The following is a 56910-nucleotide window of genomic DNA, read 5'->3' on the forward strand; positions in this document are numbered from 1 at the left end:
TGCTCTTCCGATCTGGAGATCGAGGTGGGTGGGGCTACTTCCGATCAGCAGCAGCAGTACCTCACTACCGTGCTGGCCTCGCGCGACCCCTCGATTGACGTGATTCTGATTGACGTCATCCGGCCAGCCCAGTATGCGGCGGCCAAATGGGCCGATACCCTGGATAAGTATCTGCCCGCGGCCTCGCGGCAGGCCCTGTTGCGCCAGTATCTGCCGGCCTATGCCCAGGCCAACGTCATCAACGGGCAGCTCATTGCCCTGCCCAGCTTTGCCGATGCCCAGTTCCTCTACTACCGTAAAGACCTGCTGGAAAAGTACAACCTGAAGCCCCCCACCACCTGGGACGAGGTGATCCAGCAGGCCCAGACCATTCTACGTGGGGAAAACAACCCCAACCTGAACGGGGTGGGCTTCATGGGCAACATCTCCGAGGGCACCGTGTGCAGCTTCTTGCTGCCCATCTGGGCTGCGGGTGGCGACGTCAACGACAGCGCGGGCCGCTTGATTCTGACTGAAGCCCAGGCCCGCAACTCGCTGCAGTTCTGGCTGGACATGATGGACAAACACCGGGTCTCACCGCCCAACATGGCCGAGAAAGCGCAGGACACCATCCGCCAGGAGATGCAGGCTGGGCGCTGGATTTTCGGCACCCTGTTCGCCTATGCCTGGGCTCGCTTCCAAAATGATGCCGATAGCCAGGTTAAGGGCAAGATTGGTGTGGTTCCGCTGCCCAAGTTCGAGGGTGGACGTCCAGCGAGCTGCTTGGGCGGCTGGCAGTGGACCATCTCCGACTTCAGCCGCAACAAGGCCCAGGCCTACCGCCTGGTACGCTACCTCTCGAGCCCCGAGGTCTCCAAGATTCTGGCCATCGAGGCCTCCAACCTGCCGGTCTTCCCCGCGCTGTACCGCGACCCCGACGTGCTAAAAGCCAACCCATGGTTTGCCGATGCCCTACCGGTGGTACAGAGTGCCCGGGCCCGCCCGGTGAACCCGCGCTACCCCGAGGTGGCCGATGTGATGCGTAAGGCCCTCAACGCCGTGCTGGCCCGCACCAAGACCCCCGAAGTGGCCGCCAAAGAAGTGATTGACGGCTTGCGGGCGCTCTACCCAAGATAAACCTCCTGGGGGTGGTGGCTCCGGCTACCACCCCCACTTTTGCTTTGGAGCGGCGCGAGCGGTTCTGGGAAAGAGCCCAGCCATCTTCAATGCTCAGAAGGCTTTGCTGAAACGCTTTTTGCTGCCAGCTCGAGGGACAAAAATGGAGGGAGCCGCAGTTGAGTAAACGAGGTGCGGTTTTAGAGCCAGCAAACAAAGAACATTTTTCAAGTCGTTGTATGTGCAAAACCAGCTTTGTGAGTTTAGAGGGAGGAGCGTAACCATGCAGCCACGACCATACCGACGCAGTTTCGGAGATATGTCCGAGCGGGCTCTGGCACTCTGGCTGCTGGTTCCTGCTGCGCTTCTGCTGGGCTTTATTGCCCTGTATCCGGTGGCCCGGCTGATCTATACCAGCTTTTTCCAGTACCAGCTAACCCTGAGTCCGGAGGCCAGCTTCAGCGGGCTGGCCAACTATGCCCTGGCCCTGAGCGACCCACGCTTCTGGAGTGCCCTCAAAAATACCACCCTGATCGTGCTGGTTACCGTGCCTGGTGCGCTGGTGGTAGGCCTGGGCCTGGCCATGCTGGCCAACCTGCCCTTCCGCTACAAGTGGCCGGTGCGGCTGGGACTGCTCTTGCCCTGGGCGCTGCCCTTGGTGTTTGTGGGCCTGATCTTCCAGTGGTTTTTTGACAGCCAGTACGGGGTGGTCAACGACCTGATCGTGCGGCTGGGGGGTGAGCGGCAGTTCTGGCTGTTTAAGCCCGACCTGGCTTTCTGGGCCATCTGCTGGACGATTATCTGGAAGACCAGCTCCTTTGTGGCCTTGATCCTGCTGGCTGGCCTGCAAACCATCCCCAAGGAACTCTACGAGGCTGCCGCAGTGGACGGGGCTACCCGCTGGCAGGTGTTCTGGCGGGTGACCCTACCGCTCCTGGTGCCCTCAATTCTGGTGGCCCTGATTTTCCGTACCATCACGGCCTTCCAGACCTTCGATATTCCCTACGCCATGACCAAAGGCGGCCCTGGCAATGCCACCGAGACCCTGGCCATGTACGTGCGGGTTACCAGCATCGAAAACCTCAACTTTGGCTATGGCTCGGCTCTGGCGGTGCTGCTGTTCTTGCTCAGTATGGCCATCACCCTGGTTTACCTGCGCTACATCCGGGGGGCCGATGACTAGGAGGGGCCTATGAATCCCTTTAAGAACCCGCGCATCTGGTTGTGGATTGCCGCAGCCATCGTGATGATTAACGGCTTCTTTCCGTCCTTGTGGATCTTCTTTACCTCCATCAAGAGCGAAGCCGAGCTGACCCGCATTCCCATCACTTACTGGCCGGAGAATCCCACCCTGCAAAACTACGTGCAGGCCTTCCGCGAACAACCACTGGGCCGCTATTTTCTGAATAGTGTGATTGTGGCGGTGGCCTCGACCCTGTTGTGCGTGGGGGTGGCGAGCCTGGCGGCGTATGCGTTGGCCCGGCTTCAGGTGCCCCGCCGCAACCTAATTTTGTCGCTGTTGGTAGGGGTCTCGATGTTTCCGGTGGCCTCGCTGATGGTGCCGTTGTACCAGACCTTTGTGGAGCTGGGCTTGCGCAACAATTACCTGGCCCTGATTCTGCCCCATGCGGCGCTCTCCCTACCGGTGGCCACCCTGACTCTGGTCAGTTTTTTTGCCGGCATTCCCAAAGACCTCGAGTCCGCTGCTATGGTGGACGGCAGCACCCGCCTGGGGGCCTTGTGGCACGTGGTGGTGCCGCTGTCGGCGCCGGGGGTGTTTACCGCGGCCATCCTGGCTTTCGTAAACAGTTGGGACGAGTTTTTACTGGCCTCCACGCTGCTGCCCGCCAAGGCCATGCGCACCCTGCCGGTGGGCATCCAGCTCTATCAGGGGGAGTATGTGTTCCCCTGGCCCCTCATCTCGGCGGCGCTGGTGGTGGCGCTGGTGCCGGTGGCCCTGGTGATCGCGATTTTCCAGGAGCGGGTGGTGGGCGGCCTGACCCAGGGTGGGGTGAAGGGCTAGGCAGTTGCCTTCTACAAACGAATGCTAAACGCTATGACAAATCTGCGAGTTGGTTTAGTCCCCATCGTACGGCCCCTGTTTAGGGGTTCCAGGCTGGGCCTCGAGCCCGCCACCCGCCAGGCCCTGGAAGCCCTGGGCCCCAAGCTGGGCTTCGAGCTGGTCTACGTGGCCGAGCCGGTGGCCGACACCGTCCAGGCCGAGGCGGCGGCCCGCGCGGCCCAGGACGCCAGGCTGGATCTGCTGCTGGTGCAGCACGTGACCTTTGCCACCGGCGATGCCTTTTTGCCGCTCCTGGAACTGCCCATCCCGGTGGGGCTGTGGGCCCTGCCCGAGGTGTGGGACAGCGGCCCGCTGCCGCAGAACGCGATTTGCGGCCTCAACCTGGGGGTCTCACTGGCCCCAAAGCCCACCAAGTGGTTCTATGGCTCGGTAGAGGATGCCTGGTTCCAGGCTCGCCTGAAGCTCACCCTGCAGGCCCTGCGGGGTGTGAAGGTGCTGCGCGAAGGCCGGGTGCTCTGGCTGGGCGGCCACGCGCCGGGTTTTTTTGCCTTTGGGGCCCTGCCCGAGACCGGCCTCACCGTGGAGAAAGCCGAGCTGGCCGAGCTGTGGGACGCGCTGGCGGCGGTATCCGAGGCCGAGCTAGAGGCGCGGGTCGCAGAATTCCGCGAGCTTTCCGAGTACCCGCTGGAGCAGTTGCGCGAAAGCTTCCGCCTCGAGCTGGCCTTGGAGCAACTGGCCCGGCCCTACGACGGGGTGGCCCTGCGGGAGTGGCCGGAGATCCCCGACCGAACAGGGGTGATGGCCTACGCGGCCATGGCCCGCCTGGCCGATGCGGGCTACACCCTGGCCCCCGAGGGCGACGTGATGGGCCTGGCCAGCCAGCTAGCCCTGAAAGCCATCTCGGGCCGGCCGGCCATCCTGCTGGACATCTCGCACTTTTCGGCCAAAGGGGTGATGCTCTGGCACGGGGGCGAAGCACCTCTGGCCTGGGCCGCGGGCCTCACCCGGCTGGTGCCGCACTTCAACCGCCACCTGCCCGCCGTGCGTGACATGGCCCTGCGGGCGGGGCCCATCAGCGGCCTGCGCCTGCTGCCGGGCCGCAAAGCCGTGGTGCACGGGGGCGTGTTGAGCGGTGAGAAAGGCTACGACGGGGACTCCGGCTACCTCACCCGTCCCACCTGGGCCACCGAACCCCTCACCCCCCGGCAGTTTTTGGCAAGCTGGTTCAACCACCGCATCCCCCACCACCTGGCCGTAGGGATGGGCCAGCACGAGGAAGCCCTGCTGGAGATGTGCGCCTGGCTGAGCCTGGAGGTGCTGCCCGACCGGCCCGAGGAAAACCGACTGGTATGGTGAAGATCCTAACCGTGGGCTGGGCCAACCTGGACCAACGCTACTACATCGAGACCTTCCCGCCCCGCGCCAGCCGCACCGGGGTGCGGGCCTACCGCGAGGCCGTCGGGGGGCCGGCGGCGGTGGCTGCGGTGGCGGCGGCCCGGCTGGGGGCCGAGGCCCATCTGGTGAGCCGCCGCGGCGACGATGCCACGGGAGAACGCCTGCAGGAGATGCTCGAGGCCGAAGGGGTCAGGGCCCACTTCCAGCTTGGCGCGGCCACCCCGGTCTCGGCGGTGCTGGTCACGCCGGAGGGTGAGCGCTACATCTTTCCCTACCGGCCCGGGTTGCCCGACGAACTGGTTTTGAACGAAGAGCGCCTGCTCAAAGGAACCGGCGCGCTGCTGCTGGACGGGCGCTGGGCCGCAGCGGGGTATGCCCTGGGCCAGACCGCCCGTGAGCGCGGCCTCCCGGTGGTGCTGGACCTGGACCGCGACCGTGATGAGGACTGGATGCTCACCCAGGTGGCTACGCATGTGGTGGCCTCGGAGGAGCTGGCCGTGCAGAAAGGCGGTGTGGACGTGCTGCTAGCCCAACTGCAAGCCCTGGGGGTGTTTGCCGCGGTAACCCTGGGGGCCCAGGGGGTGGCCTATGCGGGCGGACACCTGCCGGCCCACCCGGTACATGTGCGCGATACCACCGGGGCGGGGGATGTTTTCCACGGGGCCTTTACCCTGGCCCTTGCCGAGGGGCAGGACGAGGTGGCAGCGCTGCGCTTTGCCTCAGCGACCGCCGCCCTGCACTGTGCCCAGGCCAGCCCCCCGCGCCGGGACGAGGTGCGGGCCTTTCTGGCTTCCTTGCCCTGAACCCCAAGCAAGCTAGATACACGAGGTGAAACATGAAAACCACTCCAGCAAAAGCCCGCGCCTATGCCCGCATCGGCGATGGGGCCATGCGCTTTGGCACCCTGGCCATTGACCAGCGCCCGCCCCTGATGCAGATCGTCGCCCAGGCCCTGGGCCGCAACCCCGAGGACGTGGGGCCCGAAGTAACCGAGCTCAAGGGCCTGCTGGCCGAGACCCTGGCCCGGGCCGTGACCGGAATCCTGATAGATCCACACTATGCCTTTCCCGCGGCCATGCCGGTTTTGCCGCGCGAGACCGGTCTGATGCTGACCCTCGAGCACCACCGTTTCCAGACCGTGGAAGGCGGCTGGCGCAAAAGTGCGATTATTCCTGGCTGGAGCGTGGAGCAGGCGGTGCGCATGGGGGCCGATGGCCTGAAGCTTCTGGCCTGGCACCGTCCCGATGCCCCGCTCGAAATTACCGAGCACCAACTGAACTTGGTGCGAAGCGTGGGCGAGGCCTGCCGCAAGGCCGACCGCCTCTTCATCTTTGAGGTGCTGCCCTACCCCCTCCCCGGCGAGGATGCCCATTCCTACCACGCCAAGCTACGCGAGATGTCGCTGGAAATTGCCGCGGCCTTCGCCGACCCCGGTTTTCACATTGACCTTTACAAGCTGGCCTTCCCCGGCGCGACAGGGCTGGTGCGGGAGTTTGGCGGCAAGGGCTACTCGCTGGACGACCTCGAGGCCGACATGAAGGAGTACAGCAAACTCCCAGCCCCCTGGCTGCTGCTCTCGGGGGGCCTGAGCGCCGACCAGTTCGTGCAGGTGCTGGACGCTGCGCTGCGGGCCGGTGCGCGGGGTTACCTGGCGGGCCGCGCGGTCTGGCAGCACCCCCTGCGCTTCTACCCCAACCACTCCCGGCTGCGCGAAGCCCTGCGCGAAGAGGGCCTCGAGACCCTCCACCGCCTGAACGAACTCCTGCACACCATCAAGCCCATTCACCCCGAGGTGGACTGGCGGCTCGAGGGCATCGCAGGCTAAAAATTATTCCCGCACCAGCCGGTAGTGGATGCCCTTTGCATCTACCCGGATCAGGTGCAGTATGGGCCCGCTTGCGGTCATCTCGAAGTAGGCCTCGAACACCTCGGTTTTGTTGTTGAAGCGGTTGGTGAGGCTCATCTGCCAGCTGTTCAAGGTTGCGCGGCCCTGGTATTTTTGTGAGTAGAACTGCTGCGACCCCACAAAGCCGCTGGCCCCGCTGTGGGCCGAGCTATAGGTTCCATCCCGGTTAAAGGTGAAGCTATCGGCCGTGCTCACCGCGTTCATGCCGGCATAGGCGCCGGTGACGGAGTTGTAGTACTGGGCCGCGGCGCCCGTGCTGGAGGTCCACTTGCCGGTCAGGTCGGCGGCTTTGACCGCAAACTTGTTGTAGCCGTACATCTTGCCGACGGCCTCGATGTTGGGGAATTCCTTCTGGAAGGCGGCAAAGCTGGGGGCCACCACCTGGACGGCATAGCCAAGGCCCTTATCGAACTGCACGTACAGGGCCACGTGCTTGCGCGCGCCGGTGGCGACCTCGGTGGCGCTGCCCTCGCCGAAATAGAGGCAGAAATAACAGATCTCGTTTTTGAAGACCTTGAGCTCGTCCACCCGGTAGCGGGGGGCCACCAGGCGGTTCCAGTAGTAGCCCACCCGCTCCTGCTCGTTGCCGGTCACCCACATGTTTTCCGGCATGGGCAGGCCATAGTGCAGCAGCACCACCACCTCGCCCTTGGCCACCCGCACGAAGCCCTGCTCGATGGTAGCCACCCAGCCATCGTTGAAGCGGGTGGTGGGGGTGGAAATGGTGCGGGTGTTGGCGGGGGGGCGGGCTGCGCTGGCGGGTGGGGCCTGGGTGGCTTTGGGCTTGGTGAGCTTGAGGCTGCTGTTGAAGCGGTCGAAGAGCTCGAGGTGCTGCTCGGTGGTGGTGATGTAGAGGATGCTGGCCACGCGCCCGTTGCCGGTGAAGGTGGAGAGCAGCACCACATAGTCCAGCCCATCCTTGGAAACGGCAATCCCCCCGGCCAGGTTCTGATAATCCCCGTTGGGCGGCCCCATCTCGGTGGTGGGTTCGCCGGAGAGCTCGAGGCCCTCTTCCACCAGCCGCTTCCACTCGCCCCTAAAGTTCTGCTGGGGGTTGTTGCCCGCGGGTACGCTGGCATACAACACGATGCTGCCAAAGGAATCCTTGGTCTGCAGCGCCAGCATCACCCCGCCTTGCAGGTTGCTCTTCTTCCACCCCTGGGGTGGGGTGTACTCGAAAATGTCGAAACTATCGGCCAGGGCTACCCCCAGACCGCACCCCAGCAGTAGCACCGCACCTAAAAACCCAGCCAGCCGTTTCATGCGCCCACCTCCTATGGTTCATAGCCAGCTTACACAGCCCAGGATGACCGGGGCATGACTGGCGGGAATAGACCGGTGCTATTTCTGTGCAAATGACTTGGCGTATAGTTTTGGGTTTGCGTAGCATAAAGGGCAAACATGCCTGCAGGGCGTTGGGCCCGGGAGCACTGCAACAGCGCTGGGAAGTTTGTGGTTGTATTTGAAGAAATACCCAAGTTTCTTGAAGGCCACGTTCAAACACCCGTTATGGAACCCCGTACGCTTACCGTTCTGCTACCCAAGATCATCTCTGGCGAGATTCGGGTGAACGATACGGAGTGGTTTTTAGGGGAGCATGGGCTGTGAAATACAACCCCGACAAACACCACCGCCGCAGCATTCGCCTGAAGGGGTACGACTACACCCAGACGGGGGCGTATTTCATCACCATATGCACGCAGAATCGTGAATGTTTGTTTGGGGATGTGATGGACGGAGAAATGCGGTTGAATGAAATTGGCCTGATCGTCCGAGATGAATGGATGAAAACGGCCATTTTGCGGCCGTCCGTGGTGTTGGATGAATACGTTGTGATGCCCAATCATATTCACGGCATTATCGTTTTGACCAATGGTAGGGGCACGTTGCAACGTGCCCCTACCACGCAACGTGCCCCTACCACGCAACGTGCCCCCGCGGTGGAACAATTCGGCAAACCCACGTCGGATTCCATTCCGACAATCGTTCGTTTATTCAAATCCGCCACAACCAAACGCATCAACGAACACCGCGGCACGCCCGGTATGCCCGTTTGGCAACGCAATTATTACGAACACATCATCCGCAACGACGCATCCCTAAACCGCATTCGCCAATACATTGTGAATAACCCGACAAAATGGGGCCTGGATAGGGAAAATCCGATTCTAGAGGGCGGGGTTGGAATCTACCCCAGCGAGAGATGAATCATGGCGCAGATGACCGAACCTGTGGTTGAACAGGCGGCCCTGGCCTGGCTCGAGGCCACCGGTTAACAGGTGACGTATGGCCTCAAGATTCCCTAGCTGAGCTAGCAAGCCAAGGTTAGAAGCACGCGCTGGCCTGCTACGATGCTCTCGAGGCCAATGATAGCGTGGTCCGGGGCTGGGCGACGCAACCTACACCAACTGCCCCAACCCATTCCCCTCGAGCAACTCCTTCACCCACACCTTCTCCCCCCGCTTCACCGACTCCTCGGCGGCCACCCCCACCACCACGCTCCAGAAGCCCTCTTCGGCGGTGGCGGCGGTGTTGGGTTTTCCATCCATCGCCTCGATCCAGCGCAGGTGCTCGTAGTAGGTGGCCCCGCTGTGACCGCTTTGCTCGATGATCTCGGGATAGCTGGGGGTCATGGTGCGGGAGGTGCGGTCGGGGAGGGCGATGACCTCGAGGTAGTTCTCCCACTTGGAGTAGGCCTGCCCGTTCACGCCCTCGCTGGCCTTGAGCCGGCCTTCGTCGCCGCAGATGACAATTTCCTCGTAGACCATAGGCGCGAACATGCACAGATTAAAGTTGGCCCGGATGCCGCTCTCGTACTCCACAATCACAAAAGCGTTGTCCAGGATGTCCGATTTCTCCCCGCCGTACTCGAAGTCGCGGAAGTTCACCGCCTGGCTGCCCGAGGCATACACGCTTACCGGGCGCGACCCAGCGAACAGATTGAACAAATCGAAGTAGTGACAGCACTTTTCCACCAGCGTACCGCCGGAGTACTTGGAGAACTTGTTCCACTGCTTGACTTTGTCCAGGAAAGGCTCGCGGTGCTCCATGATGGTGATGGTCTTGATCTCGCCCAGGCTTTTGCGCTCCTTGGCCTCGTGGAGGGCCTCCACGTAGATGGGCTTGAAGCGGTACTGCAGGCCGATTTGCAGCACCTTGGGGTAATTCTGTGCAATCTGCCAGATCTCGTAGGCGTCCTGCAGGTTGGTGGCCATGGGCTTTTCCAGCAGGATGTGCTTGCCCGACTGGGCGGCCACCTTCAGCACCTCCAGGTGGGTGTGGTTGGGGGTGCAGATGATCAGCCCGTCCACCGCGGGGTCGTGACAGGCGGCCTCGAGGCTCTCGTAGACCACCAGGGGTTCCTCGGTGAACTGGGCCTTGATGCGCCGGGCGGCCTCCACGCTACTGGGGTTGGGGTCGTAGACGCCGTGAACGGTGCAGCGGCCCTCGAGCAGCGTCACCCGGATGTGCTCCTGCCCGTTCACCCCCACCCCAATCACGTTGAAGCGGTACTTGAGGGGGCCGGGGTTCATCAGGAAGCGGTCTTCCTGCGGCACGTAGGCAAACTTGGGCGTGAGCGCATGGAGGCGGTTGGCGAACTCCTTGTTGCGTTTCATGCTTTTTAGATTATAAATCTAAAATTGCGCGGTGAACAGCCGGGACACCCAACCCAAAACCGCGCACCCACAGCAGCAGAGCGGGTGCAAACCGCGATACAATCGGAAACACGGAGGAATCCATGCCCTATATCCTTGCCCTCGACCAGGGAACCACCAGCAGCCGGGCGATTGTCTTCGACCTGGAAGGCCGGCCCCAGGCCATGGCCCAGCAGGAGTTCATGCAGCACTTTCCCCAGCCGGGCTGGGTCGAGCACGACCCCCTGGAAATCTGGCAGACCCAGCTCCAGGTAGCCCAGGAGGCCATCCAGCGGGCGGCCATTCAACCTAGCGAGATTATGGCCCTTGGGATTACCAACCAGCGCGAGACCACCGTGCTGTGGGAGCGCTCCACCGGCAAGCCGGTGCACCGGGCCATCGTCTGGCAGGACCGCCGCACCGCCTCCATCTGCGACGAGCTGCGCAAGGGGGGCTACGAGGGCCTGTTCCGCCAGAAAACCGGGCTGGTGCTGGATGCCTATTTCTCGGGCACCAAGGTGAAGTGGCTATTGGAAAACGTACCGGGGCTCCGGGAGCGGGCCGGGAAGGGCGAGCTGTGCTTTGGCACCATAGATAGCTGGCTCATCTACAACCTGACCGGGGGCCGGGTACACGCCACCGACGTCTCCAATGCCTCGCGGACCCTGCTTTTTAACCTGCACACCCTGCGCTGGGACGAACACCTGCTGGGCATCCTGGGCATTCCCAAGGCCCTGCTGCCGGAGGTGCGCCCCTCGGCGGGGTTATTCGGCGAGACCCTCCCCGAGCTGTTTGGGGCCCCCATCCCGATTGCCGGGGTGGCAGGCGATCAGCAGGCGGCTTTGTTTGGACAGGCCTGCTTTACCCCCGGAATGGCCAAAAACACCTACGGCACCGGCTGCTTCATGCTGATGCACACCGGACAGGAGCAGGTGGCTTCGCAGAACGGCCTCTTGACCACGCTGGCCTGGCAGTTGGAAGGCCAGCCGCCCGAGTACGCCCTCGAGGGCTCGGTGTTTGTGGCGGGGGCGGTGGTGCAGTGGCTGCGGGACGGCCTGGGTATTATTCAAAGCTCGAGCGAGGTCGAAAGCCTGGCCCGCCAGGTGAGCAGCACCGACGGGGTCTACCTGGTGCCGGCGTTTGTGGGACTGGGCGCGCCCTACTGGGACGCCTACGCGCGGGGAACCATTGTGGGCCTGACCCGCGGCTCCAGCAAAGCCCATCTGGCCCGGGCCGCCCTGGAGTCCATTGCCTACCAGAGCCGGGATGTGCTCGAGGCCATGGAGGCCGACTCCGGGCTCAAGCTCTCCGAGCTGCGGGTGGACGGGGGCGCTACCATCAACGACCTTTTGATGCAGTTCCAGTCGGACATTTTGGGCACCCCGGTGGTACGCCCCCAGGTGACCGAGACCACCGCCCTGGGGGCCGCCTATCTGGCCGGGGTGGGGGTGGGGATGCTCACCCCGGAGCAGATTGCCGAGCGCTGGGCGGTGCAGAAGCGTTTTGAGCCGGCGATGTCGCAGGAGGAACGGGCGCGGCTCTTTGGTGGCTGGAAGAAGGCGGTGGAGCGGGCCAAAGGCTGGGCGGAGGCATAGCTTTCATACCTGCGTCACACCGGGGTGCTAGGATTGGGAGCGGAGGGAATCGTATGGATTTCAAAGAACTGGCCAACAAGGCCCGTGAAGCTGCGGAAAACGCACTCAAGCAGGCCGAGACCAAATTCAACGAAGTGAAAGCCAACCTCGACAAGGACGGCGACGGGGTGCCGGATCAGCTCGAGGGGGTGATGAACCAGGCCAAACAGGCCACCGAGCAGGCCAAAGCCAAGTTCGAGGAACTCAAGTCCAACCTAGACAAAGACGGCGACGGCGTTCCCGACCAGCTCAAGCACCTGAGCGAACAGGCCCAACACGCTGCCGAGCAAGCCAGGGTCAAGGCCGAAGAGCTGGCCAAGGCCGCCCAGGAGCGCTTGGGCAAGAAGAGCTAGAAAAAAACCGAGCACAGGGGTCTGTGCGGCCCCTGTGCTCTTCTTTACAAAGAAGGCCAGACCAGCACTTCTTGCCCCACCCGCAGGTTGTAAAAAAACAGGGCATCGGAAGAGAGCAGCAACTGTGGCCCGGCGTTGCTCTTGGCCTCGACGGGCATTTGCAGGATGCCCTCCTCGGTGCGTACTTCAATCTGGGAGAAAGGGCCGTAGTGGTTGCGCCAGACCCGCAAGAGCTGGGTATCAATACGGGCCCCCGTCGAGCCTTCCAGGCGGCTTACCGTCAGGCGCACGGTGTGGGGGGTGCGGGCGGTGATCTGTACCAGGCCCAGGCGGGCCATTCGGCTCACGTTGAGCTGAACCACATCGTTGGAAATGCCGCTGATGGCGGCCAGGTCGAAGAGGCTGATGGGTTTGCTCATGTGCCGCAGCAGTTCGAACTCGTCGGGTGCCAGGGTGAGGTGGGTGGTGCGGTTGGCATCGGTAAGCTGCACCTGGTCGAAGGGGCTCAGGTCGAGCCGCGCATCTATGAAGCGGATGGCCTCGAGCAGGTAGTTGTCGAGGGGGCCCTCTAGGCTCGACTGCTTGGCCCGCTCTCCCACCAAAAAGCGAAACTTGCCGTCCTTGAGAGCCAGAATCTGAAACAGCCCGTCGCGGCCGGTTTTCCCTTTGTACTGTGCCTGCACCGGCTGGCCCCGCTCGAGGTACACCTCGCCCCCCGGAACCTTGAAGGCCCCGGTTTGTCCGGCTTGCGAGAGCAGTTGCAGAATCTCAATGGGGCCGAGGAGCTCGAAGGTGCCGTCCATAAAAAGTGTTCAGGAAGCAAGAACCCTCAAGGCTGTGCAGTTCTTGGATAGGTCTGGCTCATCTGGGTTGCTGGCCCGGGTTGGCCCTATTTGCCAGGGCAGGCAACCCCGTGGTGTCTCGGAAGGTATCGAATATTGTAGCAGAGAGCGCTGAAAAGACACACCGTCGGGGCCGCCCACGCTTACGAGGATAGAGCTTTCTGGGCAGAAGAGCGGTAGATTTGACCGAGAAACCGTTACGTGAAAGAGGGGCCTGGAGACTAGGTCGCAGCCTCGAGGGTGCGCAGCAGCAAAGGTAGGTAGCTGGAGCCAAAGAAATATACATGAACCAGCAGGTAGTAAATCTGGTAGCGCGGTAGGGCCCGCTCGATCTCGGGGGGAATGGGGTAGAGCACCCGGTACAGCTTCCAGAACCCGGCCGGTAAGCCGCCGAAGAGGGTCATCATGGCCAGGTCAACGGCGCGTTCGCCCCACCACACCGAAGGGTCGAGGAGGGCCGGGCCCCCTTTTGCCGCTAGCACATTGCCCTGCCACAAATCCCCATGAATCAGGGCCGGGCCCTCGAGGGGCAGGGGCTGCCCAAGCAAGGCTTCTACCCTGGGCCCTAATGGCCCCAGTTGTTTCCAGGTGGCCTCGAGCAGGGGCTGAATGCGCTTTTCGATCCAGAAGGTTTGCCAGCCGGGATGGGTTCCGCTGGGGAGTTCGAAACTGCCCAGAAAGACCCGATCATCCCAGCCATAGGTGGGTGGGCGCAGTTTGTGCATACCGGCCAGCATGCGGGCCAGCTTTTCCCAGTCCGGCTCGCCCGGTGGCAGGTATTCCATCACCAGCCCGTCGCTGCTGGCCCAGTACACCTCGGGCACCCGAATACCGGCCTGGGAGAGCGCAAACAACCCCCTGGCCTCGGCCTGAAACATCCCGGCAGGCGGATTGGGATGGGTTTTGATGACGTAGGGCCCGGCCCGCCAGACCTGCCCCATCTGGCCCCCCGACAGGGGCTCGAGGGGGTGCTCTTTGAGCCTGGCCTGGCGGAGCAGCTCAGTGGGGTGCATGGTTTTGCAGAAACACTTCCAGCGCCTCCTCGAGCATCTGGTACACCGCTTCGAAATGCTCGAGACCGCCGTAGTAGGGGTCGGGCACCTCGCCCCCACCGTTCAAGTCTAAGAGCAGCCGGGCCTTGCCCCGGTGGGCGGGAAACATGCGCTCGAGGGTGCGCAGGTTTTCCCTGTCCATCACAAAGATGTGGTCAAAGTGGCTCAAGTCTTCAGCGCGAATCTGGCGGGCCACATGGGGAAAATGGGCGTCGTACTTGCTCAGCACGGCCTGGGTACGGGGGTCGGCGGGCTCGCCCGCGTGCCAGCCGCCCGTGCCACAGGAGTCCACCTCGAACCGCCCCTCCAGTCCCCGCTCGTGCAGCTTGCGACGGAAGATGCCCTCGGCCATGGGGCTGCGGCAGATGTTGCCCATGCAGACAAACAGCACGCGGGTCATAGTTTTACAATCAGGCCTTCGTGGGGCCGCAGCTCGAGCACCCCTTCCACCTTCCCGTAGCGATCCAGATGGGTCGAAAGCAAAATTTCCCCGCCGGGTGTCGAGAGGGTTTGGGGCTCCTGGGTAAGGTTCAACGCCACCAGCACCTCACCCCCGCGCAGGTAGGCGAACACCCCCTCGGGGGCCTTATAGGTCTGGTAGGCCCCGTGCAGGAGAGCCGGCGTTTCCCTGCGCACCACCAGCAGGGTGCGCACCAGGGTCAGCATCGAGAACGAGTCGGCGTCCTGGGCCTCCACGTTGCGCTCGGGGTAGTCCGGGTTGATGGGGAGCCAGGGCTCGCGGGTGCTGAAGCCGGCATAGGCGTGGGGAGTCCACTGCATGGGGGTGCGCTCGGGGTCGCGGCCGGGGTCAAGGCCGTGCTCGCCCGCGGCCCTGCGCCAGCGCAGGGCCGCGGGGTCCTGCACTTTTTCGGGGGGAATCTGCCCGTCCACCATGCCAATCTCGTCGCCGTAGTACCAGGTGGGTGAGCCCCGCAGGGTAAAAAGCAGCATGGCCGCGACCCGCGCTTGGTCGTGCCCGATGCGGGTGGCCAGGCGGTGCTGGTCGTGGTTGCCCAGCACCCAGTTGGGGGTGGCAAACGGGGGCAGACTGGCCTCGTACTCCCCCACGATGTTGCGGATGTTCTCAGCAGTCCAGTTGTTCAGGCCCCTAAAAATCAGGTGGAAGTTGAAGGGCAGGTGGCAGCCCGGCTTTTCGGCAGTGCCATAGTAGGGCATGAGCTGGTGGTAGGGCAGGTAAATTTCCCCCACCATCACCCGGTCGCCCGGATACTCGTCCAGCACAGCGCGCATCTCCTGCACAATCTCGCGGGTCTCGGGCTGGTCTTCCTGGTAGATGTGGATATGGCGGAAGCGATCTATGTCGCCGGGCTTGTACTGGGGGTTGTCGGGCTCGTCGCGGAATAGGGCATCTTCCACCAGCAACCAGATCACATCAATACGGAAGCCGTCCACCCCTTTGTCTAACCAGAAGCGCATCGCCTGGTACATGGCCGAGCGCACTTCGGGATTGCGCCAGTTGAGGTCGGGCTGTTCGGGCAAAAACTGGTGCAAATAGTACTGCCCGGTTTTTGCATCTAGTGTCCAGGATGGTCCGCCAAAGTAGGCTTGCCAGTTGTTGGGGGGTGAACCATCGGCCTTGGGGTCGCGCCAGACGTACCAGTCGCGCTTGGGGTGGTCGCGGGACGACCTCGATTCCTTGAACCAGGAGTGCTGGTCGGAGGTATGGTTGGGTACCAGGTCAATAATCAGTTTCATGCCCAGCCGGTGGGTGTCTTCCAGCAGTTGGTCGAAGTCTTTTAGAGTACCAAAAATGGGGTCTACATCGCAGTAATCGGCCACATCGTAACCAAAGTCCTTCATGGGCGACTTGTAAAAAGGCGATAGCCAGATGCAGTCGAAGCCCAGGTCGCGGATGTATTTCAGGCGGCTGCGGATGCCCTGTAAATCCCCAATCCCGTCGTCATTGGAGTCCTGAAAGCTGCGCGGGTAGACTTGGTAGATGGTTGCGGTTTTCCACCATTCCATGCAAAGCTCCTTATGCTTGGTGTTGGGCCAGCCACAGTCGGGCAAAGGGCCTCAGGTAGGCCGGGGCGGGGGCCTGGGTGATGTGGTCGTAGGGCTGCACAATACCCTCCTGCCTTAAGGTTTCCCAAGGCAGAGCCTGGTCTTGCTCGCTGAAGTTGTAGACCTGTACCAGCGTGCCTTCGGGATGGGGGCGTTTCAGCACCAGCAGGTGCGGGTTGGGCTGCCAGAGGGGTTTGGTAGAGAAGGTAGCGTGGAGCTGGTGGGTGCGGGCTCGAGCCTGTAAGAGCCCCTTGATTCCGTGGAAAATCCGGTGCTCCACCGTGCCTTCCTGTTTACGCCTTTCGGCCCTGGCCCAGTCCATTTTGGGCCGGTGCAGCCAGCGGTTGTCGTCCTGGTGGGCGGGCTCCTGGGCGTAGTCGTAGTCGTTGAGCATCCCCAGCTCGTCGCCCATGTAGATGAGCGGGATGCCCTCGCCATACCCGATGAAGACCGCATGGGCCAGCAGAATGCGCTCGATGGCGAGATTAATCAGGCGGGGATTCCCGGACTCGAGCGCAGCCTCCAGCCCGGCCAGGCTGGCCGCACTGCCCGAGGTGCGCCGGTCACCGGTTTCAGGGTTCTCCTGGAAGTGCATCCCCCTGGCAAACGACCCCGGAAAGTCGCCCTTATAGAAGTCCGATAGGAAGCGGCGGTGGGCCGCTCCGCTGAAGCCCTGCAGGGCGGCGTCGGTATCGGAGATGGCCCAGCCGATGTCGTCGTGGCAGCGCAGATAGGTGGTCCAGCCCGCGCTGGCGGGCTTCTCGGGGAAGCGCATCAGGGCCTGGGTGAAAAGGCGGGTATCGCGGCTGGCAAGGCTGCTCCATATCTGCACCATCAGGGTGTTATGGTAGGCCAGCTCCGAGACCTTGCCGTAGTGCTCCCTGGTGCCCAGATAGGCGATCAGGTCTTCCGGGGCCACGATGGCCTCAGCCTTGAAGGCCACAGCGGGTGCGGCAATGCGCACCGCGGCCCGCAGCGCTTGTGTAAGGGCATGCACCTCGGGTTGGTTCTGGCAGTGGGTGCCCATGCGCTTCCAAGTGAAGGCGATGGCATCCAGCCTGAACACGTCAATACCCTTGTTTGCCAGCCACAAAATCACATCGAGGTATTCCAAAAAAACTTCGGGATTGCTCCAGTTCACATCCCACTGCCAGCTATTGAAGGTCGTCCACACCCAGCCCTGTACCTCGTCGTCCCAGGTGAAGTTGCCGGGGGCAAAGTCGGGGAAGACCTCGGGCAGGGTGCGCTCGAATTGGTCGGGGAGGGTGCGATCGGGATAGATGTAGAAGTAATCGCGGTACTTGGGGTCGCCACGCCGGGCGGCCTCGGCCCAGGGGTGCTCGCGGGCCACGTGGTTGAGCACCAAGTCCAAGCAAAGGCTGATGCCCTCGCGGCGGAGCTGGGTGCAGAGGGCCTCGAGGTCGTCCATGCTGCCCAGGTCGGGGCGCACCCGCCGGTAGTCGGCCACCGCGTAGCCACCGTCGTTCTCACCCTCACGCGGTAGCAGCAAAGGCATCAGGTGCAGGTAGCGGATGCCCAGCTCCTTCAGGTAGCCGATATGGGCACCCACTCCCTGAAGCGTGTCGGCAAAACGGTCTGTATAGGCGATGTAGCCATGCACTTCGGGCTTCAAGAACCAGTCCGGGGTGTGAATGCGTTCCAAATCCAGGGCTTGCAGGTCGGTGGGTCGTTGGGCCAGGTTCTGCCCAATGACCTGGGCCACCCGCTCAGCCACCGGGTCGGCTTGGGGGTAGACTGCCTGCAACCCGACCCAAAGGTCGTCTAGATAGCGGTGTACCCGTGCTTGGAGATCGGCGGAACGGTATGCGTCAAGTGCTTCTATCTGACTGGCGATGCCCTGGAAAAAACGATGACCGTCCATGTGCTCATACATTCTACGCAATCCCCAAAGGCGTTACGTACAAAGCCTGTTTTGGGGCTAGGCCCACGATTGGCCCTTAAGAATGTAACGCCCTAAACGCTTGTTTGTGAGTTCGGTTAGGGCTTTCTGAGCCAGCTTGGCCTCCATTCTTAAGCTGCGGTTAATCCACAAAAGTAACGGTCAAAAGTCCTTGTACCTTGATGACTGAGGGTTGTTTACAACTCGAGCAGGGTACAGGAGGAAATCAGATGCAACGAATGAGGATGCTTTCGCTGCTGGGGGGTCTGGGGTTGTTTTTGGGGGCTTGTGGCAGTGGGGAATATACCGATAACCCCACCCCCGATAGCTCCAATGGCCCTTTTCTGGCTGAGCCGCTCACCCAACACCCTACCAACCAGCCCCTGACCCTTCTAAGCCGCTATGTTGCTGTCAATGAAAACAATGGCCGTCTGAGCGCTAGCTACGGTGGTTTACGCTACTGGCCCCGCCAGGCTGACAAAAACCGCAACCCCAATAACCCCAACCAGGCTTCGGGGCCGCGCTTTACCCAGTATGTCGGCTGGGACATCCTGGACGCGCCGGGCTCGAGCTCGACCCGAGCGGACTGGCTGCGCCTGACCCTGACCCGCCCGGCCACGGTGGTGGTGGCCTGGGAAAACTCGGCGCTGTGGCTTACGGGCTGGCAAAAAGGCGAGACTACCGCCGCCGATGGCAAGAAGTTCAACACCTACACCCGCACCTTCCGGGCCGGTGAAATTACCCTGGGCTCCCCTGAGGGCAAAGGGGAGTACTGGGTGCTGCTGGCTGAGGGCAACGGGCAGCCTTCGGCGGAACCGGCCCTGCCCAACGGCATCACCGAACGGCCCGTGCCCAATACCACCTGCCCCGCCTGGATGGATGGATTGTGGCAAGCCAAAGGCCCCGATGGCGAAACCTACCAAAGCTGGCACCCCCAGATTGACCCGGTGTACTGGTGCTACTACCGCCACGAGCACAACTCCGACCCCGGTCTGATTGGCTACCAGGCGCCCTTCCTATATACCGCTCGCTATACCAACAACCAAGCCGAACGCGCTGAGGGTTTCAAGGGTTTCGCGGTGCGGGATGGCGAGATTGGCTGGTATATCAACATCCACTCCGAGACCAGCACCGAGCAGCGAGTTTGTGCTCGCTTCCACACCGTGGTGGTTGTGGCGACCCGCTGGCGTACCGGCGAGAAGCTGGTCGAACTCTCCTACAAAGGCGACTTTGGGGCCAGCCGCTCCAACCAGGACAGCAACCCCTTTTACACCAACACCTGTACCGATCCCCGCACCGGTCAGCAGATCAACCAGGAGGCCATTGGGCAGCAACTGGCCCAGACCACCCGCGCTTCCAAGCGCATCCGGCCGTCGGGTCAGGTGGGTGGTTACGAGCAGTGGGATGGTGGCTTGACCAAGGCCCTGATGCAGTTTAGCGGGGCAGGCATCGGCATTGACATCCAGAACCCTGCTACCTCCTGCACCAGCCTGGACTGCACCAGCCTGGTAACCAATCGTGGCAACTCCAGCACCCGCCGCACCATCCACTTCAACAATATTCGGGTCAAATATGACCCTGCTAAAGACCCTGACGGCGACGGCTGGTTCGAGACCAACCTCTACGGCGATGGCCCGCACACCCCTGGCGACCGCAGTTCCGGTGTTGGCCCCTTGCGCCAGTACATCAAACCCGGCACCGACATTAGCCTGAGCGGTGGCTTCACCACCGAAGATGCCTGGCGCGGCCTCTACGTGCGCAACGGCAACACCCAGGACTTGGAACTCGAGGGTGCTCTGGGAACCATCAACTAGCCAACCAAGAAGGTTGAAGATGGGGGATTATCCCCCATCATTTAATGCCTATTCCTCAAGCGCATCGTACCGAGGTGGTTGCGAATAGAGTAGAGCACTTCACAAAGATGGAGTCGTCCATGGCTAAGGGTCTTTTTCCCTGGCAAGACTGTCACCGCCTGGAACCTCGAAGCCCAAGCGTGGGCCGCGCGCGGCCCACGCTTGGGTGCGTAACCTGCATCTGGGCTAGGTTATACGCATTTCGGTAGTATCGTTCACTTTGACAAGCCTAAACGATACTACCGAAATGCTTTTCTACTCCCTTCGGTCGGCTTGAATCCTTCACCTCTGACTGCGTCCAACGCTGAAGGATTCAAGCGGAAAGGGTATTAGCCACACATTGGCTAACCCCCTAGCAGACGCAACACAGACAAGCGTGCCACCCCGCTTCGCGGCGAAGAAAGCGTCTCACCTCGGTGAGGCACGTCTGCTGGTCACTGCTCGTTTTCACTAAGCGGCAACGTCTGTGAAGTGCGCGATAATCTCGAACTCTGATTAAGGGAAACACAGCCCCACAAGGTCTGAGCCTGCCCCTTACCCCATGCTCTTGTGGGCTCCTGCAAAGTGTGCCCGGGATAAAAAGGTACCTTGGTTCGGCAAAACCACGAAAAAGCCGCCGGTGTGGCGGCTCGAGCCAGCCCTTGATTCAGGCTAAGCTGCGCCCTAGTAAGCTTGTCAAACGCTGGAGGCCCCACTTTCAAGGTGCATCTTCCAAGGCGCAGTACCCCGATGCATACCAAGCGGGTTACAGTGACAAACATACTGTGGAGACACTTAGTTTGTACGTATTTCAACGCTGCGTTGTTCTTGTCCACCGCAGCCATTGCTGGTGCACCCATTGCCATAAATATAGAAAAAGGGTCGGGCTTCGTTGGGGCTGGCGTTGTTGGTGATCTGGAATTGGAAGGTGTTGTTGTTGGGGGTTACATCTGTGGTAGAGGTATTCGAAACAACTCCAACGGATCCACTCACCCAGGTCAGGCGCACCCTGGTCAGGTTGCTGGCATTGAAAGTGACGGATACGGTGAGTACGCCTGTACTTCCACGTGCCAAGTTCATGGGATTGGGCGTAGCGGAGATGCTAAAAGTGTTGGTAGGGGGCTGGGGTGGGGCAGATGGGGGGGAGCCAGGGGGCCGCATGATGCTCTCGCCGCTGCAAGCAGCCAGGAGCAGTGTCAACAGCGACACAACCAGATAGGATAGGCGCATAATTGGCAGTGTAGGGAAGGAGGCTCGAGGGAAGTCTTAAGGGCAGCTAATGAAATCTTTATGTAACATTTTTGGAATCCATATACCCCCAATTTCCCAGAGGAATCCCAATAGAATATACAACTATGGGTAAACGTTTGGTGGTTTTGCTGTTGTTGTGCTGGGGCCTTGTTGCCTTTGCGCAAAGTTCCAAGCCTTTTGCGGGGGCCAGCCTAGTGTTTCAGTGGGTGGAGGGTACCCCCCTGAACAGTTTGATGTTGCAGGCTGGAAGCTACGATTTTGGTGGTGGGTTTGGGGCCAGGGCCAATCTGGGCATTGGCGTGAGCCCGAACTTTCTCGAGCTAGGTGCCGACCTGCTCTTCCCGTTTGGGGCGGGTCGTCTGCTGCCTTATGGGGGGGTTGGGGGCAATTGGGTGGGTTTGGGCGCGCTAAACTTTTTTGGGGTTCGCGGTCTGGCTGGGGTTAACTACAACACTGCCAGCGACGCGGGCTTGTTTGCGGAGGCCGTACCAACCCTCTACTTGGCCAGCGACGCTACTGGCATTTACGGAACGGCTTTTGGAATTCAGATTCGGTTTGGGATCAATTATCTGTTTTAGAATAATTCCACGCATATCCAGCACAAAAGCTCTTGGAGTGTGGGATTTGTGCCACTGTTGCTGGAACTACACCAGGGTTGGAAAAAAGGGGCGTAGTCTGTAGCAGCATGGATACCCGCCAGGCTCTCCTGCGAAGCGCACGTAAGGCGTTCGCGGAGCGTGGGTATGCCGCTACCAGCCTAGAAGATCTGGCCCGAACCCTGGGCCTGACCAAAGCAGCGGTCTATCACCACTTTGCTTCCAAACGGGCTTTGCTGGAAGCGCTGCTCGAGGAGGGCTCACAGGAAACCCAGCGGGCGCTCTCGCGTCCGGGTACCCTGCACCAACGCTTGATGGCCCTGGGCCTGGCCTACCGTGGGCAAGTAGAACCCCTAACCGCCCTCATGACCACACAGTCGGGTCGCCGAGGGGGCGATCAGGAAGCGGCCCATTTGGCCCAAGAAGCCATGAATCGAGGCATTGAGCAACTGGCAAAGGTGCTGGAGAAAGCATCGCCTGGGCACGGCAGATTGCTTGCGGTGATCTTTGCTTCCATTGTGCATGGAGCCTATATGACGGCCCAGCACATGCCAGGCTATTCGGTAGAGCTGCTTTTACAAGAGGGGGTAGATCTATTCGTGCGGGGTTTGCCCCCACAAAAAAGCGACAATGGTAGGGACTCTAGCTAGTGCTCCGGTAACTTAATTCCTGAGATGGATCTGGCTCCCTTAATATCTGGAAGTTGCTTTGAGCGCTTCATTTTGGGAACTTCACTGCTTTAACTTACCAAACCACGTCTGTGAAGAGTGCGATATGGGTGGCTTTGATGGCCTCCTGTTGGGGTGGATTAGTTCTTTAAGCTCGAGTTCAGCCTGGGTCTGCCACAATAGAGGTATGGCCCTGGTGCTGCTGATTGAAGATGATGCGGGGGTGCGCGAAGCCCTGCGTTTGGGATTGGAACTCGAGGGCTACGGTGTAATCGAAGCAGGCAATGGGGCCGATGGACTGCGCAGACTGACCGACGCCCCCGATGTGGTGGTGCTGGATGTGCTGCTGCCGGGGGGGGATGGGTTTGGGGTTTTGCGTGAGATACGCAAGGTGAGCGCAGTGCCGGTGCTAATGCTCACTGCGCTGGACGAAGTGGAATGGCGGGTCAAGGGGCTGCGTGAAGGGGCCGACGATTATCTGGTCAAACCTTATGCGCTATCGGAACTGGTAGCGCGGATTGAGGCGCTGTTACGTCGCAGCAAACGCGATGAGGAAGTGCTCTCCTATGCCGATGTGGTGCTTTACCCACGCAAAATGGAGGCCCGTCGAGGGGAGCGGCTGTTGGAGCTTTCGCCCAAAGCCCTGCAGCTTTTACAGTGTTTTTTGGAGCATGCCGAGCGCCTGCTGCCCAAGGAAGCCCTAATGCAACGGGTCTGGGGAGAAGGGGTCGAGCCCAACACCCTAGAAGTTCACCTCTCCGCGCTGCGCCGTGCGTTGGGCGAACCTATGCTGCTGCACACCGTGCGGGGGCATGGGTATATCTTGAGGAAGTAGGCCAACTAGCCAGCAGCAAACGGCTTTTCGATACCTATCTCCTAAACCCTAATTCCCTCCAACCATGACCCTCCGCCTCCGCCTCCTGTTGTGGCTAATGCTGGCCCTAGCCCTGCTGTTGTTTCCGCTGGGGGCCTTGACGGTGCAGCAGGCCCAGCGCACCGTGCAGGACACCCTCGAGCGAGCAGCCCTCTCGAGGCTGGGTTTTCTGGTCAGCCAAGGGCAGGTTCGCATTCAGGATCTGGCCCAGATCGTGCAAGAGTTTGGTGGGGTGGGGTTTATCCTGAGTCCGGAAGGCCGCACGGCCTATACCGATCTGGGTGATTATCGGCTGCCCGAGGGCCTCGAGCAGGCCCTTTCCCAGGGCCAAAGCTTTCGCCAGATTCGAGACAACTGGCTGTGGGTAGCGCTTCCCAGCGATGAAGGGGGTTTGGGCCTGGGTACCCCCTTGGATGAGGTGGTGGCGCTGCCGCAGCGTCTGCTGCAAATCTATCTGGGCATTGGGGGGTTGCTGGCGTTGCTGGCGTTTGCCGTGGGGGCTTTGGGCCTTTCGCAGTCGTTGCGCCCATTGGACGCGGTCTCGCGCGAGTTGGCCCGGCGTAGTGCCGAAAACCTCGAGCCCCTCTCAACCCCCCAACTCTACGAAGCCCGCCCCGCTGTAGAGGCCATGAATGTCTTAATGGGCGAACTGAAGACGGCTCTGCATCGGCTCAAGGTGCAAGAACAGGCCGCACGGCGCTTTGCCTATGGCGCTTCGCATGAACTGCGCAACCCCCTAACAGCCCTTAAGGGGTATCTGGAGGTGCTGCAACGGCGGCCTGGGGAACCTAAGGCCACCGAGGGAGCCCTGCGCGAAGCGAAGCGCATGGAGTTGCTTTTAGAGGGCTTGCTGGCCCTGGCCCGGCTGGAAGGCCAGGGGCGGGTACAGGGCCAACCGCTGGACTTGGTTGCTTTTCTGCGTGAGCAATTCGGGCTAGAGGCTCTGGGGAGCGGATGGGTGGAGGCCGACCCCAGGCTGATGTCGGTGGTGGTCGAGAACCTCCTCAAGAACGCTCAAAAACACGCTGGTGGTCTGGAAAAGCTGGTACTCGAGCCCGCTCAGGAGGGGGTTTGGCTGTGGTTTTACGATGGCGGCCCTGGCTTTGCGCCCGAGATTTTGCCCAGGGCCTTCGAAACCTTTATTAAGAACGACCAGAGTGACGGGGTAGGCCTAGGCTTGGCCCTGGTAGCGGCGGTGGCCCAGGTGATGGGGGGTAAAACCCACGCTGAGAACCGCCCAGAGGGGGGCGCCAGGGTCGGTGTCTGGCTCCCGGCGGCAAAAGGCTAGTGGTTTGGTAAGTTAAAGATTTATATGCAGTGAAGTTCCCAAAATGAAGCGCTCAAAGCAACTCCCAAATATCAAGGGAGCCAGATCCATCCCGGGAATTAAGTTACCGGAGCACTAGTTATCAACCTCAAAAGCCATGCGAGAGATTTTCGGACGCACAGTTGGTACGAAGACCAGCCCGCTGTGATGTTGCAATCATCACGTTTCCGAAAACTCCTCAAGATACCCTAGCGGGTTGTCCTGGTTATGCATGCATGAGCGATAAAATGGTGTTGAATGAGACAAGCGTACGATTACGTCATCGTAGGGGCGGGGTCGGCGGGGTGTGTGCTGGCCCATCGCCTGAGTGCCAGGGCCGACCTCAAGGTTTTACTCTTAGAGGCCGGCGAACCCGAGCAAGGTCTGTACCATAAAGCTCCTGCCGCCTTTCCCAAGTTATTCAAAAGCAGATCCGACTGGGCTTTTTTCACCACGCCTCAGCCAGCTTTGAATGGGCGCGAACTCTACTGGCCCCGGGGCAAGGTGTTGGGCGGAAGCAGCAGTATCAACGCCATGATCGTCATCCGCGGCAACCCCCGCGACTACGACGACTGGCAGCAGCCCGGCTGGTCGTTTGCCGAGGTGCTGCCCTACTTCAAGAAGCTCGAGACCCACCCCCTGGGCCCCTCCGAGTACCACGGCGACCAGGGCCCGCTGCACGTGGAGGTTCGGAAGTATACCAACCCCCTTACCCACGCCTTTATTGAGGCGGCTCTGCAATGGGGCCTGAAGCGCAACGACGACTTCAACGGCCCAGCGCAGGAAGGGGTAGGCCTGTTTCACGTCAACCAGAAAAACGGAGCCCGGCACAGCGCAGCCACGGCGTACCTGAAGCCTGCTCTACCGCGCCCCAATTTCGATGTACAGACAGGGGCTAGAGCCCACCGAATTCTGTTTGAAAAAGCCAGGGCGGTAGGGGTGGAATACGCCCATCAGGGTCGTATCTGGCAGGTACGGGCCAGCCGGGGGGTGATTGTCTCGAGCGGCTCGGTGAAGTCCCCCCAACTCCTCATGCTCTCAGGTCTGGGCCCCGCCGATCAGCTACGGCAGCACCAGATCGAAGTCCGGCAAGACCTGCCGGTGGGGCAAAACCTGTGGGATCACCTGGCCCTACCGGTGATCTGGCACTGCAAAGTGCCGGTCAGTCTGGACAAGGCCGAAACCCTAGCGAATATTGCCCGGTATCTATTGACCCAAAGCGGGCCGTTTGTAAGCAATGTAGCTGAAGCCGGAGCCTTTTTGCGCGTCCGGCCCGATGCACCCGCACCCGATTTGCAGTACCATTTTGGGCCAGCCTTCTTTAGCAACCACGGCTTTGACCGCGAGGAGGGCCACTTCTTTACCATTGGCCCCACGTTGGTAGCTCCGCAGAGCCGGGGGTTCATCGGTCTCTCCAGCCCCGACCCCGAGGCAGCCCCGCTGATCCAACCGCGTTATTTGAGTGAACCGCACGACCTAGAAGTGTTGCGGGCTGGAATGGAGCTGGCCCGCGAAATCGCCGCGCAAAAGTCCTTTGACTCCTACCGGGGCCAACCCCATGCAAGACAAGCCAACCTCAAAGACAAAGCCGAACTGGACAACTATGTGCGCCAATATGTCCAAACCCTCTACCACCCGGCTGGAACCTGCAGCATGGGACAGGTGGTAGACGAACACCTGAGGGTATATGGGTGCGAAAACCTCTATGTGGTGGATGCATCGGTGATGCCGAAGGTAGTGCGCGGCAATACCAACATTCCCACCATGATGGTTGCAGAGAAAGCTGCCGATTGGCTGTTGAGCTTGTAAATGTTGCCCATAATGCTTGTCATGCCGAGGCGCTTGCTCATCTCCTCACCCAGAGGTAGACGGGCTCAATACAGGCGCTCTCATCGCGGTTTTCATCATTGCGCTGCACGGCGTGCAGCGTAACTTACCCCCAGTGCAACGGTTTCGTGATACTGGGTATTCGTGGGAACCGCTCTCAGAAAGTGGAGCAGATTTTGTAATGTTGCTGTATACAAAACCCCGATTCTTCGGCTAGACTAACAGGGTTGCCTGCTGTCGGCATACCAGACGGCAATCCCCCTGGAGACACAATGGAACTCAGAAACATCGCAATTATTGCGCACGTAGACCACGGTAAGACCACCCTGGTAGATGCGATGCTCAAGCAAGCCAAAGCCCTCTCGCGCCACGACGAAGGGGGCGAGCGCATTATGGATTCCAACGATCTGGAACGCGAGCGCGGCATTACCATTCTGGCCAAGAACACCGCGGTGGAGTGGGGGGGCGTGAAGATCAACATCGTGGACACGCCCGGCCACGCCGACTTTGGCGGCGAGGTGGAGCGCGCGCTTTCGATGGTGGACGGGGTGCTGCTCCTGGTGGACGCCGCCGAGGGCCCCATGCCCCAGACCCGCTTCGTGCTCAAGAAAGCCATTGAGGCCGGCCTCAAGCCCATCGTGGTGATCAACAAAGTGGACAAGAAAGACGCCCGGCCCGACGAGGTCTTGAACGAGACCTTCGACCTGATGGCCGAGCTGGGGGCCTCCGACCAGCAGCTCGACTTCCCCTATCTCTATGCCATTGGCCGCGAGGGGGCGGCCTGGCTGGGCGACCAGCCCAAGCCCGACCTGACCGACCTCTTCGAGACCATCCTCAAACACATCCCGGCCCCCCAGGTGGCCCAGGGCCCTTTCCAGCTTCGGGTGGCCAACCTCGATTATTCCAACTTTTTGGGCAAGATTGCCCTGGGCAAGGTGCACCGCGGCACGGTGCGCAAAAACCAGTTTGTGACCATCGTGGGCGAGCACGGCCACCGCGACCTCAAGGTGGTGGCGGTGTTTACCCACCGGGGCCTGGAGCGCCTCGAGGTGGACGAGGCCACCCCCGGCGATATCGTGGCCATTGCCGGGATGGAAGGCGTCGAGATTGGCGATACCATTGCGGCCCGCGAAGCCCCCGAGGCCCTGCCGCGTCTGGCGGTGGACGAGCCCACGGTGAGCATCACCGTGACCCCCAACACCTCGCCCTTTGCCGGGCGGGAGGGCAAGTACGTGACCAGCCGCCAGATCCGCGAGCGGCTGTTGAAGGAGCTCGAGACCAACGTGGCCCTGCGGGTCATCGAGGTCACGCCCGATACCTTCGAGCTGCACGGGCGTGGCGAGCTGCACCTGTCGGTGTTGCTCGAGACCATGCGGCGCGAGGGCTTCGAGTTCTCGGTGGGCCAGCCCAGCGTGCTGTTCAAGGAGATCGGGGGCCAGATTCAAGAGCCCTACGAGTACCTGGTGGTGGACGTGCCGGAGGCCAAATTCGGCCCGGTGATGGAGGCCCTGGGCAGCCGCAAGGCCCAGATGGTGCATATGGAGCAGGAATCGGGGCGCATTCGGGCTGAGTTCACCGTACCGGCTCGAGCCCTGTTCGGCTTCCGCACCCTGTTCCTCACCCTTACCGCCGGCGAGGGGGTGATGAGCCACAGCTTCCACGCCTACGGGCCACACGTGGGCAGCCTGGAGACCCGCACCACCGGCAGCGCCGTGGCCATGGAGGCGGGCGTGGCCTACGCCTACAGCCTGTACCGCTTGCAGGAGCGGATCAGCTTCTTCATTGATCCCGGTACCGAGGTCTATGTGGGCATGATTGTGGGCGAGAACGCCCGCGACAACGACCTCAACGTCAACGTCAACATCAACAAAAAGCTCACCAACGTGCGGGCGGCTGGCTCCGACGAGAACATCCGCCTGATTCCGCCGCGCAAGTTTTCGTTGGAAGAGGCGCTGGAATTCCTGGCCCCCGACGAGCTTCTGGAAGTAACTCCCCAAAGCCTGCGCCTGCGCAAGCGGGTGCTAGACCCCAGCCAGCGCAAGCGGGCCGAGACGGTTTAGATCTCGTACTCCTCGGGCTCGGGTAGGTCGAGGGCAATGGCCAGGGCGCGGTCAAGTTCCTTGAGCTTCACCGCTGAGAGCATACCCACGTAGTTGGTCAGGCGGCTTTTTTCGAGACTGGTCAACTCGTCGTGGTAGATTGTGCTCTCGTGTTTGAGCCCTTCTTCAACACCGACCGGAACCTGCGTTTTTAGCCCTGCGTAGCGGCTATAAACCGCGGCGCAGATGACGGTAGAGTAGGTACTGTCAATCAATCCCTGATGACCAACTGCCACAAACACCCTTTGCCTGCGGGGGTCGTTGTCTCGGGGTTTCTGGTACAGGTAAAGCTCACCTCGCCTCATGCGGGTCTTCCTCGTTGTAGTAGGCGGAGTACTCGAGGGTCTCGAGGGCCTGCCGATTGAGCTCCTCTGCATACTTTTCGTGGAGAGCGCGGTCGCGGGCATCCCGTTCGGCCCGGCGCAGCTCGCGCAAGTACAACCGGGCGGCCTGTTCAATAAACTTCAAGCGGTTGGAGAAGCGCTGGTCGGTGGCCTCGAGGACTTCGCGCTCGAGGGTGATAGTTTCATATGTACCACCGCGCATCTGCGGCCTGCCCAGCCTGATGTGAGGCTGACAGGGGAGGCCTATGTTGGCGTAGGTATGAAATCTCCTCTGCCCGTGCTCGGCCTCGCCCTGCCCATCGAACGCCTGCCCGAGTTTCGCCCCTGGCTTCTGGAGCACGAAGGACGCGACCTCGAGCTGCAGGATGCGGTGCGCCCGGAGGTGCTGGATGGCGATTGGCAAACCTTGGTGGCCCTGGCCTGGCAGGCCCTGGACGGCTACACCGGGCGACTGGGGATTCACGGCCCTTACGACGGTCTCTGGATGGCCTCTTTCGACCCCTTCGTGCGGCGAATGGTTGCCGAGCGCTACCGGCGGGCCCTGGAGTTTGCTGCCGACCTAGGGGCCAGTCATATGGTCATTCACAGTCCGTTTCTCTTTTTCGGCCACCCCCAGATGTCCCATGCGCCCAGCAACGGCCTCGAGCGCGAGATCGAGTGGGCGCACGAGACCCTCCAGACCGTCCTGCCGCTGGCCCGCAACCTGGGGTTGGTGCTGGTGATCGAGAACATACGCGATACCAACCCACAGCCCCTGCGCACCCTGGTGCAGTCCTTTGGCTCCGAGCACGTGCGCATGAGCCTGGATGTGGGGCATGCCTACCTAATGCAGCAGATGGGCGGCCCCGCGCCCGACCAGTGGGTCAAAGAAGCTGGCCCGCTGCTGGCCCACCTGCACCTGCAGGACAACGACGGCCTGCTGGATCGCCACTGGAGCCCTGGGCAGGGGCGCATTCACTGGCCGGCCCTGTTAGCGGCCCTCCAGACCCTCCAGAGCCACCCCCGCCTCATCCTGGAGGTGCGGCACGAGCAACTGCCTGTGGCCGCTCAGTGGCTGGTAGCGCAGGGGCTGGCCCGCTAGCCCGCACGGTAAGCGGAGTGTAAGGCCGCCGCTGATGTTTTTTTGAAGATGACAGCGGATTCTTTAGGTGACGGTCATGATTTACTCCAAGAACCCCGAGAAGACTGCGAAAAAGCCCATTCAGATGCCCTACGCACGGCGGCTGGGTGGGGGCCTCGAGGTGGCCCTGCTGCTGATTCCAGGGCTGCTTTTGTTGCTGATATTCACCGTCTGGCCCACCCTGAACGCCTTCTGGCTCTCCTTTCACCGCGAGAACCTTTTAGGAACCGAGCGGGTGTGGGTGGGCCTGGCCAACTACGCCGAGCTGCTGCGCGACCCGGCTTTCTGGCGCGCGGTGGGGGCTACCTTCCTGTTTGCGGCCGTCGTGGTGCCGGTTCAGCTCTTGCTGGGGTTGCTGGCCGCGCTGATGGTGGCGCGTCCCTTCCCCGGCGTGGCGCTGTTTCGCACCCTGTTTTTCCTCACCACTGCGGTACCGACCGCGGTGGCCGCGGTGGCCTGGGGCTGGTATCTGCACCCCATCGGCGGGACGGTCAACCGGATGCTGGAGGCGGTGGGCCTACCGGCTCAACCCTGGCTGACCAGCCCCGAGCTGGCCCTGCCCACCCTGGCCATCGTGACCGCCTGGGCTGGGGTGGGCTTTACGGCCATCCTCTTGACCGCCGGGCTCCAGCAGATTCCCGAGGATCTCTACGAGGCCGCCCGCATAGATGGAGCGGGGGCCTGGACACAGTTCTGGCACATCACCCTGCCCATGCTCTCGCCCACTTTATTCCTGGTTTTTCTGCTGACCCTGCTCACCAGCCTGACCGCTTTCGGTCAGATCCACCTGCTGACCCGCGGCGGCCCCATGGAGAGCACCACGGTCTGGATCTACCGCATCTACCAGGATGCTTTCTTCAACTTCCGCTTTAGCTATGCAGCGGCGCAGTCGGTGGTGCTGTTTTTGGTGCTGCTCCTGCTGGCCGCGTTGCAGTTCCGTGGGCTGGGCCGGAGGGTGCACTATGAGTAGCCTGCCCCGCTGGCTATCCCGTCCGCTTTTCTACCTGCTCCTGGGGGTCTATGCCTGGCTGTTGGTGCTCCCGCTGTTGAGCCTACTCTCGGCCAGTTTTCGCAGCGAGGCCGACCTCTTTACGCCCGGCCTGCTGCCCCCCCAGCCCACCCTCGAGGCCTATCGGGAAGCCTTTGCTAAACACCCCATTCTGCGCTACCTGCTCAATAGCCTGGGGGTCTCGCTGGCCATCACCCTGGGCGTCTTGTTGACCTCCGCTACCCTGGGGTATGCCCTGGCCCGGGTTCGGTTTGCCGGACAGAGCCTTCTGTTTGGCTTTGTGGTGGCGGTGCTGCTTATCCCGGACGAGGTGACCTTTCTTCCGCGCTACCTGCTGGTACAAGAGCTGGGCTGGATCAATAGCTACTGGGCGCTGATCGTGCCTTTTCTGGCCTCACCGCTGGGCATCTTCTTGATGCGGCAGTTCCTCAAGAGCCTACCGCAGGATCTGTTCGATGCCGCGCGGATTGATGGGGCCGGCCATCTGCGGACGCTGTGGTATGTGGCCCTGCCGCTGGCCGCCCCGGCCCTGGGGGCTTTGGGTGCGCTGAGCTTTCTGGGGGCCTGGAACATGTACCTCTGGCCGCTGGTGGTCATCAACCAGAACGAGATGAAAACGGCGCAGATCGCCATTGCCCAGGTGCAAAGCGTGGAGGTCTCGAGCTGGAACGTGGTGGCGGCGGCTGCGGTGCTGGTACTGCTACCTACCTTACTGGCCTTTCTGCTGGCCCAGCGGGCCTTTATCCGGGGCATCGCGCTGGGTGGGCTAAAGGGATAAGCACACTTACAGGAGGCAAAGATGAAGAGACGATTGCTGGCACTACTGGCGGGAATAGCACTGGGAGGGCTGGGGCTGGCCCAGCAGCGCATCACCATTGACTTCTGGCACTCCATGGGCGGGGTGTTGGGCGAGGCCACCGAGGCCCTGGTCAAGGACTTCAACGCTGCGCAGAACCGGGTTACGGTGCGCAGCCAGTTTGTGGGCTCCTACGATGACGGACTCAACAAACTGCGGGCGGCCCTGCAGGCGGGCGGACAGGGCCGTCCCAACGTGATCCAGGTCTACGATATCGGGGCCCGCTTTATGGCCGATTCGGGCGCGGTGCTGCCCCTCGAAGACCTAGCCCGGGCCAACAACTTCGACCTCTCCCAATTTGTCAGCCAGCCCCGCAGCTACTACAGCGTGGATGGCAAGCTCTACGGGCTGGCGTTCAACAGCTCCAATCCCATCCTCTACTTCAACACCCAGGCCCTGGAGCAGTCCGGCATCCCCTACCGCAATACCTGGAGCCTGGCCGACCTCGAGGCCGCCGCGCGCAAGCTCACGGTCAAAGATGCCTCTGGCAAGACCACCCGTTTTGGCCTCTCCATTCCCATCGATAGCTGGTTTATGGAGCAGTTTAGCTACAACTCCGGCCAGTACTTCTGCAACAACGAGAACGGTCGCAAGGCCCGGGCCACCGAGGTCACCTTCAACAACCCGGCGGCGGTGGCTTTCCTGGATACCTGGGCCCGCCTGGTACGGGAAGGGGTGGCGGCCAACACCGGGCGCAGCTGGGCCGATAGCCAGAGCCTGTTCGCCCAGGGCAACGCGGCCATTGCGGTATATTCCACGGCTTCCCTTACCGGGGTGCTGCGCCAGGTGGGCAACCGCTTCCCGGTGCGCACCGCCTTCTACCCTTACCTGCGCGAGCGCAACGGCACGGCCATTGGCGGGGCGGCGGTCTACCTGATTCGCGGCTTCAGCGAGGAGCAGAATGCGGCCTCGTGGGAGTTTATCCGCTTCTTGCTACGCCCCGAGACCCAGGCCAAATGGATTATCGGCACCGGTTACTTCCCGGTGGTGAAGGGGGTCACCGAGCAGTCCAGCGTGCGCCAGGCCTATGTGCGCCAGCCCAACTACACCACCGCGGTGCGGCAGCTCGAGACCTCCAAGGTCAACACCTCTTCGGCAGGCTGCTTGATGGGCGGCTTCACCGAGATTCGCCAGATTGTGCAGTCGGCCATCGAGGAGGCCCTGCGGGGCAAGCCGGCCCAGCAGGCCCTCGACGAGGCCAAGCAGCGGGCCGATCAGGTGCTTGCCCGCTACAACGCCAGCGTCCGGCAATAAGTGAGCTTGCCGACCATGCCCACCCGTGCTACGGGTGGGTTTTTTTGCGTGCTGGTCTTGGGCGTCCGGTTTGAGAACACCCTTTGATACGTATGGCGGTGAAGGATTCAAGCGGAAACGGTATGACAGGGCGGTTGTCTATCCACAGCGGTTGAACCGTGCGAGGGCGGCCCGGCCTTCGGACGTTCCGCCAGGAACCTCTGCGCCCGCCAGCGAGAGCATGTAATAGCCCGCCGCGTTCCCGGCCTCTACCACCACGTAGTAGGTTCCGCCCCGGAGCCGTTCTCGGAATTCAGGGCCTTGGCGGGCCACCAGGCCGTGGCCCCGGTAGTCGCGCCAGCCGCCTGCAAACACTTTGGCTCCCATGCCCCCTGGAATGGCGAAAGGTGGGCGCTCGTGGCCCTCGAGGCCCGGCCCCACCAGCCACATCCGGGGTTGAAAGGCCGGTGGGCAGGCCGCCCCCACAAAAAGCCCCAGGTCGAGCACGAAGCCTGCGGCCAGCTCAAAAATATAAAAGCCCAACTGGCCCGCGTTCACCTGGCTCGTGACCACTTTCGAAATGGTGGGTTCCAGAATCCGGTAGGCCTGCTCGAGGCTGGGGGAGCCGGGGTTCCAGAAGGGTTGGTGGGCGAATCCTACCGAGGCAAGCAAGATTATCAGGCCCGTAAACTGCTTTTTCATACATCTGAGTCTGGGCCAAGAAAGTCCAGAAGAGTGTGCCGGGGGAGCATATATGCCTTGAGCTTTGAGCCCAGAGCCTTTAGCCTGTGGCAGATATGCAGTCGGATACCACCGCACGGCTTCTGATTACCTGCCCCGACCGGCCCGGCATTGTGGCGGCGGTCTCGAATTTCCTCTTCAACCACGGGGCCAACATCACCGCGCTGGATCAGCACTCCACCGACCCCGAGGGGGGGCTTTTCTTCATGCGGCTGGAGTTTCAAACTCCGCACCTAGACGTTTCGCGGGAAATCCTCGAGAAAGCTTTCGCCGAGCGGGTGGCGGCCCGCTTCGAGATGAACTGGCGCATTGCCTACGCCGCCGACCTCAAGAAAGTAGCCATTCTGGTCTCCAAATACGACCACGCCCTGCTGGAGCTCCTCTGGCGGCACAGCAACCGGGAACTGCCCGGTGCCATCACCCAGGTTATCTCCAACCACCCCGACCTGCGCCCCGAGGTGGAGCGCTTCGGCATTCCCTACCACGTGCCGGTGGAGAAAGACCGCAAGGAAGAGGCCGAGGCGCAGATTCTGCACCTGCTGGGGGATACCGACCTGGTGGTGCTGGCCCGCTACATGCAGATCCTCACCCCGCAGTTTGTGGCCCGCTACCCCAACCGCATCATCAACATCCACCACTCCTTCCTGCCGGCCTTTGTGGGGGCCAACCCCTACAAGCAGGCCTATACGCGGGGTGTGAAGATCATCGGGGCCACCGCCCACTACGTGACCGAGGAACTCGACCAGGGGCCCATCATCGAGCAGGACGTGGCCCGGGTCTCGCACCGGCACGACGTGGCCGACCTGGTGCGGCTGGGGCGAGACCTCGAGCGCAACGTGTTGGCTCGAGCGGTGCAGTGGCACCTGGAGGATCGCATCATCGTGTACGGCAACAAGACCGTGGTGTTTTCATGATCTCATAATCTGGCTTCACACCGTCTTCACCGTTGTTTATTACCCTGGGATAGGAGGCTTTTGCGATGTCCATGAGAACAGCAACCCTTGCCCTCGGGCTGGTTTTGGTAGTGGGGGGTGGTGTGGCCTGGTTCAATTTGAGCAAGAGCCAGACCCAACTCCAGGCTCAAACCCCGCCTGCACCTCAAGTGCAGGCCCAGGCCCAGAGCTTTGATCAGAACCGAGCCTTTCTGGAAAACGAACGCAATACTGTGGATATTGTGCAGCGAACCGGCGACGGGGTGGTGTTTGTGGCGGTGCGCAGCACCCCGCAAACGGGCAACCGTGACCTTGGCTTTTTTGGGCAATTCCTGCAACCCCAACCGCAAGATGGATCAGGCTCGGGCTTTGTGCTCGATCAGGATGGCCTGATTCTGACCAACTACCATGTGATTGCCGGGGCCGACCAGATTACGGTGCGCTTCCACAACGACCCCAGAAGCTACCCGGCGCGGGTGATTGGCCGGGCTGAGCCGCTGGACATGGCCCTGATCCGGGTACAGGCCCCGCGTGAGAAACTCAAACCCATGCGCCTGGCTGATTCCGATCAGGTGCGGGTGGGGCAAAAGGCCATCGCGATGGGCAACCCTTTCGGGCTGGAATTTACCGTCACGGAAGGTATCATCTCGGCCATCCGGCGCAACCCCAACGACGGCAGCAGGGGCCAGGGAGCCTTCGTACCCACGGTAATCCAGACCGATGCAGCCATCAACCCCGGCAACTCCGGGGGGCCCTTGCTCAACTCGAGGGGCGAGGTGATCGGGATCAACACCTTCATCTACAGCACCACTGGTGGGTTTGGTGGGCAGGCTCAGTCGGCGGGTATTGGCTTTGCCATCCCGATCAACCTGGCCAAGCAGTACCTGAACGACCTAAAGGCTGGTAGGGACATCACTGCCGACGAACTGGTACGTTCGCGCCCCCGCCTGGGGGTGACGCTTTCGCTGCTTTCGATGGGCGAATACCCCGAAAACGTTCGCCGCCAGAACCGGCTGCCCGATGCTGGTCTGATGATTCAGCAAGTGGAGCGGGGTGGGCCAGCCGAGCGGGCCGGAATGCGGGCCGCCACCCGTACCGTGCAGCTCCAACTCCGCACCGGCCAGGTCATCGAGCTGGGGATCAATGGTGACATTCTACTCGAGGCCGACGGCAACCCCATCAACAACATCAACGACCTGCGCGCGGTGCTGCTTTCCAAAAAGCAAGGCGAAGCCGTGAACCTCAAGGTCTGGCGCGATGCTCAGACCAGGGATGTACGGGTGGTTCCACAAGTGATTCGCTAGATGCAGCTTTGTTGCCAACCCTCTCCTGCGGGGGAGGGTTGATATTTGGAGCAAGTATTCGGCACGACCGCATCAGATGGGCTGGGAAAGCGGGGTTGATCCTGACCAGTTTCACTACATTGCCTTTCATCTGTGTTGCCTATACTGGGCCCAATGCTGCGCTTCTTGGCGTTTTTTTTGCTGGTCTGTTCGTTGACACTGGCCCAGTTCGACCCCACCAAGCGCTGGTTTACCCTGCGCACCGAGCATTTTGACATTCACTATCACGCCGGTTTGGAACGCGTGGCCAGCGAGGCCGCTCTCCATGCCGAAAACGCCTATAGGCTGCTCAAAGCCGACTTCGAGGAGCCGCCGGGACGCATCAGCATCGTGCTCTCGGACGTGGGGGATACCCTCAACGGCTTTGCCAACCCCACCAACAACGTGGTGGGCATTTTTACCGGACAGTTCCGCAGCTCGGACTTTTTCAACCCCCGGCTTTCGTCTTGGTGGGAGACGGTCATTTTCCATGAGATTGTCCACATGTTCGACCTCTCCCAGGTGCGCGGCCCCCTCAAAGACCGTACCCGCATCTTCGGGCAACTGCCCTCGCAAAATGCGGTGAAGCCCTTTCCCTTCGTGGAGGGCACGGTGCTTTACTTCAAGCACAAGAAGCTGGGCGAGTCGCGCCTGAACGACGCCACCACCCGCATGATGCTGCGCCAGATGGTGCTTTCAGGCCGCTTCCCCAGCCTCGATGAAATTCGCCAGGCCTACAGCAAATCCACCTGGCCTTACCTGGGTTTTCTGGTCTACAACTACAGCGCCTGGCTGGTGCAGTACCTGGAAGTGCGCTTTGGCGAGGATGCCTACCAGCGTTTCACCGAGGCCAACGCGGCCATGCTGGCCACCAAAGACTTCAACGAACCTTTTCAGCAAGCCTTCGGGGTTTCACTCGACCAGATCTATACCGACTTTGTGCGCTGGCTACCCAGCCAATTCGAAGGCGAGATTGCCCGTATCCGGGCCGAGGGCCTGACGCCCATCACCAGGCTCAGCAGCCTGGGGTTTTTTAGTGAAGGCGCCACGGATTCGCCGAGCGGCCTTGTGTATTCGCACGCCTCGCCGCTGCGCAGCGGCCTGCGTATTATCGTCAACGAGAACGAGCGCGAGTTGCTCAATGGTCCAGCCCAGTATCCGCAGTGGTCGCCGGATGGGCGCTACTTGCTCTTTACCAGCAGAAGCGCCAACAGTGAGTATTTTGTGGGCAGCGACCTCTACCAGTACGACCGGCTGGAGGGCAGTGTCAAGCGCCTGACCAACGGCGAGCGGGTCTACTACGCCCGCTACGCGCCCGATGGCAAGAGCATCTTCATGGCGAAGAACACCCCCGATGGCTCGACCGAGTTGGCCCGCTTATTCATCGAGCTAAACCGCACCCAGCCTCTGCGTAGCTTTCCCAACCAGGACGGAGTTATCCATTCATTTGCAGTCGCCCCGGACGGCAACTCGCTGGTGCTCGCCTTGCTGCGGCGCGGCGGTTTTCAAGACCTCTACCGCTACACCCTGCAAACCGGGGCCCTCACGCCCCTGACCCAGGACAGGAATGTGGATGGCGATCCGGTTTTCAGCCCCGATGGGCGCTACGTGATCTACAGCAGCGATGTGAACCGGGTCTACAACCTGTATGCCTACCGCCTCGAGGACGGGGCGGTGTTTCAGGTGACCAACCTCGTCTCGGGGGCCTTCCAGCCCACCTTCTCACACAGTCGGCAACAGATTATCTTTTCCGGCTACGACGAGACCGGCTACAACCTGTACCAGTTGCCCTACAACCCCAGTGTCTGGAAACGGGTGGAGCTACCGCGCGAATCCCTGCCAGCGTTCAAGCCCGCCGAGGCCGCCAACGGTGAGCCCTACAACCCCTTCCACTACCTGCGCCCTTTGTACTGGCTGCCTATCGCCGGGCTGGGGGTGGATGGGCTCGGCCTGGCGGCGACGCTGGGGGTTTCGTTTGCAGCCTCCGACCCGGTGGGCCTCCATGCCTACGCGGTAGGGGCCGGCTTCGACAGCAGCCTTCGCGGGGTGTTCTACGACCTGGCCTACCAGTATGCCGGGCTGGGCTTCCCGCTGGTGCTGCAGGCGGTGGGGGTAGGCCGGGACAGCGCCCAGGGCGTAGGGGCTTCGTTCTGGTCGCCGCAGGGCTGCCTGGGCTTGCAATACGTGCGCTCGGACGTGCTCGAGCCCGCCCTCGACCCCAACCAGAACACCGTTACCCATGCCTTTTCGGTTCGCTTGAGCGGCGCCAGTACCACCGCCAGCGACCTGTTCCGCTCGAGGAGCAGCCTGAGCGCCGTGGGCACGGCCTTCATGCGCGAGGGCAGCCCGGACTGGCGCTACAGTGTTCGGGGCGCTCTGGGGTTTCAATTCCGGCTACCGCTGGAAGCCTCGCACGTGATTGGGCTGCGGGTGGGGGGTGGCTTCACCACCTCGCCGCTGGCTTTGGATGGCTTCGACCTGGGGGCTTTGCCCCTGGTGGCTGGAGGCCTGCCGTTGCTGGCGGTGCGGGGGTATGGGCCGGGTCAGCTTCGGGGCCAGCAGGCGCTGGTGGGCTCGCTCGAGTACCGCTTGCCGCCCTGGAGCCTCGAGCGCGGTCTGGGCAACTGGCCGCTGTTCTTTGACGACCTAAGCCTGTCGGTTTTTCTGGACGCAGGGGCTGCCGGTTCGCCTGTGGACCTGAGCCAGGCGCGCTTTTCGGTAGGGGCTGAGCTGCGCTTGGGCCTGACGCTATTTTATCTGGCGCCGGGCAGCAGCGTGGCCCTGGGCGGTGCGCAGGGTTTTGGGGAGCCTGGGCCGAGGTTTTATCTAAGTCTGGTGTTGCCCGGCTTGTGATTTGGGCGGTTTTCGGAGTGCGCTGGCCCTGGGGGGAGGCTGCGCTATCGTGCCTTCAGGGTACTGCTTGGCGTTCCCCCTAAGGACGATCTGTCCTGGGAAGCAGCTTTTTTTGCTGGCCGAACGTCCGTTCGAAGTTATCCAGCAAGCCGAAAAAGCTGAGCCGAAGGTTGAAAACCCGTCAATCAGCCGAACGGCATCGTAAAGTCCACCCCTGCCGTGTAGGGGAGGCTCTAGCGTGAGTCTGCCGTGCCACGCAGGTTTATTCTGCTTTTCTGTTTCCGAACTGACGCTAGCAGATGATGAGCGGATGTTTTAAGGATTTGACAATATATGTATATGCATTTATATTGATTCCTGTGCAGCGACTAAGTAAAAAGCAAAAACTCGAGGTTCGGCAGTTCTGCGCCCACGCCCACCTTAAACGGACGGTGCGCAAAATAACGCTGCAATACGACCAAGTTCTGGCCCACACCGGTTTGCACATCACCCAGTTCACCCTGCTGGTGACGGCCTCGCTGAAGGGTGAGGCCGCGGTCAACGACCTCGCCGCCCAACTGGCCCTCGATCAAACCACCCTCAGCCGGAACCTTCAGGTACTCCAGCGGCATGGTCTGGTCGAGATGGTGCCCAGCCCTCTGGATGCCCGGGTACGCTTGGTGCGAATCACCCCAGAAGGTGAGGCTGCACTGGCTCGAGCCTACCCGGCTTGGCGCAAGGCGCAGGAGGAGGTGAGCGCGGCATTTAGCCCACAGGAATACCAACAGTTTCTCGGTTTTTTGAGCCGGCTTGAAGCCTCGAGTTAGTTCTTTGCCCAAATATATGTATATACATATAAATAGACCGCCTATGTACCTGCAAACCCACCCAAACTTCTTCGAGCTTCATGCCCAAGCGTCCGCCGGCACCCAGACCGGGGTGTCGCCCTCCGGAGGAGCTAATGTTCACCGATCCCCAACCCCTGTTTATTTTTCAGTTTGCCTTAAGTCTGCTGGTTTTTGGGCTGATTGCCCGCCAGTATCTGGAGCCGTGGCTGGCCCGGTTACCCCTTGTGCACGCGCTTAGCCCTTTGCTCTACTTTCACGCTTTTCGCTACGTAGGCGCCAGCTTTATGAGCCCCTCGGTCATAGACCCCAGCGTGCCCGGCAGCTTCACCATTCCTGGAACCATCGGTGACCTGCTGGCGGCCTTCCTGGCCCTGGCCTCGCTGTGGGCGCTTCGGGGGGGCTCGAGGTGGGCCCTGCCGCTCTTGTGGGTGTTCAACCTGGTGGGCACACTCGATTTCATTAACGCCATATACCAGGGGCTGCAGGTGGGCTTACCCCATTACCAGTTGGGCGCGACCTGGTTCATCATCACGTTGTATGTGCCTGCGCTGCTGGTGGTTCATCTGCTGATTTTCCGCTTGCTTCTGACCCGCTCGAGCGAACTTTCGGTGACGGGTCGTGGGCTCAAAGCCAGGGAGCCGTTATGACCGCCCATGTGCCGCAGCGCTCGGGTGCCGACCCCCGCCGCTGGCAAGCGCTGGGGGTGCTGCTCTTGGCGGGTTTTCTGACCCTGCTGGATACCAGCATCGTAGTCAATGCGTTAGCAACCGTGCAGCGCGACCTGGGGGCCAGCTACGCGCAAATCCAACTGGTGCTGGCGGGCTACTCGGTGGCCTACGGGATGCTGCTCATTACGGGTGGGCGGCTGGGCGACCTCTACGGGCGCAGGCGGCTGTTCGTGTGGGGGCTACTGGGCTTTGTGCTGACCTCGGCGCTGTGTGGGCTGGCCTCCTCGGCGGAGATACTGGTTGTGGCGCGCGTGTTGCAGGGGCTCGCGGCGGGGCTGATGTTCCCACAGATCTCGAGCCTGACCCAGGTGATGTTTGGCCTCGAGGAGCGCCCCAGGGCTTTTGGGCTACAAGGCGCGATGGTGGGGCTGGGCATCGTAGCGGGGCCGCTGCTGGGGGGCACCCTCATTGGGGCTGATTTGTTTGGCTCCTCCTGGCGGCCCATTTTCTTAATCAACGTACCCCTGGGGCTACTGACCCTGGGGTTGGCCCTGCGGTTGCTACCGGAATCGCGCTCGGAGACTGCAAGAAAACCGGATGTGCTGGGCGTGTTGATGGTTTCGGTCGGCATGTTTTTGCTGACCTACCCACTGATGCTTGGACGCGAGCTGGGCTGGCCCCGGTGGTCGCTGTGGATGCTGGTTTTGGGGGTGCTGGTGCTGGCGGTATTCATCGCACAGCAAATTTGGCTCACCCGCAAAAGTGGCCCGGCACTGCTCGAGCTGTCCTTGTTTAACCAGCCGAGTTTTCGCATGGGAGCGCTGGTGGGTTTCGTATTCCAGACCGGAGTGCTATCGTTCTTTGTCTCGATGGCGCTGTTTTTGCAAAATGGTTTGGGGCTCAGCCCGATTCATGCGGCTTGGGTACTGTTGCCCTTTCAGCTTTCCATCGCGGTGAGTTCGCTCAACTCGGCCAGGGTCAGCGGGTGGCTGGGGAGCCGCGTGATCAACCTGGGTGCGGGGCTGCTATGGGTGAGCATGGGGCTCCTTATCCTCACCATCCGCCAAGCCGGGATGGGCCTGCAGGGTTTCGAACTGGCTCCCGTGCTTATCCTGGGCGGTCTTGGCTTCGGCCTGATTGTGGCGCCGTTGCAAACCCTGGTGTTGCGGCAGGTGTCGCCGCAGTTTGCGGGCAGTGCTTCGGGAATCCTGGCCACGCTCAATCAGGTCGGCAGCGCGCTGGGTGTGGCGGTCATGGGCATGATTTTACTGAGCCAATTGGGGCAGCAGCCCACAACGGAGCGTTTCGTGCTGGCCATACAGGTCTCGCTGGGTTATCAGGTGGTGGTGTTTGGGCTAGTGTTCGGGCTGGCTTGGCTGTTGCGCCGGTCTTCACTAGCCGTTGCAGAAGTCGAGCCAACACGCCAACCAGCCGCCCGGCTATAGGATGCTCGAGCAACCCCCCAGCCACAGCACCAAAGTGCCCAACCATCCTATGGCAGCAGCTTCAGCCCAAGCCGGGGTGGCTCGGTAGGGTAGAGGTTGCCCAGGGCCACCACCGCTATCCGGATGCCACCGCGTTTGCCGGAGAGCTGGGAGGCCAGACCGACGAACTCCTCGAGGGCAATCCCCCCCTGGGCCAGCTTTTCGGGAACCCAGCCGGCCCCGGAGAGCCGGTTTTCGGCCACCTGGCTGAGGGCGCTAAACTTGCGCCGCATCTCGCTCATGCTGGCCGGGAGCACCAGGGTGGTGGTAGCCAGCACCTCCCCTTCGACAAAAGCTTGTTCGCGGGCGCGGTATTCGATCACCACCCGAACCCGCCCCTCGGAGCTGATGCTCTGTATTCGGGCCAGAAACAGCCCCGGTTTGAGATTGTTCAGGTTGGGGTTCTCCACCACTTCCATGCTGCGCAGCCCGATCAGGCGCACCCGGTTGTCGGCCCGCCGGGTGACCTCGCCCAGGGCCACCTGCTCGTTGCCCGGCACCACCTGTTCTTCGGCCAGCAGGTTCATGTGCAGGCTTTTGTCCAGGCTCGCAACAATCAGCCGGTTGCGCTCGCGCAGTTGTTGCAATTCCCGCTGGGCTTCCAGCAACTTGGCCCGCAGCTCGCTGTTTTCGCGCTGGATGTTCTCGAGCGCGCGGTTGGCGTTGTCGCTGGGGGGTGGGGGAGATGAACCGCTTCCCAGCACCGCCACATCGCCCTCGAGGTTGCGCTTGTCGGCCTCGAGCTGGCGCAGGCGATCCTCGAGCTCGCGGGTGCGGGTCTGGAGGCTTTTTAGGCGGGCCTGGGCCTCGCGGCTGGCGGCTTCCAACTGCCGCAGTTGCTCCTCGGCCCTGCGGGCCTGGGCCGAAAGTTCGGTGCGCCCCGATAGGAGCTGATCTTTTTCTTTTTGCAGCTTTTCTTTCTCTTGCAACAGGCTCAGGCGGATCTGCTTGAGCTCTTCTAAAGCCTGCCGTTGGGAGGTGCTGGCGGCCTGGAGTTTTTCTACTTCCTGGCGTAGTTTTTCCCGTTCGACCAGGGCGTCCTCGAGGTCCTTGCGGGTCTGCCGCTGGAGTTCGACGTTTTGCTCGAGCTGCCGGGCCAGCAGGATGTTGTTTTTCTCAAACTCGTCGCGCTCGGTTTTGAGCTGTTCATTCTGGGCAAAGGTGGTGGCGGCCCGGCTCTCGAGCCGATCCACTTCGGTGCGCAGCCGGTCGCGCTCCTGCCGTACCGCCTCGGCCTGCAAGATGGTCTCGCGGGCATCCCGCACCACCAGAAAGAAGGCCCCAAAAGCCCCCAGTCCAATCAGCACCCCGGTACCCACGGCTACCAGGGTCGCGGTGGTCTTGGGGCGCAAACCCAGAAAGCGCCAGTGGCGCTTGCCCACCCGCTTGGCCACCAGGTCGCCCACATAGGCCACCAGACCCGCGACAAGCACCAGAAGGATGAGGATGGCCCAGAAAGTCATACCGAAGTCTCAGGTCTCGAGGTGCAGGTCTGGGTCAAGGTTGCAACCTGTGACTCGGAACCTGCGCCCTGTGACAGTTCACAACTCATATTCATCGCCCAAATAGTGCATACGCACACCCGAATCGCGGGCGAACTCCTCGGGTGAGCCCTGAAAGGCCACCTGGCCGTCGTACATCAGGTAAATGCGGTCGGCAATGGCCAGCGTTTCGCGCACCGAGTGGTCGGTGATGAAGATGCCGACCCCACGCCGCTCACGCAGCTCGGAAATGAGTTTCTGAATGTCGTGGACGTTTTTGGGGTCCACGCCGGTGAAAGGCTCGTCGAGCAGGATGAAGTCGGGGTTGGTGCAAAGGGCGCGGGCAATTTCCAGCCGCCGCCGCTCGCCGCCCGAAAGGGTGTAGGCGTACTTGTCGCGCAGGTGGCTAATGCCCAACTCCTCGAGCAGCTCGGCGGCCCGCTGGGCCCGCTCGGTTTTGGAGAGGGGCTGGAACTCCAGCACGGCCAGCAGGTTTTCCTCTGCGGTCATGCGGCGGAAGGCCGAGGGCTCCTGGGGCAGGTAGCCCAGCCCCTGCCGGGCCCGCTTGTACATGGGGAGGCGGGTTACGTCGTGCCCACCCAGGCGAATGCGCCCCGCGTTGGGTTCGATAAAGCCGACCAGCATATAAAAAGTGGTGGTTTTGCCGGCCCCGTTGGGGCCGAATAGGGCCACAATCTCGCCACGGGAGAGCTCGAGGTTCACCCCCCGCACCACCTCCCGTCGGCCAAAGCGCTTGACCAGCCCAATGGCCTCGAGGCGGGTGGTAGGGCTCGTGGTTAGGCCAGGACTCTGTTGCAATGCCGCTTTCATCTGTTTATCAGGGTATCACCACCGGCTAAGGCGGCTGTGAGAGGTATAACCCAAATGGCTGGTTATCGGGGGGAGGGTGCAGGCTGAAGCGGATGTTGCCGCGATCCCATGTCCTAAGTGTCTCCATAGTTGAAATGCGAGATCCGATCCCCGAAGATCAGTGGGGAATTGCGTCAGGTACGCCTTGCCGATACCGCTGGTTTTGCCAATCCACCCTGGCGCAACTTAAAACCCCCAGCCTGGCGCCTATAGCCTCTTTTTTTCCCCGCTCGCCACCCGCCCCGCTCCCCTGCTATCCTTTTGCTCATGGTTGTGACCCGTATCGCCCCCAGCCCTACCGGCGACCCGCACGTCGGTACCGCCTATCAGGCCCTGTTCAATTATGTTTTTGCCAAACAACACGGCGGTAAATTCATCGTGCGCTTGGAAGACACCGACCGCTCCCGCTACAACCCCACCTCCGAGCGGCGAATTTTAGAGATGCTCGAGTGGATCGGACTTTCCCCCGACGAATCGCCCACCAAAGGCGGCCCCAACAGCCCTTATGTGCAGTCGCAGCGCCTGCATATCTACCGGCAACACGTGCAGATGTTGCTGGAAAAAGGGGCTGCTTATCGCGCTTTTGACACCCCAGAAGAGCTGGCCGCTGCCCGTGAGGCCGCGCAAAAGGCCGGCCATAAAGAGCAGGGCTACAACCGGCGCTACCGCGACTACCCGGTCGAGGAGGCCGAGCGCCGGGCCGCGGCGGGGGAGCCCCACGTGGTGCGGCTCAAGGTGCCCCTCGAGGGCAAGACCATCGTTCACGACTTACTGCGCGGCCCCATCGAGTTCGACAATGCCGCCATGGACGACAAGGTGATCCTGAAGGCCGATGGCTACCCCACCTACCACCTGGCCGCCATGGTAGACGACCACCTGATGGGCGTGACCCACGTGATCCGGGCCGAGGAGTGGATTACCAGCACCCCCTTTCACATCCTGATTCTGCGGGCTTTTGGCTGGGAGGAGCCGGTCTGGTGCCATACCCCCCTGTTGCGCAACCCCGACAAGTCCAAGCTCTCCAAGCGCAAGATGGACACCAGCGTAGACAGCTACCGGGCTCAGGGGTTCTTACCCGAGGCCTTGCTCAATTACCTGGGCACTATGGCCTGGAGCATGCCCGACGGGCGGGAAATTTTTAGCGTACAGGACATGATCGAGCACTTTAGCCTCGAGCGCATCAGCCTGGGCGGGCCGGTCTTCGACCTGAACAAGCTCAAATGGATGAACGGCAAGTACATCCGCGAGGTTCTGACCCTGGACGACCTGGCCGAGCGGGTCAAGCCCTTCCTCGAGCGGGCCGGGCTTGCTTACCCCTCCGAAACCTACCTCAAGCAGGTGCTGGAGGCCATGCGGGCCCGCTTCGAGACCCTGCAGGAGTTCGTGGATAAGTCCCTCTACTTTTTCAGCGAGGCCTACCCCATGCAGGAGAAAGCCCTGGCCAAGCTGCAGGAAGGTGCGGCTTTTCTACCCGAGCTGCACGAGCAACTATCCAGGCTACCGGATATGCTGCAAGACAGCACCGAACCCCTGCTCAAGTCCTTCGCCGAGGCCAAGGGCGTCAAGGCCGCCGCGGTGATGCAGCCGCTGCGGGCGGCCCTTACGGGGAGCCTCGAGACCCCCGGTATGTTCGATATCCTGACCCTACTGGGCAAGGAGCGGGTGCTGAAAAGGCTCGAGCGGGCCGTAGCAACCTACACGTCCCAGTAGTCGTCGGGGTAAGGTAGCCCCACGGCCTCGGCGAAAGCCTGCAAGCCCAGCCGGTCGGGGGCTTCCAGGTGGTAGCGGAAGTTCCACAGGTAGTGTTGCATGAGCCGCTCGGGTACGTGCAGGCGCTGGGCCTCGGTGCCGGCCACGGCGGCCAGGTTGCCCAGCCCCAGCGAGCGGGCGGCCCGCAACCGCCTTATAACCTCCGGGGGTGGCGGGGCGCTTTTGCGGGTGGCCCAGACCGCAAATACGAAGGGCAGCCGGGTCAGGTCGAACCATTTCATGGACAGGTCGGTGATGCGAACGCCCTCGATCTGGGTGGGCACCTGGTGCACCGACTCGGGGATGATGGAGAGCAGCCCGAAGTAGGTGACGATGGCCCGATCGCCAATCAATAGCACGGCATCGTAGCGCTCGAGGAGCTCGAGGCCGCCTTGCTCGGGCACCAGCTCGGCCTGCACCCCATCTGCTTCCAACAGGTATTGCAACAATCGCACCGAGGTCGCGCTCTCGGTGGTCAGGGCCACGCGTTTTAACTCGCTCCAGGGCTTGCGGTGAAACAGGTTCACCGAGTACACCGGCCCCAGGTCGGCCACGCTAAAGTCGGGTAGAGGCCGCAGCTCTTTGGCATTTTTCAAGTAGAAATAAGACGAGACCAGACTCAGGTCTACGCTGCCTTCCAACAGCCACTGGTTTAGTTCGGTGGGAACGCCATAACGAAAAGCGATCCCGTCGCCCTCTTCTAAAAAGTGGTATAGCGGAGCGGTGTTGGCGTAGCGGGGAACTCCCAGGATATACATAGGTCGTCAGAGGTCTAAGGTCGCAAGTCCAGCGCTCAGGTCGTGGCGGTCTTTCTCGGCCCATCGAAGACGCGCAACTCGTTGTAGAGCGCATCCCGCTCAACCGGAATCCGCCCGGCGGCCTGGATCAGCGAGACCATTTTCTGGCGCGAGAGGCCCAGCGGCGAGGTTGCACCGGCAGCGTGGGCGATGTGCTCTTCGATGATGGTGCCGTCAATATCCGAGACCCCCCAGTCCAGCGCCACCTGCACCAGCTCAGAGGAGATCATCACCCAGTAGCCCTTGATGTGGTCGAAGTTATCCAGGTAGAGCCGCGCTACGGCCAGGTTGCGCAGGTCGTCGAGGCCGGTGGTGAACTCGGTCTTGCCCAGATTGAATGCGAGCGCGTTGGCGTCAGGCTGGAAGGCTAGGGGGATGAAGCTGTAAAAGCCGCCCGTCTCGTCTTGCAGGCGGCGCAGCCTGTCCATATGGTCGAGGCGTTCTTCCAGGGTCTCGATGTGGCCATAGAGCATGGTGGCGTTGGTACGGAGGCCCAGGCTGTGGGCTTCGCGGTGGATTTGCAGCCACTTCTCGGCCTTGACTTTATTTTTAGCAATTTGCTTGCGCACCCGCTCGGCGAAGATCTCCGCACCCCCTCCGGGCAGGGCTACCAGGCCGGCCTCCTTGAGCTCGCGCAGCACTTCCAGGGTGGGTTTCTTGGCGATTTTAGAGAGGTGCTCGATCTCGGCGGCGGTAAAGGCCTTGACCTGAAGGCCGGGGAAGTTCTGGTTTAAGGCCCGCACCATCTCGGGGTAGTAGCTCCAGGGGCGGTTGGGATGGTGACCGCTGGACATGTGCAGTTCGGTCAGGCCCGGCTCCCACTTCTCGCGCACCTTGGCGACCACCTCTTCCACGCTGTAGTCCCAGGCCCGCGCCTCGCCTTTCTTGGCCGCGAAGGCGCAGAAGGTGCAGCCCACGTAGCAGATGTTGGTGAACTCGAGCCGCAGCGAGTGCACAAAATAGGTTTTGTTGCCGTGTTTGCGCTCGCGCACCCGGTTGGCCAGCCGCATTAGGGTGTTGTAGTCGGGGGTGTGGTAGAGCAGCATCCCCTCGTCGAAGCTCAGGCGCTCTCCGGCCTCGACTTTCTCGACAATCGGAAGCAACCTTGCATCGCGCACGGTGGGCGTGTACCGGGCCGGATAGGCGGAGGAGGAAACCCCATTCATCAGCGACAATCCTAACACCCTTGGGGGGTAGGGATTGTGCGGTTGTGAGAGTTTTTACTTGAGTCTGTTGGCATCATACGCATTTCGGTAGTATCGTTCATCATGACAAGCCTAAACGATGCTACCGAAATGCTTTTCTACTCCCTTCGGTCGGCTTGAATCCTTCACCTCTGACTACGCATGGCGGTGAAGGATTCAAGCGTAAACGGTATCACTCCCCAAACAGATCGCTTACCTTGCAACGGAAGCCGGGTAAGAGGTCGGGGGCCTCCAAGGTGTCGGACTCGGTAAAGATGAGCGTTCTCTGCCCAGACCTGTGGGCCTCGACCTGACGGTAGACGGGGTAGACCAGCCACACCAGTGAGGTTCCAGCGGCGAGGTAGTCGGACAGCTTGCCTTTGACCACATTGGCGGTATCGCTGGGCGAGATAATCTCGACTACCAGATCGGGTGCAACCTCCCAAAACCTGGAGGTGTCCTGGGGGATTCGTTCGTTTCGCAGAAACCAAACATCCGGGCCACGCACGATGTCGGGGTTGCGTCCCAAGACAAAACCGCCATCGGTGCCTGCACGTCCAAGCTTATTCTTCGAGAGCCAGAGGTTCAGGTAAGTGATTAGACGACCCGCGATTTCACCGTGTTCGGGGGTTGGGCGCATGTATTCGACCAGCTCTCCCTTCACCAACTCGGCATTTTCTAGCCCGAGCAGTTGAAATTCTTCGGCGGTAAGCAGCTTTGGGGCGGTCGCCATGAGGTTATTTTAGCATCCTCAGTCCGCGTATACGCCCTGGGGGGGCTGGGTGGATTTCCGCACGATGAGGGTGGGCTCAAAGCGCTTGGCCCTGGGGCTGCCCTTGTAGCCGCGAATGCGATCCATCAGGAGCCGAGCGGCCTCGGCTCCCATCTCCTCGATGGGCTGGGCCAGGGTAGACAGGCCCTTGGTGGCCGTCCAGGGATGCCCGTCGAAGCCCAGCAGGCGGACTTGTTCCCCGACCTTTAGACCCTGCCGCTCGGCTTCCTCCAGCACCCCCAAGGCCAGCAGGTCGGCCCCGGCAAAGATGTTGTAAGGAGGCTTGGACTGGCGCATAAAGTGCTGCAAAGCCAGCCGCCCGCCCTCGGCAGAGAAGCGCGAGATAAACACATGGCTGTCGGGCAGTTTTCGCCCGGCCTGCCTTAACCCTTCTCGGAACCCCGCAACCCGCTCCTGCCCTACGGTATTGCGCATCAACTCGTCGAGCTCTTCTTGCATCTGGATGGCAAACATCTCACCGGAAAACTGGGCCAGGTGCTGGGCTGCCATCCGCCCGCCCAGGCGGTTGTCCACGTAGGCCGAGTCGTAGCGAGGACTGTAGGCATCCACCAGCACCACAGGCCGCTCGGTGGGAAATTTCTGGTCGGGCAACAGGTGGGCCAACCCCTGCGAGGCCACCAACAGCCCGTCGGTCTGGTAGGCCAGCGAACGGCTTTCCAGGTAGCGCTGCAACCGCGGGGGTGAGAAGATGGGGAACAGCGCAATCTCGTAGCGCGCCTCGCTCAGCACCTGCTCGATGCCCTCGAGCAGTCGGTTGTAAAACTCGGTGGAGATTACCGGGAGGATGAGCGAGATGGTGTAGCTGCGCCCCCCCGCCACCCGACGGGCATGGGGGTTGGGGCTGTACCCCAGGCTGGACATTGCGGCCAGCACACGTTCGCGGGTCTCCGGTCGCACTGAGGGGTGGTTGTTGAGCACCCGGCTTACCGTTCCGATTCCAACCTTGGCTAGGTGGGCAACTTCGTGAATGGTGGGTTTGCGTTTGGCCACGTGGATTTCCTCTTATACATGGAAGCGCTTTCGTTTTGTAAACCAAACATAGTCTATCACACAATCTGTACCACTAAGCAGGCTCCCACACCTGGAATACGGCCCCAAAAGCTAGGGAAGGCATAAGGTTCCGCCATGTTTGCAAAAGAGCCAGTCGGGATAGCATGGGGGAGATTATGGACTTTCTATGGGTGGTGGTGGCCTATCTGGTAGGTTCACTAACTTTTGGACAGATTGCAGGGGTGATCAAAGGATTCAACCTGGCCGACCGGGATACGCCCGGTGCCAGCGGCACCTTTCGCCAACTGGGAGCCCGGTGGGGGGTTGCGGTGGCGCTGGCCGATGTGCTCAAAGGGGTTTTGGTGGCCTACCTGAGCCAGTTTGGCCAGGGGCCCTGGAGCATGGTTTTGATGGGTGTGGCCGTGGTGGCGGGCCATAACTGGCCGCTCTTTTTTGGTTTTCGCGGAGGGGGTGGAATTGCCCCAACCTTGGGGTTTTTTGGCTTTTTGTATTCTGCCATAACCCTTGTAGCGGTTGGGATTGGTCTGGCGGTGGCGGGTTTGTACTGGCAACTGTACTGGAAAAACCATCGGGTTGGCTGGTACCCCATTCCGGTAGGGGCCGTGGTGGGCTACATCTACGCGCTGATTGCTTTCTGGCCCACCGGCATAGGGTTCTGGGCCTTTCTGGGGGTAAGTGGGGTGGTGGCGCTGCGGGGTTTGCGCATGGTCAGAAAAGGGCGATGAGCAGCCCAAAAGGTTTTTTGTGCTCGAGCAGGCCGGGACACTTCCCTTGCTAAACTGAGGTTTGTGCGGATTGCATACGCCGAGAACCTCGAGTACACCCTGGGGGCCCGCGACCTGCTGGCGGGGGTAAACCTGGAATTGCGCCACGGCGACCGGCTGGCCCTGGTAGGGGCCAACGGCTCGGGCAAGACCACCCTGATGCGTCTGCTGGCAGGGGCACTGGAGCCCACCGCAGGCCGGATTCACCGGAGTGAAGGGGTGCATCTGGAGCTTTTAGCCCAAGACCCCCTGTACAGCCCCGCCGACACCGTCGAATCGGTGCTCAAACGGGGGTTTGCCAGGGTCAAGGCCATGGAGGCCGAGCTGGCCCGGCTCGAGGCCCACCTGGCCGACCTCGAGATCTACCAGCGCTGGGAAGCGCTGCACGAGCGTTATCAGGCCATTGGCGGCTACCAGCAGCGGGCCCGCTACCAGGCGGTGCTCAAGGGTTTGCGCTTCGCGGGGCGCGAGCAGGAGAAGGCCAGCGTGCTCTCGGGGGGTGAGGCCCGGCGCCTGGCCCTGGGAGCCTTGCTGCTCTCGGGGGCGGATGCGCTTTTGCTAGACGAGCCCACCAACCACCTCGACCTCGAGATGACGGCCTGGCTGGTGGGTTTCTTGCAATCCTACGGCGGCGCCATTCTAATCGTCTCGCACGACCGGCGCTTCCTCGACCAGGTAACCCAGCGGGTGGCCTGGCTGCGCCGCGGGCAGATCCGGCTCTACGAGGGCAACTACTCGGCTTTTCGCCGCGAGCGGGCCCTTCAGGAAGAGCAGGAAGCCCGCGAATATGCCAACTGGCTCAAGGAGAAGGAGCGGCGCGAGGGCATTCTGGAGCAGGCCCAGCGCTGGGCCCACAGCAGCGCCAAGCACGCCCGGCGCCTGCACAGCCTGGAAGCCCGTATGGCCCAGTTCATGGAAGAGGCGGTACAGGCCCCCGAGGCCGGCGACCCCAGCCTGCGGATTCGCTTTCCACTAGAGCAGGAAGCCACCGCCGAACGGGTGCTGGAGGGCTGGGAGCTTCAGAAAACCCTGGGAGGCCGCCCGCTGTTTTACATACCCCACCTGCTGGTGCGCAAGGGCGAGCGCATCGCCCTGATTGGCCCCAACGGGGCCGGCAAGACCACCCTGCTCAAGGTGCTGCTGGGCCTGCTGCCCTCCGACCATCCGGCGGGGCGGGTCAGAACCGGGCCGGGGGTGCGGGTGGGCTACTACGACCAGAAGCTCTCGGGCTTCGACCTCGAGCTCAGCCTGTTCGAGACCCTTTACCGGATGCTGGGTGAGAAGGCCCATGCCGCGCTGGGGGCCTGGATGTTCCCCTACGAGGCCCAGTTCAAGCAGGTCAAGCACCTTTCGGGCGGGGAGCGGGCCCGGCTGGCCCTGCTCTCGCTCTCGTTGCAGCAGGCCAGCCTGCTGGTCTTGGACGAGCCCACCAACCACCTCGACCTCGAGACCGTGGAGGCCCTCGAGCAGGCCCTGCTGGACTACCCCGGCACACTGCTGCTGGTCTCGCACGACCTGGCCTTCCTCGACCGGCTGGCCACCCGCACCTGGCACGTCCACGACGGGCAGTTTGCCGACTACCCGGCCCCGCCCGGTGAGTATCTGGAGCGCCGGAATGTGAGCGCGGCGCCCGAAAAAATCGAGAAAAACCCCGACCCTAAGCCCCAGAACCCCACCGCCAAGCCCGGCAGGGTCAGGGGCCGCTGGCACCTCGAGCGCGAAAAAGAACGGCTGGAAGCCGAGATAGCTGGACTCGAGGCCCAGATTCAAGCTGTGCTGGCCCAGGCCAACCAGCCCAGCCTGCACCACCTCGAGTACACCCGGATCGCCGAAGAACAACACGGGCTCGAGGCCCAGCTCAAGCAGGCCTTTGCCCGCTGGGCCGAGGTGGTGGAGCAATTGGAAGCCCTGTAAGGGCACCACCACCCCCCAGCCGATTGTCCTAGCACAATCTAGCAACTTGTACCTTTCCCCGGCTGGAACCCTGTGCATATAATGCCCTCCATCACCAAGGAGGTCACATGGGGGTGCGGGTCAAGCTACGGCATGACAAACATATGGCTTTGTATCGCCATATTGCCGAGGAGTTCCGCACCCGCATTGCCAAGGGTGAGCTGCCCCCCGGCACCCGGCTGCCCACGGTGCGGGCCCTGGCCCGCGAGGTGGGTACCACCCGCCTCACCGTGCACAACGCCTACCGCGAGCTACAGTCCGACGGACTGATTGAGTCGGTGGTGGGGCGGGGTACCTTTGTGAGTCCCCAAGCCCAGCCCTCTACCCCGCTTAGCTTCGGCGAGCGGCTGGAGCCCGACTCAGTGCTCTCCGACCTGCACCGCCTGCAACACGCCCGGGTGCTGCACAACCTGGCCCTGGCCACCGCTGACCCGGCCCTGTTCCCGTATGCGGCGTTCTGGGCCTGCCTGGATAGCCTGAAACCGCTGGCAGAGGAGGTTTTTGGCTACGGCTCGTTGATGGGCGAGCCCGAACTCCGGGTGGCCATCAGTGAGCTGCTGGAGCAGCGGGGCATCGGGGCCGACCCCAAGGGGGTACTGGTTACGGTGGGGGGCCTGCAGGGACTGGCCCTGGTCTGCCGGGCCCTGGCCGAACCGGGCGAGGAGGTGCTGCTGGAAGAACCCACCTACCTGGGCCTGCTGGGCATTCTCAAGCAGTTTCGCCTCAAGCCCCTGCCAGTGCCCCTGGACCTCGAGGGCCCCCGGCTCGAGGTGCTCGAGGCCCTGCTCAAACGCCACCGACCGCGCTTTTACTACACCATCCCCAGCTACCATAACCCCACCGGGCTGCGCTTCCAGGAAGCCCAGCTTAAGGGGCTGCTCGAGCTGGCCCACAGCTATGGCTTCACCCTGGTGGAGGACGACACCCTGGGCCTGCTCTCCTACGAAAAAAGGCCGCCCACCCCGCTCCTGGCCCTGGCCCAGCAGATGGGTCTGGAGGCCCAGGTGGTGCACTTGGCCAGCCTCTCCAAGGTGCTGATGCCGGGCCTGCGCATCGGTTATCTGGTCGCCACGCCGGCCCTGCTCGAGCGCTTTCTTCCCCTGCACAACGTCTCCGATATCACTGGCCCGCCCCCCCTCCTGCAGCGGGCCACCGCCCAGTTCATCCGCCAGGGCGGCCTGAAGCAGCACCTCAAACAGGTACTGCCCCTGTATCAGAAGCGACGGGATATCCTCTTGCAATCCCTGCGCCGTTACATGCCCAAAGGGGTGGAATGGAGCCATCCAGAGGGGGGCTTCTCCTGCTGGGTGAGCCTGCCCCGGCTTTTCTCCAATCTGGAGCTGCACCATCAGGCCCTGGCCCAGGGGGTGGCCATTACCCCCGGCGAGGCTTTTTTAGTACAGACCGACGAGACCATGCACTTCCGGCTGTGCTTTGGAGCCCAAAGCGCCGAGGGTCTGGAGGAGGGGGTGAAAGAACTAGCCAAACTGATCCGGGCGAGGGTTGCGTAAGAACCGGCTTGAAGCGAGCAGGTGGGAGGTGGCTTCGTATGGACAATAAACCAAAAGCAGTGCGCGGGGCGCACTACGTAGATGTAGACAACACCTATCTGGAAAAGCGGCGCTTGCGCAAAAGCGCAGGCTGGGTGCTTCTGTGGGGTCTGGGGGTCGGCGCGGTCATCTCGGGCGATTTTTTCGGCTGGAACTTCGGGCTAGCCGCCGGGGGCTTTGGTGGGTTGCTGCTAGCCACGCTGGTGGTGGCGGTGCTATACGTCACCATGGTGCTCTCCATCGCCGAGCTCTCCACCGCCCTGCCCCACGCGGGGGGCTTTTATTCGTTTACCCGCAGCGCCTTTGGTCCCAACTGGGCCTTCCTGAATGGGGTTACCGACCTGATTGAGTACGTGATTACCCCGGCGGTGATCGTGGTGGGCATCGCCGGCTACATGAACGCGCTAATCCCCGGTGTGCCGGCCTGGATCTGGTGGGCGGCCTTCTACGCCTTCTTTGTGGGCATCAACATCCGGGGTACGGCCCTCACGCTGCGGATCTCGCTCATCGTAACCCTGCTGGCGCTGGCGGTGCTGGTGGTCTTTTACGTAGCGGCGGGGTTCTCCGGCGCCTTTAGCTGGGATAAGGTCTTCAACATTGCGCCGCAGGAAGGGGGCTCGAGCTTCCTCCCCTTTGGCTGGTATGGGGTCTTTGCGGCGCTGCCATTTGCCATCTGGTTCTACCTGGCCATCGAGCAGCTTCCCCTGGCCGCTGAGGAGTCCCACGATGTGGTGCGGGACATGCCGCGGGCCCTCATCCTGGGCATTATCACCCTGCTGGTGCTCTCGGTGCTGACCCTGATCCTCAACACCGGGGTGGCCGGGGCCAAGGAGGTGGGCGAGTCGGGCGCGCCGCTGGAACTGGGCTTCAAGGCGGTCTTCGGCGACGCCGCTACCAGCACCTTCCTGACCCTGATTGCCATTACCGGCCTGGTGGCCAGCTTCCACGCCATCATCTACGCCTACGGACGGCTCATTTTTGCCCTCTCGCGGGCCGGCTATCTGCCCACTGGGCTTTCCATCGTGAGCCGTTACCACACCCCGCATTTCGCCCTGATTCTGGGTGCGGTGGTGGGCTTTTTTATGTGCGTGCTGATCAGCACCTTCTCGGACAGCGTGGGCGCGGCCTTGCTCAACATGGCGGTCTTCGGGGCGGTGATCTCCTATGCCATGGTGATGTTTGCCTACATCCGCCTGGCCCGCGCCCGGCCCGACCTGCCCCGCCCCTACAAAAGCCCGCTGGGCGTGCCGGGGGCCTGGGTGGGCGCCATTCTGGCCCTGGTCTGTCTGGCCGCCACCTTTGCGGTGGAAAGCTACCGGCCGGGGGTGGTGGGCACGGCAGTTTTTGTGGTGCTGATGATGGCCTACTACTGGTTTTATAGCCGTTTCCGTCTGGTGGCCCAGGCCCCCGAGGAGGAAGCCGCCCTGATCGCCGAGGCCCAGCGGGAGATTCGCTAAGCCCCGGCCCGATGCCAGGTCTGCCTTATGATCCCAAAGGTTTGGGAAGCGACCCTCGAGCGCAACAAGTGTGCGCCACCCAGGTGCAGAGGTGGGATTAGATGACGGAAAACGCCGCAAGAAATCTCAGTTGGCTGGCCGCCAAGGTTGGCACCGGCGAGGTTGACACAGTTTTGGTGGGCTTTCCCGACCACTACGGGCGGCTGATGGGCAAGCGCTTCGAGGCCGAGTACTTTCTGGAAGAGGTGGCAGAGCACGGCACCCACGGCTGCGACTACCTGCTCACCACCGACATGGAGATGGAGCCGGTGCAGGGCTACCGCTTCGCCAACTGGGAGCTGGGCTATGGCGACTTTCACCTGGTGCCCGACCTCGCCACCCTGCGGCCTGCAACCTGGCTCGAGAAAAGCGCCATTGTGCTCTGTGACCTCGAGGACGAGCGCACCCACCGCCTCATCGAGGTCGCCCCCCGCACCCTTTTGAAAAAGCAGCTCGAGCGGGCCAGGGCTATGGGCTACACCGTGATGGCAGCCTCGGAGCTGGAGTACTACCTCTACCAGGTCTCCTACCGCCAAGCCCACCAGCAGGGGTATGCGGGGCTCGAGCCCGCCGCGTACTACCTCGAGGACTACCACCTGCTCCAGGGCACCCGCGAGGAACCCTTTACCCGTGCGGTACGGCAACACCTAAAAGCTTCCGGCATCCCGGTGGAGAATTCCAAAGGGGAGTGGGGCCTGGGCCAGCACGAGGTGAACCTGCGCTACGCCGAGGCCCTGGAGATGGCCGACCGGCACGCCCTCTTCAAGCAGTGCCTGAAAGAGGTGGCCGAGTCCATGGGCCTCTCGGTGACCTTCATGGCCAAGCCCCACCACGGCCAGGCCGGTTCTTCCTGCCACATCCACCTCTCGCTCTGGAAGGACGGCCAGAACGCCTTCGCCGGCGAGGAGGCGTTTGGGCCGGTGCAGGGCTCGAGGGTCTTCGGGCAGTTTCTGGCTGGCTGGATTGCCCACATCCCCGACTTCATGCCCTTCTACGCCCCCACCGTCAACAGCTACAAACGCTACGAGGACGGCTCCTGGGCCCCCACCCGGCTGGCCTGGAGCTACGACAACCGCACCGCCGGGTTCCGCGTGGTGGGGCGAGGAGCCTCGCTGCGCATCGAGTGCCGGATCGGGGGGGCCGACCTGAACCCCTACCTGGCCCTGGCTGCTGCGCTGGCCTCGGGCCTCGATGGGCTGGAACAGGGCCTCACCCCGCCCCCCATCTTCCAGGGCGACATCTACCAGGCCCGCCACCTGCCGCGCGTACCCTACACCCTGGGCGAGGCCGCCCTGGGGTTTGCCCAAAGTGCCTTTGCCAGAGCCGCCCTGGGCGAGGCGGCCCACGAACACTACACCCACTTCTTCAAAAGCGAGTGGCAGGCCTTCAACCGGGCCGTCACCGACTGGGAGCGCAAGCGGTACTTTGAGCGGATTTGAGGGAGGTCTTGCATGCAACTAGCCGACAAAGTAGCCCTGATTACCGGAGCTGCCAGCGGAATTGGCCGCGAAGCCGCGCTGCTTTTTGCCCGTGAGGGGGCCAGGGTGGTGGCGGTGGATC

Annotated in this window: 50 protein-coding genes (1 of these 50 only partly in view); 33 read left to right on the forward strand and 17 right to left on the reverse strand. The window is 62.1% G+C overall.

The window, feature by feature from the left end; genetic code table 11:
• The 6 genes from WKI89_RS09385 to WKI89_RS09410 form a co-directional block, all read left to right on the forward strand.
• A partial coding sequence (locus WKI89_RS09385) for an ABC transporter substrate-binding protein (RefSeq protein ID WP_337869058.1) occupies positions 1-1116 on the forward strand: 1116 nt, incomplete at its 5' end.
• 262 nt (positions 1117-1378) lie between these two features.
• On the forward strand, positions 1379-2278 hold the full coding sequence (locus WKI89_RS09390) for a sugar ABC transporter permease (protein ID WP_337869059.1): 900 nt from the start codon (positions 1379-1381) through the stop codon (positions 2276-2278).
• 9 nt (positions 2279-2287) lie between these two features.
• The gene (locus WKI89_RS09395) at positions 2288-3118 is read left to right on the forward strand and encodes a carbohydrate ABC transporter permease (RefSeq protein WP_337869061.1); all 831 of its coding nucleotides are present in this window, start codon (positions 2288-2290) and stop codon (positions 3116-3118) included.
• A 33-nt stretch (positions 3119-3151) separates the two neighbouring features.
• The gene (locus WKI89_RS09400; protein ID WP_337869063.1) at positions 3152-4474 is read left to right on the forward strand and encodes a fucose isomerase; all 1323 of its coding nucleotides are present in this window, start codon (positions 3152-3154) and stop codon (positions 4472-4474) included.
• On the forward strand, positions 4468-5316 hold the full coding sequence (locus WKI89_RS09405) for a PfkB family carbohydrate kinase (RefSeq protein ID WP_337869065.1): 849 nt from the start codon (positions 4468-4470) through the stop codon (positions 5314-5316). Before WKI89_RS09400 ends, WKI89_RS09405 begins: the two co-directional genes overlap by 7 nt.
• Positions 5317-5348: 32 nt before the next feature.
• A complete protein-coding gene (locus WKI89_RS09410) occupies positions 5349-6338 on the forward strand; it encodes a tagatose 1,6-diphosphate aldolase (RefSeq protein ID WP_337869067.1) in 990 nt (329 codons plus the stop codon).
• 3 nt (positions 6339-6341) lie between these two features.
• Here the strand turns inward: WKI89_RS09410 and WKI89_RS09415 are convergent, their stop codons facing one another.
• Positions 6342-7682: a hypothetical protein gene (locus tag WKI89_RS09415; protein ID WP_337869069.1), complete on the reverse strand. Its 1341-nt coding sequence runs from the start codon at positions 7680-7682 to the stop codon at positions 6342-6344.
• A 341-nt stretch (positions 7683-8023) separates the two neighbouring features.
• Here WKI89_RS09415 and WKI89_RS09420 point away from each other — a divergent pair, with 341 nt between their 5' ends.
• Positions 8024-8626 (forward strand): transposase, encoded by a 603-nt coding sequence (locus WKI89_RS09420; protein ID WP_337869071.1) that lies wholly within the window; start codon positions 8024-8026, stop codon positions 8624-8626.
• A gap of 192 nt (positions 8627-8818) precedes the next feature.
• Here WKI89_RS09420 and WKI89_RS09425 read toward each other — a convergent pair whose 3' ends face one another.
• On the reverse strand, positions 8819-10036 hold the full coding sequence (locus WKI89_RS09425; RefSeq protein ID WP_337869072.1) for a Gfo/Idh/MocA family oxidoreductase: 1218 nt from the start codon (positions 10034-10036) through the stop codon (positions 8819-8821).
• 122 nt (positions 10037-10158) lie between these two features.
• On the opposite strand from WKI89_RS09425, the gene glpK reads away from it, so the two are divergent.
• Both glpK and WKI89_RS09435 read left to right on the forward strand, forming a co-directional pair.
• Positions 10159-11649: a glycerol kinase GlpK gene (gene glpK / locus WKI89_RS09430; protein WP_337869074.1), complete on the forward strand. Its 1491-nt coding sequence runs from the start codon at positions 10159-10161 to the stop codon at positions 11647-11649.
• Positions 11650-11702: 53 nt separating this feature from the next.
• Complete coding sequence (locus WKI89_RS09435; protein ID WP_337869075.1) at positions 11703-12041, forward strand: dolichyl-phosphate-mannose-protein mannosyltransferase; 339 nt, start codon at positions 11703-11705, stop codon at positions 12039-12041.
• Positions 12042-12085: 44 nt separating this feature from the next.
• Here WKI89_RS09435 and WKI89_RS09440 read toward each other — a convergent pair whose 3' ends face one another.
• The 5 genes from WKI89_RS09440 to WKI89_RS09460 form a co-directional block, all read right to left on the reverse strand.
• Entirely contained in the window at positions 12086-12844 is a 759-nt protein-coding gene (locus WKI89_RS09440) for a DUF4388 domain-containing protein (protein WP_337869077.1), read from the reverse strand.
• 260 nt (positions 12845-13104) lie between these two features.
• A complete protein-coding gene (locus WKI89_RS09445) occupies positions 13105-13896 on the reverse strand; it encodes a fructosamine kinase family protein (RefSeq protein WP_337869078.1) in 792 nt (263 codons plus the stop codon).
• Positions 13883-14335 carry a low molecular weight protein-tyrosine-phosphatase gene (locus tag WKI89_RS09450; RefSeq protein WP_337869079.1) on the reverse strand — a complete coding sequence of 151 codons (453 nt, stop codon included), beginning with the start codon at positions 14333-14335 and terminating at the stop codon, positions 13883-13885. The genes WKI89_RS09445 and WKI89_RS09450 overlap by 14 nt, the downstream gene beginning before the upstream one ends.
• On the reverse strand, positions 14332-15921 hold the full coding sequence (locus tag WKI89_RS09455; RefSeq protein ID WP_337869081.1) for an alpha-amylase family glycosyl hydrolase: 1590 nt from the start codon (positions 15919-15921) through the stop codon (positions 14332-14334). Before WKI89_RS09455 ends, WKI89_RS09450 begins: the two co-directional genes overlap by 4 nt.
• 10 nt (positions 15922-15931) lie before the next feature.
• The gene (locus WKI89_RS09460) at positions 15932-17842 is read right to left on the reverse strand and encodes an alpha-amylase family protein (protein WP_337869083.1); all 1911 of its coding nucleotides are present in this window, start codon (positions 17840-17842) and stop codon (positions 15932-15934) included.
• A 248-nt stretch (positions 17843-18090) separates the two neighbouring features.
• On the opposite strand from WKI89_RS09460, the gene WKI89_RS09465 reads away from it, so the two are divergent.
• Positions 18091-19674 (forward strand): hypothetical protein, encoded by a 1584-nt coding sequence (locus WKI89_RS09465; RefSeq protein ID WP_337869085.1) that lies wholly within the window; start codon positions 18091-18093, stop codon positions 19672-19674.
• An 813-nt stretch (positions 19675-20487) separates the two neighbouring features.
• Here WKI89_RS09465 and WKI89_RS09470 read toward each other — a convergent pair.
• On the reverse strand, positions 20488-20922 hold the full coding sequence (locus WKI89_RS09470) for a hypothetical protein (protein WP_337869086.1): 435 nt from the start codon (positions 20920-20922) through the stop codon (positions 20488-20490).
• A gap of 125 nt (positions 20923-21047) precedes the next feature.
• Here WKI89_RS09470 and WKI89_RS09475 point away from each other — a divergent pair, with 125 nt between their 5' ends.
• The 6 genes from WKI89_RS09475 to typA all read left to right on the forward strand — a co-directional run bounded on the left by WKI89_RS09475 (position 21048) and on the right by typA (position 28274).
• On the forward strand, positions 21048-21521 hold the full coding sequence (locus tag WKI89_RS09475) for a hypothetical protein (RefSeq protein WP_337869087.1): 474 nt from the start codon (positions 21048-21050) through the stop codon (positions 21519-21521).
• Between the two features lie 107 nt (positions 21522-21628).
• Entirely contained in the window at positions 21629-22189 is a 561-nt protein-coding gene (locus WKI89_RS09480; protein ID WP_337869088.1) for a helix-turn-helix domain-containing protein, read from the forward strand.
• Positions 22190-22394: 205 nt separating this feature from the next.
• Complete coding sequence (locus WKI89_RS09485; RefSeq protein ID WP_337869089.1) at positions 22395-23042, forward strand: response regulator transcription factor; 648 nt, start codon at positions 22395-22397, stop codon at positions 23040-23042.
• A 64-nt stretch (positions 23043-23106) separates the two neighbouring features.
• Positions 23107-24369 (forward strand): HAMP domain-containing sensor histidine kinase, encoded by a 1263-nt coding sequence (locus WKI89_RS09490; RefSeq protein ID WP_337869091.1) that lies wholly within the window; start codon positions 23107-23109, stop codon positions 24367-24369.
• A gap of 276 nt (positions 24370-24645) precedes the next feature.
• Positions 24646-26196, forward strand: a complete 1551-nt coding sequence (locus WKI89_RS09495) for a GMC family oxidoreductase N-terminal domain-containing protein (protein ID WP_337869093.1) — start codon at positions 24646-24648, stop codon at positions 26194-26196.
• Positions 26197-26486: 290 nt separating this feature from the next.
• A complete protein-coding gene (typA, locus tag WKI89_RS09500) occupies positions 26487-28274 on the forward strand; it encodes a translational GTPase TypA (RefSeq protein ID WP_337869095.1) in 1788 nt (595 codons plus the stop codon).
• On the opposite strand, the gene WKI89_RS09505 is transcribed toward typA, so the two are convergent.
• Together WKI89_RS09505 and WKI89_RS09510 are read right to left on the reverse strand one after the other, a co-directional pair.
• Entirely contained in the window at positions 28271-28618 is a 348-nt protein-coding gene (locus WKI89_RS09505) for a type II toxin-antitoxin system PemK/MazF family toxin (protein WP_337869097.1), read from the reverse strand. The two genes, typA and WKI89_RS09505, sit on opposite strands and share 4 nt — an antisense overlap.
• On the reverse strand, positions 28605-28859 hold the full coding sequence (locus tag WKI89_RS09510) for a hypothetical protein (RefSeq protein ID WP_337869099.1): 255 nt from the start codon (positions 28857-28859) through the stop codon (positions 28605-28607). Before WKI89_RS09510 ends, WKI89_RS09505 begins: the two co-directional genes overlap by 14 nt.
• Before the next feature lie 57 nt (positions 28860-28916).
• Here WKI89_RS09510 and WKI89_RS09515 point away from each other — a divergent pair, with 57 nt between their 5' ends.
• The 4 genes from WKI89_RS09515 to WKI89_RS09530 all read left to right on the forward strand — a co-directional run bounded on the left by WKI89_RS09515 (position 28917) and on the right by WKI89_RS09530 (position 32896).
• Complete coding sequence (locus WKI89_RS09515; protein ID WP_337869101.1) at positions 28917-29738, forward strand: sugar phosphate isomerase/epimerase family protein; 822 nt, start codon at positions 28917-28919, stop codon at positions 29736-29738.
• Between the two features lie 76 nt (positions 29739-29814).
• Positions 29815-30747, forward strand: a complete 933-nt coding sequence (locus WKI89_RS09520) for a sugar ABC transporter permease (RefSeq protein WP_337869102.1) — start codon at positions 29815-29817, stop codon at positions 30745-30747.
• On the forward strand, positions 30740-31564 hold the full coding sequence (locus WKI89_RS09525) for a carbohydrate ABC transporter permease (RefSeq protein WP_337869104.1): 825 nt from the start codon (positions 30740-30742) through the stop codon (positions 31562-31564). The genes WKI89_RS09520 and WKI89_RS09525 overlap by 8 nt, the downstream gene beginning before the upstream one ends.
• 21 nt (positions 31565-31585) lie before the next feature.
• Positions 31586-32896 carry an ABC transporter substrate-binding protein gene (locus WKI89_RS09530; protein ID WP_337869106.1) on the forward strand — a complete coding sequence of 437 codons (1311 nt, stop codon included), beginning with the start codon at positions 31586-31588 and terminating at the stop codon, positions 32894-32896.
• Between the two features lie 138 nt (positions 32897-33034).
• Here WKI89_RS09530 and WKI89_RS09535 read toward each other — a convergent pair whose 3' ends face one another.
• Positions 33035-33577: a hypothetical protein gene (locus WKI89_RS09535; RefSeq protein ID WP_337869108.1), complete on the reverse strand. Its 543-nt coding sequence runs from the start codon at positions 33575-33577 to the stop codon at positions 33035-33037.
• A gap of 95 nt (positions 33578-33672) precedes the next feature.
• Here WKI89_RS09535 and purU point away from each other — a divergent pair, with 95 nt between their 5' ends.
• The 6 genes from purU to WKI89_RS09565 all read left to right on the forward strand — a co-directional run bounded on the left by purU (position 33673) and on the right by WKI89_RS09565 (position 41663).
• Positions 33673-34530 carry a formyltetrahydrofolate deformylase gene (gene purU / locus WKI89_RS09540; protein ID WP_337869110.1) on the forward strand — a complete coding sequence of 286 codons (858 nt, stop codon included), beginning with the start codon at positions 33673-33675 and terminating at the stop codon, positions 34528-34530.
• A 65-nt stretch (positions 34531-34595) separates the two neighbouring features.
• The gene (locus WKI89_RS09545; RefSeq protein WP_337869112.1) at positions 34596-35852 is read left to right on the forward strand and encodes a trypsin-like peptidase domain-containing protein; all 1257 of its coding nucleotides are present in this window, start codon (positions 34596-34598) and stop codon (positions 35850-35852) included.
• A gap of 153 nt (positions 35853-36005) precedes the next feature.
• Complete coding sequence (locus WKI89_RS09550) at positions 36006-38723, forward strand: hypothetical protein (RefSeq protein WP_337869114.1); 2718 nt, start codon at positions 36006-36008, stop codon at positions 38721-38723.
• Between the two features lie 359 nt (positions 38724-39082).
• Positions 39083-39529, forward strand: coding sequence for a MarR family winged helix-turn-helix transcriptional regulator (locus tag WKI89_RS09555; RefSeq protein ID WP_337869116.1), 447 nt, complete (start codon positions 39083-39085; stop codon positions 39527-39529).
• Positions 39530-39663: 134 nt separating this feature from the next.
• The gene (locus tag WKI89_RS09560; protein WP_337869119.1) at positions 39664-40197 is read left to right on the forward strand and encodes a hypothetical protein; all 534 of its coding nucleotides are present in this window, start codon (positions 39664-39666) and stop codon (positions 40195-40197) included.
• Positions 40194-41663, forward strand: a complete 1470-nt coding sequence (locus tag WKI89_RS09565; protein WP_337869121.1) for an MFS transporter — start codon at positions 40194-40196, stop codon at positions 41661-41663. The genes WKI89_RS09560 and WKI89_RS09565 overlap by 4 nt, the downstream gene beginning before the upstream one ends.
• A 47-nt stretch (positions 41664-41710) precedes the next feature.
• On the opposite strand, the gene WKI89_RS09570 is transcribed toward WKI89_RS09565, so the two are convergent.
• Both WKI89_RS09570 and lptB read right to left on the reverse strand, forming a co-directional pair.
• Positions 41711-43165, reverse strand: coding sequence for a DUF3084 domain-containing protein (locus WKI89_RS09570; RefSeq protein WP_337869122.1), 1455 nt, complete (start codon positions 43163-43165; stop codon positions 41711-41713).
• Between the two features lie 78 nt (positions 43166-43243).
• Positions 43244-44014, reverse strand: coding sequence for an LPS export ABC transporter ATP-binding protein (gene lptB / locus WKI89_RS09575; RefSeq protein ID WP_337869124.1), 771 nt, complete (start codon positions 44012-44014; stop codon positions 43244-43246).
• Between the two features lie 306 nt (positions 44015-44320).
• On the opposite strand from lptB, the gene gltX reads away from it, so the two are divergent.
• Entirely contained in the window at positions 44321-45763 is a 1443-nt protein-coding gene (gene gltX / locus WKI89_RS09580) for a glutamate--tRNA ligase (RefSeq protein WP_337869126.1), read from the forward strand.
• Here gltX and WKI89_RS09585 read toward each other — a convergent pair.
• The 4 genes from WKI89_RS09585 to WKI89_RS09600 form a co-directional block, all read right to left on the reverse strand.
• Positions 45748-46560 (reverse strand): menaquinone biosynthesis protein, encoded by an 813-nt coding sequence (locus WKI89_RS09585; protein ID WP_337869128.1) that lies wholly within the window; start codon positions 46558-46560, stop codon positions 45748-45750. The genes gltX and WKI89_RS09585 overlap by 16 nt on opposite strands.
• Before the next feature lie 35 nt (positions 46561-46595).
• A complete protein-coding gene (mqnE, locus tag WKI89_RS09590) occupies positions 46596-47765 on the reverse strand; it encodes an aminofutalosine synthase MqnE (protein WP_337869130.1) in 1170 nt (389 codons plus the stop codon).
• Positions 47766-47976: 211 nt separating this feature from the next.
• The gene (locus WKI89_RS09595) at positions 47977-48516 is read right to left on the reverse strand and encodes a Uma2 family endonuclease (protein ID WP_337869132.1); all 540 of its coding nucleotides are present in this window, start codon (positions 48514-48516) and stop codon (positions 47977-47979) included.
• Between the two features lie 18 nt (positions 48517-48534).
• Positions 48535-49566, reverse strand: coding sequence for a LacI family DNA-binding transcriptional regulator (locus tag WKI89_RS09600; RefSeq protein ID WP_337869134.1), 1032 nt, complete (start codon positions 49564-49566; stop codon positions 48535-48537).
• A gap of 176 nt (positions 49567-49742) precedes the next feature.
• On the opposite strand from WKI89_RS09600, the gene WKI89_RS09605 reads away from it, so the two are divergent.
• The 6 genes from WKI89_RS09605 to WKI89_RS09630 form a co-directional block, all read left to right on the forward strand.
• Positions 49743-50312 (forward strand): glycerol-3-phosphate acyltransferase, encoded by a 570-nt coding sequence (locus WKI89_RS09605; protein WP_337869135.1) that lies wholly within the window; start codon positions 49743-49745, stop codon positions 50310-50312.
• A gap of 63 nt (positions 50313-50375) precedes the next feature.
• Positions 50376-52265 (forward strand): ABC-F family ATP-binding cassette domain-containing protein, encoded by a 1890-nt coding sequence (locus tag WKI89_RS09610; RefSeq protein ID WP_337869137.1) that lies wholly within the window; start codon positions 50376-50378, stop codon positions 52263-52265.
• Positions 52266-52372: 107 nt separating this feature from the next.
• Positions 52373-53815: a PLP-dependent aminotransferase family protein gene (locus WKI89_RS09615; RefSeq protein WP_337869139.1), complete on the forward strand. Its 1443-nt coding sequence runs from the start codon at positions 52373-52375 to the stop codon at positions 53813-53815.
• 38 nt (positions 53816-53853) lie between these two features.
• Positions 53854-55311, forward strand: coding sequence for an ethanolamine permease (gene eat / locus WKI89_RS09620; protein WP_337869141.1), 1458 nt, complete (start codon positions 53854-53856; stop codon positions 55309-55311).
• Positions 55312-55412: 101 nt separating this feature from the next.
• Positions 55413-56789 (forward strand): glutamine synthetase family protein, encoded by a 1377-nt coding sequence (locus WKI89_RS09625; RefSeq protein ID WP_337869143.1) that lies wholly within the window; start codon positions 55413-55415, stop codon positions 56787-56789.
• Between the two features lie 12 nt (positions 56790-56801).
• Positions 56802-56910 carry the beginning of a glucose 1-dehydrogenase gene (locus WKI89_RS09630; RefSeq protein ID WP_337869144.1) on the forward strand. 662 nt of this gene lie beyond the right edge of the window, so 109 of the gene's 771 nt are visible here — the first part of the coding sequence; it begins with the start codon at positions 56802-56804; its stop codon lies beyond the right edge, outside the window.

This window comes from Meiothermus sp. (assembly GCF_037443965.1).
Taxonomy (GTDB): Bacteria; Deinococcota; Deinococci; order Deinococcales; family Thermaceae; genus Meiothermus.

Excerpts from the sequence above, each read along its gene's own strand:
- WKI89_RS09585 (WP_337869128.1), bottom strand. The coding sequence starts at position 46,560 with ATGTATATCCTGGGAGTTCCCCGCTACGCCAACACCGCTCCGCTATAC.
- WKI89_RS09535 (WP_337869108.1), bottom strand. The coding sequence starts at position 33,577 with ATGAAAAAGCAGTTTACGGGCCTGATAATCTTGCTTGCCTCGGTAGGA.
- WKI89_RS09435 (WP_337869075.1), top strand. The coding sequence starts at position 11,703 with ATGGATTTCAAAGAACTGGCCAACAAGGCCCGTGAAGCTGCGGAAAAC.
- WKI89_RS09530 (WP_337869106.1), top strand. The coding sequence starts at position 31,586 with ATGAAGAGACGATTGCTGGCACTACTGGCGGGAATAGCACTGGGAGGG.
- WKI89_RS09545 (WP_337869112.1), top strand. The coding sequence starts at position 34,596 with ATGTCCATGAGAACAGCAACCCTTGCCCTCGGGCTGGTTTTGGTAGTG.
- WKI89_RS09485 (WP_337869089.1), top strand. The coding sequence starts at position 22,395 with ATGGCCCTGGTGCTGCTGATTGAAGATGATGCGGGGGTGCGCGAAGCC.
- WKI89_RS09550 (WP_337869114.1), top strand. The coding sequence starts at position 36,006 with ATGCTGCGCTTCTTGGCGTTTTTTTTGCTGGTCTGTTCGTTGACACTG.
- eat (WP_337869141.1), top strand. The coding sequence starts at position 53,854 with ATGGACAATAAACCAAAAGCAGTGCGCGGGGCGCACTACGTAGATGTA.
- WKI89_RS09455 (WP_337869081.1), bottom strand. The coding sequence starts at position 15,921 with ATGGAATGGTGGAAAACCGCAACCATCTACCAAGTCTACCCGCGCAGC.
- WKI89_RS09510 (WP_337869099.1), bottom strand. The coding sequence starts at position 28,859 with ATGCGCGGTGGTACATATGAAACTATCACCCTCGAGCGCGAAGTCCTC.
- WKI89_RS09470 (WP_337869086.1), bottom strand. The coding sequence starts at position 20,922 with ATGCGCCTATCCTATCTGGTTGTGTCGCTGTTGACACTGCTCCTGGCT.
- glpK (WP_337869074.1), top strand. The coding sequence starts at position 10,159 with ATGCCCTATATCCTTGCCCTCGACCAGGGAACCACCAGCAGCCGGGCG.
- WKI89_RS09625 (WP_337869143.1), top strand. The coding sequence starts at position 55,413 with ATGACGGAAAACGCCGCAAGAAATCTCAGTTGGCTGGCCGCCAAGGTT.
- gltX (WP_337869126.1), top strand. The coding sequence starts at position 44,321 with ATGGTTGTGACCCGTATCGCCCCCAGCCCTACCGGCGACCCGCACGTC.
- WKI89_RS09460 (WP_337869083.1), bottom strand. The coding sequence starts at position 17,842 with ATGGACGGTCATCGTTTTTTCCAGGGCATCGCCAGTCAGATAGAAGCA.
- WKI89_RS09525 (WP_337869104.1), top strand. The coding sequence starts at position 30,740 with ATGAGTAGCCTGCCCCGCTGGCTATCCCGTCCGCTTTTCTACCTGCTC.
- WKI89_RS09490 (WP_337869091.1), top strand. The coding sequence starts at position 23,107 with ATGACCCTCCGCCTCCGCCTCCTGTTGTGGCTAATGCTGGCCCTAGCC.
- WKI89_RS09410 (WP_337869067.1), top strand. The coding sequence starts at position 5,349 with ATGAAAACCACTCCAGCAAAAGCCCGCGCCTATGCCCGCATCGGCGAT.
- WKI89_RS09595 (WP_337869132.1), bottom strand. The coding sequence starts at position 48,516 with ATGGCGACCGCCCCAAAGCTGCTTACCGCCGAAGAATTTCAACTGCTC.
- WKI89_RS09570 (WP_337869122.1), bottom strand. The coding sequence starts at position 43,165 with ATGACTTTCTGGGCCATCCTCATCCTTCTGGTGCTTGTCGCGGGTCTG.
- purU (WP_337869110.1), top strand. The coding sequence starts at position 33,673 with ATGCAGTCGGATACCACCGCACGGCTTCTGATTACCTGCCCCGACCGG.
- WKI89_RS09560 (WP_337869119.1), top strand. The coding sequence starts at position 39,664 with ATGTTCACCGATCCCCAACCCCTGTTTATTTTTCAGTTTGCCTTAAGT.
- WKI89_RS09415 (WP_337869069.1), bottom strand. The coding sequence starts at position 7,682 with ATGAAACGGCTGGCTGGGTTTTTAGGTGCGGTGCTACTGCTGGGGTGC.
- WKI89_RS09395 (WP_337869061.1), top strand. The coding sequence starts at position 2,288 with ATGAATCCCTTTAAGAACCCGCGCATCTGGTTGTGGATTGCCGCAGCC.
- WKI89_RS09440 (WP_337869077.1), bottom strand. The coding sequence starts at position 12,844 with ATGGACGGCACCTTCGAGCTCCTCGGCCCCATTGAGATTCTGCAACTG.
- WKI89_RS09615 (WP_337869139.1), top strand. The coding sequence starts at position 52,373 with ATGGGGGTGCGGGTCAAGCTACGGCATGACAAACATATGGCTTTGTAT.
- WKI89_RS09445 (WP_337869078.1), bottom strand. The coding sequence starts at position 13,896 with ATGCACCCCACTGAGCTGCTCCGCCAGGCCAGGCTCAAAGAGCACCCC.
- lptB (WP_337869124.1), bottom strand. The coding sequence starts at position 44,014 with ATGAAAGCGGCATTGCAACAGAGTCCTGGCCTAACCACGAGCCCTACC.
- mqnE (WP_337869130.1), bottom strand. The coding sequence starts at position 47,765 with ATGAATGGGGTTTCCTCCTCCGCCTATCCGGCCCGGTACACGCCCACC.
- WKI89_RS09425 (WP_337869072.1), bottom strand. The coding sequence starts at position 10,036 with ATGAAACGCAACAAGGAGTTCGCCAACCGCCTCCATGCGCTCACGCCC.
- WKI89_RS09565 (WP_337869121.1), top strand. The coding sequence starts at position 40,194 with ATGACCGCCCATGTGCCGCAGCGCTCGGGTGCCGACCCCCGCCGCTGG.
- typA (WP_337869095.1), top strand. The coding sequence starts at position 26,487 with ATGGAACTCAGAAACATCGCAATTATTGCGCACGTAGACCACGGTAAG.
- WKI89_RS09405 (WP_337869065.1), top strand. The coding sequence starts at position 4,468 with ATGGTGAAGATCCTAACCGTGGGCTGGGCCAACCTGGACCAACGCTAC.
- WKI89_RS09605 (WP_337869135.1), top strand. The coding sequence starts at position 49,743 with ATGGACTTTCTATGGGTGGTGGTGGCCTATCTGGTAGGTTCACTAACT.
- WKI89_RS09515 (WP_337869101.1), top strand. The coding sequence starts at position 28,917 with ATGAAATCTCCTCTGCCCGTGCTCGGCCTCGCCCTGCCCATCGAACGC.
- WKI89_RS09450 (WP_337869079.1), bottom strand. The coding sequence starts at position 14,335 with ATGACCCGCGTGCTGTTTGTCTGCATGGGCAACATCTGCCGCAGCCCC.
- WKI89_RS09505 (WP_337869097.1), bottom strand. The coding sequence starts at position 28,618 with ATGAGGCGAGGTGAGCTTTACCTGTACCAGAAACCCCGAGACAACGAC.
- WKI89_RS09400 (WP_337869063.1), top strand. The coding sequence starts at position 3,152 with ATGACAAATCTGCGAGTTGGTTTAGTCCCCATCGTACGGCCCCTGTTT.
- WKI89_RS09520 (WP_337869102.1), top strand. The coding sequence starts at position 29,815 with ATGATTTACTCCAAGAACCCCGAGAAGACTGCGAAAAAGCCCATTCAG.
- WKI89_RS09480 (WP_337869088.1), top strand. The coding sequence starts at position 21,629 with ATGGATACCCGCCAGGCTCTCCTGCGAAGCGCACGTAAGGCGTTCGCG.
- WKI89_RS09475 (WP_337869087.1), top strand. The coding sequence starts at position 21,048 with ATGGGTAAACGTTTGGTGGTTTTGCTGTTGTTGTGCTGGGGCCTTGTT.
- WKI89_RS09390 (WP_337869059.1), top strand. The coding sequence starts at position 1,379 with ATGCAGCCACGACCATACCGACGCAGTTTCGGAGATATGTCCGAGCGG.
- WKI89_RS09495 (WP_337869093.1), top strand. The coding sequence starts at position 24,646 with ATGAGACAAGCGTACGATTACGTCATCGTAGGGGCGGGGTCGGCGGGG.
- WKI89_RS09465 (WP_337869085.1), top strand. The coding sequence starts at position 18,091 with ATGCAACGAATGAGGATGCTTTCGCTGCTGGGGGGTCTGGGGTTGTTT.